53 protein-coding genes and 2 pseudogenes (1 of these 55 running past the window's edge) are annotated in these 57,671 nt (G+C 63.3%); 30 read left to right on the top strand and 25 right to left on the bottom strand.

Annotation, left to right across the window (positions count from 1 at the left end):
* On the top strand, positions 1-236 hold a 236-nt coding region (locus GTP44_RS27520), incomplete at its 5' end, for a hypothetical protein (protein WP_229256911.1).
* Between the two features lie 51 nt (positions 237-287).
* Here GTP44_RS27520 and GTP44_RS28215 read toward each other — a convergent pair.
* The 6 genes and pseudogenes from GTP44_RS28215 to flgB form a co-directional block, all read right to left on the bottom strand.
* A pseudogene (locus GTP44_RS28215) lies at positions 288-800 on the bottom strand (RCC1 domain-containing protein); the annotation flags it as partial.
* A 131-nt stretch (positions 801-931) separates the two neighbouring features.
* Entirely contained in the window at positions 932-1,672 is a 741-nt protein-coding gene (gene flgF, locus GTP44_RS13625) for a flagellar basal-body rod protein FlgF (RefSeq protein ID WP_161019870.1), read from the bottom strand.
* A gap of 33 nt (positions 1,673-1,705) precedes the next feature.
* A complete protein-coding gene (locus GTP44_RS13630; protein ID WP_161019871.1) occupies positions 1,706-3,256 on the bottom strand; it encodes a flagellar hook protein FlgE in 1,551 nt (516 codons plus the stop codon).
* A 29-nt stretch (positions 3,257-3,285) separates the two neighbouring features.
* Positions 3,286-3,981 carry a flagellar hook assembly protein FlgD gene (locus GTP44_RS13635; protein WP_161019872.1) on the bottom strand — a complete coding sequence of 232 codons (696 nt, stop codon included), beginning with the start codon at positions 3,979-3,981 and terminating at the stop codon, positions 3,286-3,288.
* Between the two features lie 16 nt (positions 3,982-3,997).
* Positions 3,998-4,408 (bottom strand): flagellar basal body rod protein FlgC, encoded by a 411-nt coding sequence (flgC, locus tag GTP44_RS13640; protein WP_160990680.1) that lies wholly within the window; start codon positions 4,406-4,408, stop codon positions 3,998-4,000.
* A 2-nt stretch (positions 4,409-4,410) separates the two neighbouring features.
* Complete coding sequence (flgB, locus tag GTP44_RS13645; RefSeq protein ID WP_160990681.1) at positions 4,411-4,839, bottom strand: flagellar basal body rod protein FlgB; 429 nt, start codon at positions 4,837-4,839, stop codon at positions 4,411-4,413.
* Positions 4,840-4,993: 154 nt separating this feature from the next.
* On the opposite strand from flgB, the gene flgA reads away from it, so the two are divergent.
* The 3 genes from flgA to GTP44_RS13660 all read left to right on the top strand — a co-directional run bounded on the left by flgA (position 4,994) and on the right by GTP44_RS13660 (position 6,590).
* A complete protein-coding gene (gene flgA / locus GTP44_RS13650; RefSeq protein ID WP_161019873.1) occupies positions 4,994-5,689 on the top strand; it encodes a flagellar basal body P-ring formation chaperone FlgA in 696 nt (231 codons plus the stop codon).
* A 99-nt stretch (positions 5,690-5,788) separates the two neighbouring features.
* Positions 5,789-6,106 (top strand): flagellar biosynthesis anti-sigma factor FlgM, encoded by a 318-nt coding sequence (gene flgM / locus GTP44_RS13655; RefSeq protein ID WP_160990683.1) that lies wholly within the window; start codon positions 5,789-5,791, stop codon positions 6,104-6,106.
* A 7-nt stretch (positions 6,107-6,113) separates the two neighbouring features.
* Positions 6,114-6,590, top strand: a complete 477-nt coding sequence (locus tag GTP44_RS13660; RefSeq protein WP_161019874.1) for a flagella synthesis protein FlgN — start codon at positions 6,114-6,116, stop codon at positions 6,588-6,590.
* Here GTP44_RS13660 and motD read toward each other — a convergent pair whose 3' ends face one another.
* The 9 genes from motD to GTP44_RS13705 all read right to left on the bottom strand — a co-directional run bounded on the left by motD (position 6,591) and on the right by GTP44_RS13705 (position 15,771).
* Entirely contained in the window at positions 6,591-7,367 is a 777-nt protein-coding gene (gene motD / locus GTP44_RS13665; protein WP_161019875.1) for a flagellar motor protein MotD, read from the bottom strand.
* A gap of 1 nt (position 7,368) precedes the next feature.
* Entirely contained in the window at positions 7,369-8,115 is a 747-nt protein-coding gene (locus GTP44_RS13670; RefSeq protein ID WP_160990686.1) for a flagellar motor protein, read from the bottom strand.
* Positions 8,097-8,828 carry an RNA polymerase sigma factor FliA gene (locus GTP44_RS13675; protein ID WP_160990687.1) on the bottom strand — a complete coding sequence of 244 codons (732 nt, stop codon included), beginning with the start codon at positions 8,826-8,828 and terminating at the stop codon, positions 8,097-8,099. Before GTP44_RS13675 ends, GTP44_RS13670 begins: the two co-directional genes overlap by 19 nt.
* Before the next feature lie 19 nt (positions 8,829-8,847).
* On the bottom strand, positions 8,848-9,648 hold the full coding sequence (locus tag GTP44_RS13680; protein ID WP_160990688.1) for a MinD/ParA family ATP-binding protein: 801 nt from the start codon (positions 9,646-9,648) through the stop codon (positions 8,848-8,850).
* Complete coding sequence (gene flhF, locus GTP44_RS13685; RefSeq protein WP_161019876.1) at positions 9,641-11,080, bottom strand: flagellar biosynthesis GTPase FlhF; 1,440 nt, start codon at positions 11,078-11,080, stop codon at positions 9,641-9,643. The genes GTP44_RS13680 and flhF overlap by 8 nt, the downstream gene beginning before the upstream one ends.
* Before the next feature lie 132 nt (positions 11,081-11,212).
* Complete coding sequence (locus GTP44_RS13690; protein WP_229256912.1) at positions 11,213-11,557, bottom strand: hypothetical protein; 345 nt, start codon at positions 11,555-11,557, stop codon at positions 11,213-11,215.
* Positions 11,558-11,600: 43 nt separating this feature from the next.
* Entirely contained in the window at positions 11,601-13,724 is a 2,124-nt protein-coding gene (gene flhA, locus GTP44_RS13695; RefSeq protein ID WP_161019877.1) for a flagellar biosynthesis protein FlhA, read from the bottom strand.
* Positions 13,721-14,911, bottom strand: a complete 1,191-nt coding sequence (gene flhB / locus GTP44_RS13700; protein ID WP_160990691.1) for a flagellar biosynthesis protein FlhB — start codon at positions 14,909-14,911, stop codon at positions 13,721-13,723. The genes flhA and flhB overlap by 4 nt, the downstream gene beginning before the upstream one ends.
* Before the next feature lie 143 nt (positions 14,912-15,054).
* The gene (locus GTP44_RS13705; protein ID WP_160990692.1) at positions 15,055-15,771 is read right to left on the bottom strand and encodes a pseudouridine synthase; all 717 of its coding nucleotides are present in this window, start codon (positions 15,769-15,771) and stop codon (positions 15,055-15,057) included.
* A gap of 125 nt (positions 15,772-15,896) precedes the next feature.
* Here GTP44_RS13705 and GTP44_RS13710 point away from each other — a divergent pair, with 125 nt between their 5' ends.
* Positions 15,897-16,184 (top strand): hypothetical protein, encoded by a 288-nt coding sequence (locus tag GTP44_RS13710; RefSeq protein WP_229256913.1) that lies wholly within the window; start codon positions 15,897-15,899, stop codon positions 16,182-16,184.
* Between the two features lie 171 nt (positions 16,185-16,355).
* On the opposite strand, the gene GTP44_RS13715 is transcribed toward GTP44_RS13710, so the two are convergent.
* From GTP44_RS13715 to GTP44_RS13730, 4 genes are read right to left on the bottom strand one after another with little or no spacing between them, the layout of a single operon-like run.
* Complete coding sequence (locus tag GTP44_RS13715; protein ID WP_160990693.1) at positions 16,356-17,345, bottom strand: S49 family peptidase; 990 nt, start codon at positions 17,343-17,345, stop codon at positions 16,356-16,358.
* Positions 17,346-17,365: 20 nt separating this feature from the next.
* On the bottom strand, positions 17,366-17,731 hold the full coding sequence (locus tag GTP44_RS13720) for a Rieske (2Fe-2S) protein (RefSeq protein ID WP_161019878.1): 366 nt from the start codon (positions 17,729-17,731) through the stop codon (positions 17,366-17,368).
* The gene (locus tag GTP44_RS13725; RefSeq protein WP_160990695.1) at positions 17,732-18,391 is read right to left on the bottom strand and encodes an HAD-IIIA family hydrolase; all 660 of its coding nucleotides are present in this window, start codon (positions 18,389-18,391) and stop codon (positions 17,732-17,734) included. It abuts the gene before it with no gap.
* 9 nt (positions 18,392-18,400) lie between these two features.
* On the bottom strand, positions 18,401-19,384 hold the full coding sequence (locus tag GTP44_RS13730; protein ID WP_160990696.1) for an RluA family pseudouridine synthase: 984 nt from the start codon (positions 19,382-19,384) through the stop codon (positions 18,401-18,403).
* Between the two features lie 666 nt (positions 19,385-20,050).
* Here GTP44_RS13730 and GTP44_RS13735 point away from each other — a divergent pair.
* The 3 genes from GTP44_RS13735 to moeA all read left to right on the top strand — a co-directional run bounded on the left by GTP44_RS13735 (position 20,051) and on the right by moeA (position 26,308).
* Positions 20,051-23,113, top strand: coding sequence for an Rne/Rng family ribonuclease (locus GTP44_RS13735; protein ID WP_161019879.1), 3,063 nt, complete (start codon positions 20,051-20,053; stop codon positions 23,111-23,113).
* Between the two features lie 169 nt (positions 23,114-23,282).
* Positions 23,283-24,392: a GTP 3',8-cyclase MoaA gene (gene moaA, locus GTP44_RS13740; protein WP_160990698.1), complete on the top strand. Its 1,110-nt coding sequence runs from the start codon at positions 23,283-23,285 to the stop codon at positions 24,390-24,392.
* A 2-nt stretch (positions 24,393-24,394) separates the two neighbouring features.
* A complete protein-coding gene (gene moeA, locus GTP44_RS13745; RefSeq protein ID WP_161019880.1) occupies positions 24,395-26,308 on the top strand; it encodes a molybdopterin molybdotransferase MoeA in 1,914 nt (637 codons plus the stop codon).
* Here the strand turns inward: moeA and GTP44_RS13750 are convergent.
* The 4 genes from GTP44_RS13750 to cqsA all read right to left on the bottom strand — a co-directional run bounded on the left by GTP44_RS13750 (position 26,283) and on the right by cqsA (position 30,468).
* Positions 26,283-27,410 carry an MFS transporter gene (locus tag GTP44_RS13750; protein WP_161019881.1) on the bottom strand — a complete coding sequence of 376 codons (1,128 nt, stop codon included), beginning with the start codon at positions 27,408-27,410 and terminating at the stop codon, positions 26,283-26,285. The genes moeA and GTP44_RS13750 overlap by 26 nt on opposite strands.
* Positions 27,411-27,545: 135 nt before the next feature.
* Positions 27,546-28,823: a DNA recombination protein RmuC gene (locus GTP44_RS13755; protein ID WP_161019882.1), complete on the bottom strand. Its 1,278-nt coding sequence runs from the start codon at positions 28,821-28,823 to the stop codon at positions 27,546-27,548.
* 4 nt (positions 28,824-28,827) lie between these two features.
* Positions 28,828-29,220, bottom strand: coding sequence for a group II truncated hemoglobin (locus GTP44_RS13760; protein ID WP_160990702.1), 393 nt, complete (start codon positions 29,218-29,220; stop codon positions 28,828-28,830).
* A gap of 15 nt (positions 29,221-29,235) precedes the next feature.
* Positions 29,236-30,468, bottom strand: a complete 1,233-nt coding sequence (gene cqsA / locus GTP44_RS13765) for an alpha-hydroxyketone-type quorum-sensing autoinducer synthase (protein WP_161019883.1) — start codon at positions 30,466-30,468, stop codon at positions 29,236-29,238.
* A 174-nt stretch (positions 30,469-30,642) separates the two neighbouring features.
* Here cqsA and GTP44_RS13770 point away from each other — a divergent pair, with 174 nt between their 5' ends.
* Together GTP44_RS13770 and GTP44_RS13775 are read left to right on the top strand one after the other, a co-directional pair.
* Positions 30,643-31,908, top strand: a complete 1,266-nt coding sequence (locus tag GTP44_RS13770) for a sensor histidine kinase (protein ID WP_161019884.1) — start codon at positions 30,643-30,645, stop codon at positions 31,906-31,908.
* A gap of 3 nt (positions 31,909-31,911) precedes the next feature.
* Complete coding sequence (locus tag GTP44_RS13775; protein ID WP_161019885.1) at positions 31,912-32,919, top strand: hypothetical protein; 1,008 nt, start codon at positions 31,912-31,914, stop codon at positions 32,917-32,919.
* 10 nt (positions 32,920-32,929) lie between these two features.
* On the opposite strand, the gene GTP44_RS13780 is transcribed toward GTP44_RS13775, so the two are convergent.
* Both GTP44_RS13780 and GTP44_RS13785 read right to left on the bottom strand, forming a co-directional pair.
* Positions 32,930-35,464, bottom strand: coding sequence for an ABC transporter permease (locus tag GTP44_RS13780; RefSeq protein WP_161019886.1), 2,535 nt, complete (start codon positions 35,462-35,464; stop codon positions 32,930-32,932).
* Entirely contained in the window at positions 35,465-36,472 is a 1,008-nt protein-coding gene (locus GTP44_RS13785) for an adenosine deaminase (RefSeq protein WP_161019887.1), read from the bottom strand.
* 442 nt (positions 36,473-36,914) lie between these two features.
* Here GTP44_RS13785 and GTP44_RS13790 point away from each other — a divergent pair, with 442 nt between their 5' ends.
* From GTP44_RS13790 to GTP44_RS13890, 20 genes and pseudogenes are all read left to right on the top strand, one after another.
* Entirely contained in the window at positions 36,915-38,837 is a 1,923-nt protein-coding gene (locus GTP44_RS13790; protein WP_160990708.1) for a PrkA family serine protein kinase, read from the top strand.
* A 108-nt stretch (positions 38,838-38,945) separates the two neighbouring features.
* Complete coding sequence (locus GTP44_RS13795) at positions 38,946-40,214, top strand: YeaH/YhbH family protein (RefSeq protein WP_161019888.1); 1,269 nt, start codon at positions 38,946-38,948, stop codon at positions 40,212-40,214.
* Positions 40,097-41,758, top strand: a complete 1,662-nt coding sequence (locus GTP44_RS13800; RefSeq protein ID WP_371867220.1) for a SpoVR family protein — start codon at positions 40,097-40,099, stop codon at positions 41,756-41,758. Before GTP44_RS13795 ends, GTP44_RS13800 begins: the two co-directional genes overlap by 118 nt.
* A gap of 517 nt (positions 41,759-42,275) precedes the next feature.
* On the top strand, positions 42,276-42,938 hold the full coding sequence (locus tag GTP44_RS13805; RefSeq protein ID WP_160990711.1) for an energy transducer TonB: 663 nt from the start codon (positions 42,276-42,278) through the stop codon (positions 42,936-42,938).
* An 84-nt stretch (positions 42,939-43,022) separates the two neighbouring features.
* Positions 43,023-43,943, top strand: coding sequence for a MotA/TolQ/ExbB proton channel family protein (locus GTP44_RS13815; RefSeq protein ID WP_202412809.1), 921 nt, complete (start codon positions 43,023-43,025; stop codon positions 43,941-43,943).
* A gap of 6 nt (positions 43,944-43,949) precedes the next feature.
* Positions 43,950-44,378 (top strand): ExbD/TolR family protein, encoded by a 429-nt coding sequence (locus GTP44_RS13820; RefSeq protein ID WP_154379269.1) that lies wholly within the window; start codon positions 43,950-43,952, stop codon positions 44,376-44,378.
* 58 nt (positions 44,379-44,436) lie between these two features.
* On the top strand, positions 44,437-44,868 hold the full coding sequence (locus tag GTP44_RS13825) for an ExbD/TolR family protein (RefSeq protein WP_202424078.1): 432 nt from the start codon (positions 44,437-44,439) through the stop codon (positions 44,866-44,868).
* 107 nt (positions 44,869-44,975) lie between these two features.
* Positions 44,976-46,163: a tetratricopeptide repeat protein gene (locus tag GTP44_RS13830; protein ID WP_160990923.1), complete on the top strand. Its 1,188-nt coding sequence runs from the start codon at positions 44,976-44,978 to the stop codon at positions 46,161-46,163.
* Between the two features lie 118 nt (positions 46,164-46,281).
* The gene (locus GTP44_RS13835; protein WP_161019891.1) at positions 46,282-47,238 is read left to right on the top strand and encodes a bifunctional riboflavin kinase/FAD synthetase; all 957 of its coding nucleotides are present in this window, start codon (positions 46,282-46,284) and stop codon (positions 47,236-47,238) included.
* A 63-nt stretch (positions 47,239-47,301) separates the two neighbouring features.
* Positions 47,302-50,169: an isoleucine--tRNA ligase gene (gene ileS, locus GTP44_RS13840; protein ID WP_161019892.1), complete on the top strand. Its 2,868-nt coding sequence runs from the start codon at positions 47,302-47,304 to the stop codon at positions 50,167-50,169.
* A gap of 66 nt (positions 50,170-50,235) precedes the next feature.
* On the top strand, positions 50,236-50,739 hold the full coding sequence (lspA, locus tag GTP44_RS13845; RefSeq protein ID WP_160990715.1) for a signal peptidase II: 504 nt from the start codon (positions 50,236-50,238) through the stop codon (positions 50,737-50,739).
* A gap of 15 nt (positions 50,740-50,754) precedes the next feature.
* Complete coding sequence (gene coaBC, locus GTP44_RS13850) at positions 50,755-51,978, top strand: bifunctional phosphopantothenoylcysteine decarboxylase/phosphopantothenate--cysteine ligase CoaBC (RefSeq protein ID WP_202412820.1); 1,224 nt, start codon at positions 50,755-50,757, stop codon at positions 51,976-51,978.
* Positions 51,979-52,428, top strand: coding sequence for a dUTP diphosphatase (gene dut / locus GTP44_RS13855; RefSeq protein ID WP_161019893.1), 450 nt, complete (start codon positions 51,979-51,981; stop codon positions 52,426-52,428). It abuts the gene before it with no gap.
* Between the two features lie 21 nt (positions 52,429-52,449).
* Positions 52,450-53,547 (top strand): M48 family metallopeptidase, encoded by a 1,098-nt coding sequence (locus GTP44_RS13860; protein WP_161019894.1) that lies wholly within the window; start codon positions 52,450-52,452, stop codon positions 53,545-53,547.
* Positions 53,548-53,563: 16 nt separating this feature from the next.
* The gene (locus GTP44_RS13865) at positions 53,564-53,959 is read left to right on the top strand and encodes a surface-adhesin E family protein (RefSeq protein WP_161019895.1); all 396 of its coding nucleotides are present in this window, start codon (positions 53,564-53,566) and stop codon (positions 53,957-53,959) included.
* 169 nt (positions 53,960-54,128) lie between these two features.
* A complete protein-coding gene (locus tag GTP44_RS13870) occupies positions 54,129-55,151 on the top strand; it encodes an XdhC family protein (RefSeq protein ID WP_161019896.1) in 1,023 nt (340 codons plus the stop codon).
* Positions 55,152-55,247: 96 nt separating this feature from the next.
* Complete coding sequence (locus tag GTP44_RS13875; RefSeq protein WP_161019897.1) at positions 55,248-56,120, top strand: DMT family transporter; 873 nt, start codon at positions 55,248-55,250, stop codon at positions 56,118-56,120.
* Positions 56,117-57,016, top strand: a complete 900-nt coding sequence (locus tag GTP44_RS13880; RefSeq protein WP_161019898.1) for a DNA-3-methyladenine glycosylase family protein — start codon at positions 56,117-56,119, stop codon at positions 57,014-57,016. The genes GTP44_RS13875 and GTP44_RS13880 overlap by 4 nt, the downstream gene beginning before the upstream one ends.
* A gap of 63 nt (positions 57,017-57,079) precedes the next feature.
* Positions 57,080-57,496 (top strand): annotated as a pseudogene (locus GTP44_RS13885) (class I SAM-dependent methyltransferase); the annotation flags it as partial.
* A 9-nt stretch (positions 57,497-57,505) separates the two neighbouring features.
* A protein-coding gene (locus GTP44_RS13890; RefSeq protein WP_161019900.1) for a MerR family transcriptional regulator crosses the window boundary here: on the top strand, positions 57,506-57,671 show its 5' portion. Its footprint extends 869 nt past the window's final position; the window shows 166 of its 1,035 coding nt (coding positions 1-166); its start codon is at positions 57,506-57,508; its stop codon lies beyond the right edge, outside the window.

The raw sequence follows: 57,671 nt of genomic DNA on the forward strand, positions 1-57,671 counted from the left end.
TCGCCCAGCTTCGTCAGCTTGGCTTCGCGCTCCTGCGCAGCAAAAAGGTTGGGTTTCATCATGGCAGAGTCGTCAAGGTTGATGCGCTGACATCATGCCACGGCCGGGCCGGTTTTTCGAGGCCCCCCATATTTGTTGTTTCCAAAACACTTTGCACCGCCGGCAATATCGGTATAACACGTAACAGAACTATAAGCCTTGATAGCAACAACATCATTCATGCCGGCAGCATATAAAGGCGTCTCACTTTTAGGGATAGAAGTGTTTCTATTAAGTTGCCCCCCCAAATTCGTCCCCCAGCAATATACATTCCCATAATTATCTATCACACAAGCGTGATTTGATCCAACAGTCAGGGCTTTAGCGGCTCCAGTTGGTATTTGCACCTGAAGAGGTTTTCTGCTAGAGGCCACTGCACGGGTACCGAGCTGACGCTGGTCGTTTATACCCCAACAAAAGACCATTCCGGTCGATGTTAAAGCACAAGTAAAAAAGGCACCTCCGTCAATGGCTACAATCTGGTATTGCTCCAAGCCCTCAACCGTTACAGGCGTAGTGCTAGTACCAGATATTGAATTTCCCAATTCACCATAACTGTTACCTCCCCAGCACTTGGCTCCACCTGTGGCTAAAGCAGCGCATGAGTGAGCAGTACCAGCACCCACGGCTGTTGCCACCGCAGCATGAGAAAGTGACGAGCTAAAAATGACGAAAAACACTACCATCGCCTGGAGACATAAGATCAAGTGCAGTTTTATTTTACGATCAAATCGCTTTAGAAATCTCATGTACATTTGCATCCCTTTTTAAATAGACATGAAAATAAGTGTACATCAGAAAAATTCCAAAAAGCAACAAATTTAACCTCAGCAATATGATATTTTCATTAAAATCAAATATAATTAAAATTTCAAAAAAAATAATAAAATATTTAACTTAATGATAATATTTGAGTGGCTTTTGCGGCGTTATTCTCGGCGTTCTTCATCAGGCTCATTTGCATTTCAAACTGCCTTGCCAGGCTGATCATGTTGACCATGGAGTCGACCGGATTGACGTTGCTGCCCTCCAGCACGCCATCGACCACGCGCACATTCGGATCGTTCTCGGCCGGCGTGCCGTCGGCCTGGCGGAACAGGCCGTCGTCGCCGCGTATCAAGCCCTTGACGTCCGGGTTGACCAGTTTCAGCCGTCCCAGCACATTGGCCGGGCCGGGCGCGAAGTTGTCGTTGACCACGCTCACCGTGCCGTCGCTGGCGATGGCGATCTTGGTGTCCGGCGGCACCGCGATCGGACCGCCGTCACCGATCAGCGTCTGCCCGCTGGTGGTCTGCAGGATGCCGTTTTCGGTGATCTTCAGCCCGCCGTTGCGGGTGTAGGCCTCCGAACCGTCGGCCGACTGCACCGCCAGCCAGCCCTGGTCGCGGATGGCGATGTCGAGCGAGCGGCCGGTGGTCTGCATCGGCCCGGAACGGAAGTCCGCGCCGACCGTTGAGTCGACCACGAAGGCGCGTGTCGGCAAGCCCTCGGACACCACCGGCACCGCCCGGAACGAATCGAGCTGGGCGCGAAAGCCGGTGGTGGTGGCGTTGGCCAGGTTGTTCGACACCGTGGCCTGCTGCTCCATCACGTGGCGGGCGCCGGTCATCGCGGTATAGACGAGACGGTCCATGATTGACTCCTATACGTCGATTAACGCAGCGCTTTAACGCAGATTCACCAACGTCTGCAGCACCGAGTCCTGGGTCTTGATGGTCTGCGCATTGGCCTGGTAGACGCGCTGCGCGGTGATCATGTTGACCAGCTCGGCCGTCAGGTCGGTGTTCGAGGTTTCCACCGAGCTGGCGCGCAGCTGACCCATGGCGCCGGCGTTCGGCACGCCGATGGTCGGCGGGCCAGAAGCCGCGCTTTCCGACCAGGCATTGTTGCCCAGCGGTGTCAGGCCGTCGACGCTGGCGAAGTTGGCCATGGCGATCTGGCCCATGGCGCGCGACTTGCCGTTGCTGTACTGGCCCAGGATCACGCCGTTTTCATCGATCGAATAGCGCTGCCAGGAGCCGGCCGAGTAGCCGTTCTGCTTCGAGCCCAGGTCGTTGGTCACGCTGCCGTACTGGGTGGTCTTGTCGAAGGTGGTCGAGACCGTCATCGGCTCCTGCGCGCCGGTGTCGGGGAAAATCGGCAGCTTGACCTGGAACGGCAGCGTTTGCGGCGGGTTCATCAGCGCCATCGCTTGCGAGTCGAGCGCGCCGTTCTTGGTGAACAACAGCGTGCCGATCTTGACCGCCGGCACCGTGGTGGCGGCGCCCAGCAAGGCGTTGATCTGGTCCGGCGTCTTACCGGTGATCGAGCCGCTGCCACTCGGGTCCAGCGCGGTGAAGGCGCTATCGATGGCGGCGAGCTGCGCGTCGGTGGCGCCGGCGGTGACAGCGGCACCGCGCATGGCGTCGCGCGCGGCACCGGCGTAGTTGGCGGCGGCAGTCGCGACGGCTGCCGTATCCGGCGGTACCGCGCGTACCGCGTTATTGTATTCCAGGCGCGCGGCCACCACGGCGGGATCGGTGTTGACGGCGGCGGCCACACTGGCCGACAGGATCTCCTTGTTGTCGGCGGCGGCGTACACGTCCCAGGTGTTGGCATCGGTCTTGACGTAGTAGGTGGTCATGATGTGCGCGGTGCCAAGCGAGTCGTACACGTCCAGCACGGTCTGCTTGTTGTAGCTGGTCGGATCGTTGGCGTCGAACGGAATGGTGGTGGGCACCTTCTCGGCCGAGCTCAGGTTCAACTGGAAGTTGGCCTCGGTGGTTTGCACCGGCGTCAGGTCGGACTTGTCCAGCGTCAGCGGCACCGGCGCGCCCAGTTGGATCACGCCGGCGGTGTTGGCCAGGTAGCCGGTCAGCTGCGCGCCCTGGGCGTTGACCAGCGTATGCGTTTTGTCCTCGTGAAACTGGCCGTTGCGCGAATACTGCACCGCGCCGTTGACCACCAGACGGAAGAAGCCGCCGCCGTTGATCGCCACGTCCAGCGGGTTGCTGCTGCTTTCGATATTGCCCTGCGTGAATTGCTGCGCCAGTTTGGACACAGTCACACCAATCCCCGGGTTATTGCCCGACACGCCGTTCAGCGAGTTGGCGTACAGGTCGGCAAACTGCGCTTGCGAACTCTTGAAGCCGACGGTGCTGGCGTTGGCGATGTTGTTGCCGATGACGTCCAGCGATTTGGATGCGGCGTTCAAGCCGCTCAACCCTTGTTGGAACATGGTATTCCCCTATCTCAGTGTGGTACTGCTTACAGAACTTCCTTGATGTCGCTCATGCTGAAATGGCCGAGCGAGGTATTGAGCTTGACGCCGCCGGCGCCGGTCGACACGCTGGCCACCGCCGCCAGTTGCAGCGGCGTCGCGGTCACCTTGCTGCCGGCGTTACTGGCGCTGACGGCGACGGTGTAGTTGCCGGCCGGCGCGGTGGTGCTCTTGTCGTCCATCAGGCCGTCCCAGGTGATCGGGTAAGTGCCGGCCGCGGCGTTGGTCATGCTCATCGTGCGCACGGTCTTGCCGGTGGCGTTCTTGATCTCGATCGACACCGCCTGCGAATCGGACGGCAACTCGATGCCGAACATGCTGGAACTGCTGGTCTTGCCGTCGGCGTCGGTGGTGGTGCTCAGCGTCAGGCCCTTGCCTTCGACCAGCACGCCCTTGCCGATCAGGCCGATCGCGGTGGCCGACTGGGTGCTGGCGATGTCGCCGCGCAGCGTTTCCAGCGTGGCGTTGACCTTGTTGATGCCGGTCACGGTCGACAGCTGGGCCAACTGGCTGGTCATGGCCGCGTTGTCCATCGGGTTCAGCGGGTCCTGATTTTTCAGCTGCGTCACCAGCAGCGTCATGAATTTGTCCTGGTCCGCCTGCACGCTGTCGGTGCTGGTGGTCTTGGTGTTCGGCGTCGAGTTGACGGCGGCCGGGGTGTCGATAATTCCGCTCACGCTCATGATGGTCTCTTCTTAATTACGTTTGACCGATGGTCAGGGTTTTCAACAGCAGCGTCTTGGCCGCGTTCATGGTTTCCACGTTGGTCTGGTAGGAGCGCGAGGCCGACAGCATGTTGACCATCTCATCCACCACATTCACGTTGGGCATCGTCACATAGCCGTTCTCGTCGGCGGCCGGGTGCTTGGGGTCGTACATCATCTTCATCGGCGACTGGTCTTCCACCACCTGCTTGACCCGCACCCCGGTCGACGTGCCGCCGTTGGTCGGCGTCTGCGCCTCGAACACCACCTGGCGCGCGCGGTACGCCTCGCCGCTGGCGCTGGTGGCGGAATCGGCATTGGCCAGGTTGGAGGCCACCACGTTCAGACGCTGCGCCTGCGCGCTCATCGCCGAACCCGAGACATCGAAAATTTTAAACAGCGACATGATCAGTTCCCCGGCTGGATGGCGGCCAGCATCGCCTTGATCTGGCCATTAATGGCGTTAATCCCGGCTTCGTAGCGGATGGCGTTGTCGGCAAACTGGTTGCGTTCGACGTCCATGTCCACCGTGTTGCCGTCCACCGCACCCTGCACCACGCCGCGGTACAGCAGCGGCGTGCCGTCGGCCAGCGTACCGGCACCTTGCTGAGGGCTGGGGTAATGCTTGCCGGCGGTGGTGCTCAGCGTCGGCTTGGCGTTCGGGTCGGCCTTGTCCATGGCGGCCTGCAGCGCGCTGGTGAAGTCGATGTCGCGCGCCTTGTAATTCGGTGTGTCCGCGTTGGCGATATTGGAAGCGATGACGCTCTGGCGCGCCGAGCGCAGACTCAGGGCGGTCTCATTGAAGCGCATATAATCGTCTAGCTTGCTGCCGAGCATGATTCGCTCCCCTTCCACATTGATGACAGGATCGATGATACGGAGTTGCCTTCCGTAACCATCGACCGATAAGCAGCCGATTTCCCGCCTTATTCGCCGCTTCAAGATCAGCCCGCCCCACTATCATGGCAACATTGAACCGGAACCTCACATCATGAAACCACGCCTGCTGATCACTACGCTGTTGACCGCCGCCTTGAGCGCCCACGCCGGCGCCCAGACCGGCCGCCAGGAAGTGGCCGTACTGAAAAGCACGGTCGAACAATTCCTGCAGGTGCAGGCCGGCGGCCTGCCGGGCCAGGTCACGGTCAACGTCGGCGCCATCGATCCGCGCCTGAACCTGGCGGCCTGCGCCGAACCGCAGGCGTTCTTCATGCCGGGCGCGCGCGCCTGGGGCAAGACCACGGTCGGTGTGCGCTGCGCCGCGCCCGCCACGTGGACGGTCTATATTCAAGCCAATGTGACAGTGGTCGGCGAGTACATCGCCGCCGCCGCGCCGCTGGTCCAGGGCCAGCCGATCGACGCCGGCCAGCTGACGGTGCTCAAGGGCGATCTGACAATGTTGCCTGCTGGCATAGCCACCGACGTTAGCCAGGTGATCGGCCGCAGCGCCACGGTCTCGCTACCGCCGGGCACGCCCTTGCGGCTCGATACCTTGCGCAGCAAACCGGTGGTGCAGTCCGGCCAACTGGTGCGGCTGGTGTCCAGCGGCAGCAATTTCAGCGTGTCGGCCGAGGGCCGCGCCATGAGCACGGCCGGCGACGGCCAGGTGGTGCAGGTCAGAACCGGGAACGGCCAGCAGATCAGCGGCATCGCCAAGACCGGCGGCCTGGTCGAGGTGGCATTTTGAGCAATAAAAAGCACGCCGCGCCGGCTAAAGTTTACCGCCAGACCGCCGTTACCGACTCAGATCCCGGAGTTTCGTACTCCTAGCTGAGAAGGAAATGCTGTGAAAGTCAATGACTCATTAAAGAGCACGCCCGGCCTGCCGTCGACGCCGGCCGCCGCTGGTGCGACCGCGCGTGGCGCGGAAAAAGCGGCCCAGACCGCGGCGACCAACGTCGCCTCGGACAATGTACGCCTGTCGCCGCAAGGCCAGGCAATGGCGGCCAGTTCTGCCAGCGGCGCCAACGCCGTGTTCGACACCAAGAAAGTCGAACGCATCAAGTTGGCGATTGCCGATGGTCAGTTCCAGGTCAACTCGGAAAAAGTAGCGGATGGCTTGCTGGATACCGTCAAGGATCTGCTGCACTCACGAAAACGATAGGATTATCATGGCCACCGTCACCCCGCTGAACAGCCTGCGCGAAGAAGAACACATCATGTCCACACTGCTGGACTTGCTGCGCCAGGAACAGCAACTGCTGGTGACGGCGGACATTGAAGGCCTGCCGGCCGTCACCAGCCGCAAGACCGCGCTGGTCACCCAGATGACGCTGCTGTCGGCGCAACGCCACCGCACGCTGGGCAAATGTGGTTTTCCCGCCGAGGAAGCCGGCATGGACGCCTGGATTGAAGCCAGCGGCGAAGCGCGCGAGGCGTCGGCCAGCCTGTGGCAGGCGCTGCTGCAACACACGCGCGCAGCCAAGGAACTGAACCGCATCAACGGCATGCTGATCAACAAGCAGATGGGCCATACGCAGGACGCGCTGCAAACGCTGCGCCCGCAAGGCGCCACCGCCAACAACTTCTACGGCCCGGGCGGCATTTCCACCTCGGTGCCGCGCAGCCGCGGCTTCCTCGCCGGCTGATTACTGCGCTGGCGCGACGGGCGTCGGCAATTCCGTTGATGGATCGGGAATCCCCGACAATATCGTGACCGCCACGCGACGGTTGCGCGCGCGGCCCTCGGCCGTGTCGTTGCTTGCCACCGGCTGGTTGGCGCTGAAGCCGACCGCGGTCAGGCGTTCCGGCGCCACGCCGGCGTCGATGAACAGCCGCACCACGCTGCTGGCGCGCACCGCCGACAATTCCCAGTTGGAAGGAAAACGCGGATTGCCGATCGGCTGATTGTCGGTATGCCCTTCCACCTGCACATGATGCGGGTCGGCCGCCAGCAGGCTGGCCACCGCGCGCAGCGCCTCCACCGACGCCGGCATCAGCCGCGCGTCGCCCGGATCGAACAGCACCGAGGCGTTGATCTCAACGCTGACGCCGCGGCTATTCTGCGTCACCCGCACCTTGCCCTCCTTCACCAGCGGCGCCATGGTGGACAGCAAATCCTGCGCCAGCTTGGTCATCTGCTCTTTTTCCTTGCGCAGCAACTCGGTGCGGCGCTTCAGGCCGGGATTAGGAATCGGCAGGTTCTGCACCTGGGTGTTGACCGGCGTGGCCGAGCCCTGGCCGCCGAAGGCGTTGCCGAGCGCATCGGAGAACACTTTGTACTTGCCGATGTTGACCGCCGAAATCGCATACATCACCACAAAGAACGCGAACAGCAGCGTGATGAAGTCGGCATAGGAAATCAGCCAGCGTTCATGGTTCTCCGGTTCATCGTCGAACTTGCGGCGGGCGCGGCGGTACTGCATGTCAGTGCTCCCGCATCAGCGTGGCGATGCGTTCGTCGATGACGCGCGTGTGGTCGCCGGTGGCGATGTCGTAGAACACCTGCGCGGCGATCTCCTGCTGATGCACGGCCTGGGTGACGATGGCCTTGAGCTTGTTGGCGATCGGGTAGAACAACAGGTTGGCCAGGCCGACGCCGTAGATGGTCGAGACGAAGGCGATGGCGATGCCGGAGCCCAGCTTGCTGGGGTCGGTCAGGTTTTCCATCACGTGGATCAGGCCCAGCACGGCGCCGAGAATGCCGATGGTGGGCGAATAACCGGCCGCCGATTCCCAGATCCGCACCGCCTGGCGCTCGGCCGTTTCATAGGCGGTGATTTCGGTGTCCAGCAGCTGGCGCAGCTTTTCCGGCGCGATGCCGTCGACGATCAAGCGCAGGCCCTTGACGTTGAACGGGTCCTTGGACGACAGCATGTAGCGCTCCAGCGACAGCAGGCCGTCACGGCGCGCGGCCTGGTTCCAGGCGGTGATGTCGCGCGCCAGCAGCGCGCGGGTATCCGGCGGCGGCGCAAACACCAGCCGCAGCATGCGCAGGCCGCGCACCAAGGTTTTGAAGCGGGTTTGCAGCAGCACCGCGCCGAACGTGCCGATCACCACGATGGCGAACGCCGCCGGCTGCAGCAGCGACGTCAGCTTGCCACCCTCCAGCGTCTGGCCGATGATGATGCCGGCCAGCGCCAGCAGCACCCCGGCTACGCTGGCCCAGTCCAAGACCGCTCCCGGAGTGAGGCGCGCAGACGCGCCACAGCCTGCGTATGCAACTGCGATACGCGCGATTCGGATACGCCCATCACGGCGCCGATTTCTTTCAAGTTGAGCTCCTCTTCGTAGTACAAGCCCATCAGCATCTTCTCGCGCTCCGGCAGCAGGTCGATGGCGTCGATCACGGCCTGGCGGAAGTCGCCGTCGAGCAACGCGCGCAATGGATCGGCGTCATCGTCGGCGGCGTAGCGGTCGAGGAAACTGTCGTTGCCGTCGTCGTCGTGGAAATCCTCGTAGTACACCAGCTGGTGGCCGCCGCCGTCGCCCAGCATTTCCTGGTAGTCGGCCAGCGACAGCTTGAGCGACTTGGCCACTTCCGATTCGCTCGGCGGCCGGCCCAGGCGCTGCTGCAGCGTCGACATGGCGGCCTCGACCTTGCGCATGTTCTGCCGCAGCGAGCGCGGCAGCCAATCACTGCTGCGCAGTTCATCCAGCATGGCGCCGCGGATGCGCAGCACCGCGTAGGTTTCAAACTGGGCGCCATGCGTTTCTTCGTAACGGCTGATGGCGTCCAACAGGCCGATCATTCCGGCTTGCACCAGATCGTCGACTTCGACGCTGGGCGGCAGTTTCGCCTTCATGTGGTGGGCCAGGCGCTTCACCAACGGCATGTGCTCCGTCAGCAAGGTATCCTTGTCCGCTTTCCCTTTTACCGTATACATTCGAATATTTATTATTTAATCAAGCGCGCAGTTGGTTGTTTCCCCCCAGCGCAAAGCGGCCCGCCAGTTGGCGGAACGCGACCGAGGCCCCGGCCAGCGGAAACGCATCGACCACGGCGCGCCCCAAGCGCGCCGCGCGTTGCAGATACTCATCCGCCGGCACCGATCCCATCGACACCAGGTTGACGGCAAGGTAACGACTGGCCGCCTGTGCCATATTATCGTAAACCACCCGCGCTTCGTCCTCGGAGGCGCCGGTGACCAGAATGCCGAACGGCCGGCGGCCCAATTCCTGGTTCAGCCGCTTAATCATACTGTACGCCGCCTTGATCGAGGTAGCGCTATTGGCAACTTGCACCACAATATCCGAGCTGGCCATGACCGGCACCGGGAAAGCCTCGCCGTCGAATTCGCCGTCGACCAGCACCATGCCGGTCTGCTTGGCCAGCACGTCGAAGGCCTTGGCCAGGCGGCGCGTGTCATCCGGCCCCGAGCGCGGTGTGCCGCGCGTCATCGAGGCCACCGCGAAACCTTGCGGCACCTGGTGGATCACCTGGTTCAGCGCGCACTCCTGGCGCGCCACGTTCAGCAGGCTGTGGCCGCCATCGATGCCGAGTCGGGTGGCGACGCCGTGGGCGCTGGCGCAGGCGTCGACCACCAGCACGTCGTTGCCGGCGCGGGACAGCGAGGCGCCCAGGTTGACCAGCATCGAGCCCTTGTCGTCCTGCGGCGTGGCCGACAGGAAGGTGACGATGCGGGGCTGCGGCCCCGCCAGCATGCGGCGCAGGCCCTCGGCCTGGTCGAAATTGAAGTTAGCCAAGGTGCACCTCGCGCGCGGCAGCGAAGCCACCCAGGTCGGCGCCCATCAGCAGCGGCAGTTCGGCGTCCTGATACTGGCTATTGACGCTGTCGCGCTTGAGCTTGAAGGCGCGGTCGATCAGGTAGACCGGGTCGGCCAGATGCAGGTCTTCCGGCACGCGCTGGCCGTTCGACACATAGAACAGGTTGAGCTTGTGACGGATCACCACGTCCAGCGCGTTGCCGATCGCGGCCGCCTCGTCCAGCTTGGTCATGATGCAGCCGGCCAGGCCACTGCCCTGGTAGGCGCGCACCACTTCGCTCAGGGTTTCCTGGGTGGCGGTGGCGTTCAGGCACAGCAGGCGCTTGACGTCGCTGCCTGCGCCCTGCAGCATCGACACCTGTTCGGTCACCATCTGATCGCGCTGGCTGACGCCGACGGTGTCGATCAGCACGGTGTGCTTGTTCTTCAGCTCTTTCAGCGCGATGCGCAGGTCGGCCTCATCCTTGACCGAGTGAACCATCACGCCGAGGATCTTGCCGTAGATGCGCAACTGTTCGTGCGCGCCGATCCGGTAGGCGTCGGTGGTGATCAGCGCCAGCTTTTCAGGGCCGTGGCGCATCACGCAGCGCGCGGCCAACTTGGCGGTGCTGGTGGTCTTGCCGACACCGGTCGGGCCGACCAGCGCGAACACGCCGCCCTGGTCGATCAGCGCGTCTTCGTTGGCCATGGTTTGCAGGTTGCGCGCCAGCACCGTCTTGATCCAGCGCAGGCTGTCGGCGGCGTCGCGGCCGGCCGGCAGTTTTTCGATCAGGTAGCGCGCCAGGCTGGCCGAGAAACCGGCCGCCAGCATCTGGCGCAGCACGGCGGTCTTCTGCGGTTCGCGCGCTTGCGTCGCGCCCCACGACAGTTCGGCCAGCTGGGTTTCCATCATGCCGCGCATGGCGCGGATTTCACTCATCATGCCGCTCATTTCGGCGGCGGCCGATTCCTTGGCGCTGGCGACGGCGGCGCTGACCATGGCGGCGATCTGTTGGGCGTCGATGGCGGGTGCTTTCGGCTGCGGCGCCGGCGCGCTGGTGGCGGCACGCGGCGCGGAAGGTGCGGGCGCGCTGGTCGCAGCAACGACGCGGCGCGGCGCGGCTGGCTGCAGACTGGCCGGCTGGGCGGCCGACACCGGCGGCGACATATGCGGCAATTCATCCTCGAAACGCGGCTCGACGCGGCGCGCGATGGCCGGCGCGCTCAGGTCCAGCGACGGCGCCGGTTCGGCCATCGGCGAGTGTGGCGCCGGCATCGCCAGCGAGGCGGCATCATCGTTGGCCAGCGCGAGGATTTCAACCACGCCATCGGATTGACGGTTGGACAGGATCACGGCGTCGGGGCCGAGGGATTCGCGGACTTTGCGCAGCGCTTCGCGCGAAGTCGGGGCGGTAAATTTTTTAACGTTCATGACCGTCTCTCAAGGGAAGCAGGTTGAGCAGCGCGTTCGCCATGGCGCACGCCTTACTCCAATGATTCCATTATTAACGATGCACTCTGGAAACGATCTGATGAACAGGGGCAGAAATGACCCGCATTTCAGTCACCGAAAACCTCGCCGAGCGAAGCGGCATCGACGAAGTTCAGGGCCCATGCCGACAGCTGCGCCACCTCCGCCGTTGCCCCCCCTGTCCTGCCAACCCTGCACCTCAATATGCAGCAATACCCAGCGCTCGCCACCTTCCCGCAAATAGACATGCACCAACTTGTCCAGCAAGCGGCTGCCCAGCTCGCCGTCATGCGACAGGGCCGCCAGTTCCTGGTCGAGAAAATCATGCGGGCGCGACCAGTCGATCGCGGCGTGGGCGGCAGGGAAGTAGAAGGCCATGAATTCCGGGAAGAGATCGGTGATCGCTTCCTTCCATGGCGTGTCGTAGTCGTCGTCCATGCAGGCAGTCCAGGCCGCCCGCATGAACGCGCCACGAGATGGATCAAGCCGGCTGCTGGCCCACCAGCGCGGTCACGCGGATGGTCTTGCTTTCCGGGATTTCCGCATGCGACAGCACCTTCAGTTGCGGCAGCGAGCGGCGCAGGAAGCGCGACAGCAAGGCGCGCAGCGGACCCGGCACCAGCAACACCGGCGTCAGCCCCAACGCCTCCTGCTGCTGGGTCGCCGCCGCCGCCTGCTGCGCAATCGTATCGGCCAGCCCGGGCTCGATGCCGGCGCCGTCCGGACCGCTGGCCGCCAGCGCCTGCATCAGCAAGCGTTCCAGACGATTGTCCAGCGTCATCACCGACAGCTCGCCGGCGCCGGGGAACAGCTGCTGCACAATCGCCCGCCCCAGCGCGATGCGCACCAGCGCCGTCAGATCGCCGGGATCTTGCGTGTGCACCGCGTGCTCGGCCAGCGTTTCGATCACGGTGCGCATATCGCGGATATGCACGCCTTCGACCAGCAGATTCTGCAACACCTTCTGCAGCGTCGAGATCGACACCATCTTCGGCACCAGATCCTCCACCAGCTTCGGCGATTCCTTGGCCAGATGATCGAGCAGCGACTGCACCTCGGCCCGGCCCAGCAGCTCCGACGCATGGGTGGTGATCAGGTGATTCAGGTGCGTCGCCACCACCGTGCCGGCATCGACCACGGTATAGCCCATGCCCTGCGCCTGATCGCGCAGGCTGGCGTCGATCCACACCGCCGGCAGGCCGAACGCCGGATCGGTGGTCACCAAGCCTTGCAGCGTGCCGGTCGCCATGCCGGGGTTGATCGCCAGGAACTGTCCGTTGAAGGCCTCGCCGGTGCCCACCTCCACGCCCTTGAGCGCGATGCGGTAGGCCGACGGTTTCAACTCCAGGTTGTCGCGGATGTGCACCGGCGGCGCCAGGAAGCCGACCTCCTGCGCGAACTTCTTGCGGATGCCCTTGATGCGCTTGAGCAGCTCGCCGCCCTGGGTTTTGTCCACCAGCGGAATCAGCCGGTAGCCCACTTCCAGGCCCAGCGTATCGACCGGCATCACGTCCTGCCAGCTGGCCTCCTCCTGCTCGGACGCCGCCGCGGCCGCCGGCGCCGCCGCTTCGGCCGCCGCCGTCTCGGCCGCCACCTTGCTGACTTTTTTCTTCGACATCAGATAGGCGCCGCCGGCCAGCGACCCGGCCAGCAGCAGGAACACCAGGTTGGGCATGCCGGGAATCAGGCCCATGCCGCCGATGATGCCGGCGGTGATGTACAGCACTTCCGGCTTGGCGAACAGCTCGCCCACCAACTGGCCGCCGATGTCCTGATCGTTGGCCACGCGCGACACCACGATACCGGCCGCGATCGAAATAATCAGCGAAGGAATCTGCGCCACCAGACCGTCACCGATGGCCAGCAGCGTGTAGTTCTTGGTCGCGTCGGCAAACGGCATATCGTGCTGGATCACGCCGACCAGCAGGCCGCCGATCACGTTAATCACCGTCACCATAATGCCGGCGACGGCATCGCCGCGCACGTATTTCGAGGCGCCGTCCATGGCGCCGTAGAATTCGGCCTCCATCGACACTTCGCTGCGGCGCTTCTTGGCCTCGGCCTCGCCGATCAGGCCGGCGTTGAGGTCGGCGTCGATCGCCATCTGCTTGCCCGGCATCGCGTCCAGCGCGAAGCGCGCGCCCACCTCGGCGATACGGCCGGCGCCCTTGGTCACCACGACAAAGTTGATGATGGTCAGGATGATGAACACCACGATACCGACCGTGTAGTTACCGCCGATCAGGAAGTGGCCGAAGGCCTCGATCACCTTGCCGGCCGCGTCGGCGCCGGTGTGGCCCTCGGTCAGCACGATACGGGTCGAGGCCACGTTCAGCGACAGGCGCAGCATGGTCGACACCAGCAGGATCGCCGGGAAGGACATGAAGTCCAGCGGCTTGACCGTGTACAGCGCGGTCAGCAGCACGATCACCGACAGCGCGATATTGAAGCTGAAGAAGATATCCAGGATAAACGCCGGCAACGGCAGGATCATCATCGCCAGCAGCATGATGATCAGGATCGGCGCCGCCAGGCTGGCCTTGTTCTGCGACGAGGCCAGTCCTTGCAGCCATGGCGGTAATTTCACGTTGGCGAGGGCGTTCATGCAGGTGCTCCATTATTCAAATCTGTTGGCTTGCCGTGCTTGGGAATATAGGCCGGGTCCAGCGGGTCCATGGTGGGCGGCACATCGAGTTGCTTCGGCTCGACCGGACGGTTGCCGCCGCCGCGGTTGAACAGGCGCAGCTGGAACACATAGGCCAGCACCTCGGCCACCGCCGCGTACAACTGTTCCGGAATCTCGTCGCCGATCTCGGTGTGCTTGAACAGCGCGCGCGCCAACGCCGGCGCTTCCAGCAGCGTGACCTTGTGTTCCTTGCCGAGCTCGCGGATCTTGGCCGCCACCTCGTCGGTGCCCTTGGCCACCACTTTCGGCGCGCCGCGCATGTCATCGCTGTACTTCAGCGCCACCGCGTAGTGGGTCGGATTGGTGACGATGACGTCGGCGGTCGGCACGTCGGCCATCATGCGGCGGCGCGCCATCTCGCGCTGCATCTGGCGGATCTTGCCCTTGATTTGCGGATTGCCGTCCGACTCCTTCGATTCCTGGATCAGTTCCTGGCGGGTCATCTTCAGCTTGTCGGCGTAGTGCCACATCTGGTACGGCGCGTCGATGGCGGCGATCAGGCCCAGCGCGCCGACGATGAACATGAAGGCGGCCGCCAGCATATTGGCGGTGTGGGCGATGCCCAGCCTGAGCGGCTCGACCGACAGGCCGATCACCGCGTCCTTGTACTTCAGCACCACCAGCCAGGCGACAAAGCCGACCACCACCGTCTTGAGGATGGCCTTGCCCAGCTCGACCAGCGCGTTCTTCGAGAACATATTGGTGATGCCCTTGGCCGGATTGAGCTTGCCGAAATTCGGCGTGAACGATTTGGCGCTGAACAGCCAGCCGCCCACCAGCAGCGGCGACGCCAGCGCCACCACCATCACCGCCACGCCCAGCGGCAGGCAGGCCAGCAGCACCTGCACCAGATCCTTGACGACGCGGCGCAACAGCACCTCGGCGTTGAAGATCTGCTCCTGGTCCAGCGTCAGCCCGGACACCAGCACCGCCTCCAGCTGGCGGATCACCATGTCGCCCATCACCCACAGGCCGGCGCCGGCCGCCATCAGCACGGTAAACGTCGCCACTTCCCGCGAACGGGGAACGTCGCCCTCTTCACGCGCCTGTTCAAGGCGCTTGGCTGACGCGGGTTCGGTCTTTTCGGCGTCGCTATCTTCTGCCATATCGGGTCTGCCTGCTGCGTGGATTAATTTTCAACAGTGCCATTATCGATGGCGGCGGCAGCAGAGCATCGGTGGAATACGACGGGTTTTCACCGCCATATCCACGATTCCATACGGAAATTAAATCGCCGGGGCGGCGAATCTCAGGCGGGGGCCAACAACGCCAGTTGTTCCGGTGTCAGGTAGCACCAGTCACCCTCTTCGATACCAAGCGACGCCAGGGTCAGGCCGCCGATGGCGGAACGGTGCAGCGCCGAGCAATGGTTGCCGGCGGCGGCCAGCATGCGCTTGACCTGGTGGTATTTGCCTTGTTCCAGCACGATTTCCAGCTGATGGTCACCACGCTGAATACAGGTCTGGGCCGCCAGTGGCGCCGGCTCGTCGTGCAGCTTGACGCCGGCCAGCAGCTCGGCGATCAGCGCCTCGGTGACCGGCGCGGCGGTGGTGGCTTGGTAAATCTTCGGAACGTGGCGCTTCGGCGACGATTGTGCATGGATAAAGGCGCCATCGTCGGACATCAGCAGCATGCCGGTGGTGTCGTGGTCGAGCCGGCCGACCGGTTGCACCTCGCGCCAGGTGAACTCTTCCGGCAGCAGCGTCAGCACGCCCGGATGATGGCTGGGCTTGCGCGAACATTCATAGTTCTGCGGCTTGAACAGCGCGATATAGACGTGTTCGCGGTACACCACGTCCTCGTCGAACAGGCGGAATACCAGGCCATCGGTCTCGATGGCGGCTTTGAAGTTGTCGTGCACCACGCCATCGATGGTGACTTCGCCGTCCTCGATCAGGGAGCGGCAGTATTTACGGGTGCCGTAACCCTGCGATTGCAGGATGCGGTCCAAGGATAATTTGCTCATGGCCGCGATTTTACAGGAGTATGCATTCTTGATACATATCAAGCCATGCCCAGTTTCTATTGATAGACTGAAACCGCATTAGGAATTCCCCTACCACGCATCAGAATACTCAGCAGGACTTGATCATGACGCACACTGCCAACCCAGCGGCGCAAGCCCAGGCCGCCCTTCACCGTACCACGCTGCTGCTGGCGCGCTGCCGCAACGGCCAGGCGCCGCTCAGCGCCCAGTCGCTGTGGCATCAGTATCAGCAAACGCTGTTCCTCGCCTGGCTGGACGCCGGCGGCTTCGCGCAAGAGGAAGCGCCGGAAAAAGAAAACAGCGGCGCGGAGCCGCTGTTTTCAGCCCCACAAAGGGACTTGAACGAGGAATCGAAATTCTCTCGGGTCCGCATCAACGATGCGGTTGAGTAGTTCCATCAAATCATATTGAAGCAAGAACGTGCTGACAACAGACTAGTGTTTATATCGGCCCTCCTTGGAAAGAACTACATCACCAATATAGTTCACCACCTCGGATATGCAAGTCAAAAAGAGACTGGATTGATAATGTTAATCGGCAAGCCAGTCATCCGACAACGCAGGCTAATGCAGGCTCGGCCGTACCGCATCGAGCGCCGACTTCATCGCGCCGGCGCCCATGGCGGCGCCGAATTTCTTCAGCACGCGCTCCTGCAGCCCCTCATGCGTGGTGTAGTCGACAATATCCTCGGCCTTGACCACGTCGCGCGCCACCGAATCGACACTGCCGTAGGCGTCGGCCAGGCCGAGGTCGATCGAGCGGGCGCCGGTCCAGAACAGGCCGGAGAACATATCCGGCGTTTCTTTCAGGCGCTTGCCGCGGCCGGCGCGCACCACGTCGATGAATTGCTGGTGGATTTCATTGAGCATTTGCTGCGCGTGCAGCTTGTGTTTTTCAGTGAGCGGGCTGAACGGGTCCATGAAACCCTTGTTCTCGCCGGCGGTCAGCAGGCGGCGCTCGACGCCCAGCTTTTCCATCGCGCCGGTGAAGCCGAAGCCGTCCATCAGCACGCCGATCGAGCCGATGATGCTGGCCTTGTTGACATAGATGCGGTCGGCGCCGGCGGCGATGTAGTAGCAGCCGGAGGCGCAAATCTCGTCCACCACCACGTACAGCGGCTTGCCCGGATAGCCTTTGCGCAGGCGGACCATCTCGTCGACGATCATGCCGGCCTGCACCGGACTGCCGCCCGGGCTGTTAATGTGCAGCACTACCGCCACCGAGCCGCTGTCGGAAAACGCCTTGTTCAGCGCCGGAATCACCACCGCGGCAGAGCCGCTACCCTCCGACTCGATGGCGCCCTCCACTTCGATCAGCGCCGTGTGGCGGCCCAGCGTCTCGCTGTCCGAGCCGGTCCAGCTGATGTCGAAATACGCGCTCAGCGCGAACACGATCACCAGCAGCGTCACCGCCTTGAAGAAAATACTCCAGCGGCGCGCGGCCTTCTGCTCCTTCAGCGTGGCAAACACCAGTTTTTCCAGCACAGCGCGCTCCCAGTGGGCGTCGGCCGGCTTGGCCGGCTGGGGTGGGGTCGAATCGAGGTTATCACTCATGGCATGCTTCTTCTTATCAATCAGGCGCGCGCGGGGCGCACATAGTCATCCGGTTGCCAGTAAATCTGCTGATCATGCTCGACCACGGTAATCGGCCGCAGCCGGCCGCCACGGCACGGCCCGCCGGCGCATTGCCCGGTCTCCGGCACGTAGACGGCGCCATGGGTCGAACACATCAGGTACAGCTTGCTGGACTCGAAGAACTCGCCCTCGGCCCAGTCCAACTCGATCGGCACGTGGGCGCAGCGGTTCAGGTAGGCGTAGGCCTTGCCGCCGTGACGCACGACAAAGCCGGTAGCGTCGTCGCCGCCCGCCGTCAGCGGGAAGCGCACGCCCTTGCCGCCATCCTCGATGGCGTCCGAGGCGCACAGCAGAATCTCGTCCATTTACGCGTGCTCACTCAGCCATTGATGCAGTTCGGCCACGGTTTTGGCCGAGAACAGCGGCTGGCAGGCCCGCAGTTGCTCGACCGGATGCGCGCCGTACTCGACCGCGATACCGGCCGCGCCGGCGTTATTGGCCATTAGCAAATCATGGGTTGTGTCGCCGATCATCACGGTACGTCGCATATCCTGGCCCAACTCCCGCGTTAGCTCCTGCAACATGGCCGGATGCGGCTTGGAGAAGGTTTCGTCGGCGCAGCGCGTGGCGTCGAACAAGGACAGCACTTTGACATCATTCATGGCGCGGTTCAAGCCCACCCGGCCCTTGCCGGTGGCCACCGCCAGGAAATAGCCGTTGTGCGACAGGTCCTCCAGCATGTCGTGCACGCCGGGGAACAGGCTGATCTCGTGATCGCGCGACAGGAAATGGTAACGGTAGCGCTCCACCATGCGCGGATAATACGCCGGATCGATTTCCGGCAGCACCGCCTGCATCGCCTCATGCAGGCCCAGCCCGATGACATGGGCGGCCATCTCATCGCGCGGGATCGGCAGCGACAGGTCGCGCGCGGCGGCCTGGATGCACTTGACGATGGTCGAGGTCGAATCCATCAGCGTGCCGTCCCAGTCGAAGACGATCAGATCAAATTGCTTTCTTGGCATGTATTTGCGTTAGTTAAGAGGTTTGCCCAAGCTTACCAAGAAGCGCTCGCATTCGGCGGCCAATGGCGCGTTCAGCGTCATCTTTTTACCGGAATCCGGATGGGTGAAGGTGATCTGATGGGCGTGCAGGAACATGCGTTTCAGGGCGCCACGGGTGTCGGTGGCTTTTTGCAGCGCCTTGTTGAGTGGAAAATCGCCATATTTGTCGTCGCCCAGGATCGGAAAGCCCGACGACGACAGGTGGACGCGGATCTGGTGCGTGCGGCCGGTCTTGAGTTCGGCCTCCAGCAAGGCGTAGCCGTCGAATTTTTTCAGCAACGAAAAAATCGTGTGCGACGCCTGGCCGCCCTCGTCCGACACCGTGACGCGGCGCTCGCCGTCGGCGGTGGTGTATTTATGCAAGGCCAGCTTGATGTGCTGGCGCGTATTTTTCCAGTCGCCCGCCACCATGGTCAGGTAGCGCTTGTCGGTGTCGCCGTCGCGCATCTGCTCGTGCAGGCTGGTCAGCGCCGAGCGTTTCTTTGCCAACAACAACAGACCCGAGGTTTCACGGTCCAGCCGGTGCACCAGTTCCAGGAACTTGGCGTCCGGGCGCGACGCGCGCAACTGCTCGATGACGCCGAACGACACGCCCGAACCGCCGTGCACGGCCACACCGGCCGGCTTGTCGATCACCAGCAGGTGGCTGTCCTCGAAAATAATCTTGAATTCGGCGGCCGGCACGTGGTTGTCCGGTTTTTCGGCCAGGCGGATCGGCGGAATCCGCACCACATCGCCTTCCACCAGACGGTACAGTTGGTCGATACGACCTTTGTTAACGCGCACTTCACCCGAGCGCAGGATGCGATAGACGTGACTTTTCGGCACGCCTTTGCAAACACGCAACAGGTAGTTATCGATCCGTTGACCGGCTTCTTCTTCAGCAATGGTGACGAATTGGGCTTGCAGCGGGGCGGACGTTGAAGCGGGAACAACATCTTTTTGCATCTTCATTTGCTCTGTCTTCCCAGAAATCTCTCTAAGTCCTTCATTTTGAATATATAATCGTTTCGCTGCGGTTCTCACTGCGGCAAGTGTAAGAATAAAAGTACATTTTACACAGGGGCGTCTCCACTGGCCTCGCCAAATTGCAAATTCAGAGGAAAAAATGTATACGCACCACCGCTGACGGAATCAAGGTTGCACCGTAGTTGTAATCGGGTGGCGACAGCGGTGCTGAAGAAGATTGATTGGATAGTAAGGATAAAGTCCGGTTCGCCAGTTCATTGGTCGGCTGACCGGTTGATGAGAAGTTGATAACGCTTGCCGTTTTCGCCAGACCCCATGCTCACTGCAAGCTCGACGGAAGGCTGACCTCAGCCGTTATCGAAGTTGCAACACTTGTAGTCAATAGCCTGGTCGAGATCTGGCCATGTAGACGCTGCTCTCCGTCTGTTCTTTTCTGCCGTCCGTTGGGGCCGCATGGAGAACTACAGATGAAGCGAGCACTCGGCATGTCGATCAACCTCATGCGCCCAGTTGCGACCGCTCCACGCGGCCGCACAGGATGGGCATAGCCACCGCAATCATTCGGATTCTCGCGTATATCCCTGTAGCTTGCCGTACCGGACTAAGAAACCGGACGGCATCGATGGCCCAAGGGTCGCGGAGTTTATAAAAATGAAACGCATGTTGTTTAACGCTACGCAGCAAGAAGAGCTGCGCGTGGCCATTGTCGATGGTCAGAAACTGATCGATATCGACATCGAAACCGCCGGACGCGAACAGCGCAAGTCCAACATCTACAAAGGCGTGATCACCCGCATCGAACCGTCGCTCGAAGCCTGCTTCGTCAGCTACGGCGAAGATCGCCACGGTTTCCTGCCGTTCAAGGAAGTCGCCCGCACTTACTTCCGTGAAGGCGTCGATGTACGCAACGCCACCATCAAGGATGCGCTGCGCGAGGGCCAGGAAATCATGGTCCAGGTGGAAAAAGAAGAACGCGGCAACAAGGGCGCCGCCCTGACCTCCTTCGTCTCGCTGGCCGGCCGTTACCTGGTGCTGATGCCGAACAACCCGCGCGGTGGTGGTGTTTCCCGCCGTGTCGAGGGGGAAGAGCGGCAGGAACTGCGCGAAACCATGGACAAGCTCGACCTGCCGCCCGGCATGTCGGTGATCGCCCGCACCGCCGGCATCGGCCGCAACGTCGATGAACTGCAGTGGGACTTGAACTACCTGATGCAACTGTGGCGCGCCATCGAGGGCGCCGGCAAGTCGGCCGCGGGCGCGTTCCTGATCTACCAGGAATCGTCGCTGGTGATCCGTGCGATCCGCGACTACTTCCAGCCCGACATCGGCGAGATCCTGATCGACACCGACGATATCTACGAGCAGGCGCACCAGTTCATGAGCCACGTGATGCCCGACATGGTGCACCGTGTAAAACGCTACAGCGACGACGTGCCGCTGTTCTCGCGTTTCCAGATCGAACACCAGATCGAAACCGCCTACAGCCGCACCGTGCCGCTGCCATCGGGCGGCGCCATCGTCATCGACCACACCGAGGCGCTGGTGTCGGTCGACGTCAACTCGGCCCGCGCCACCCGCGGTTCCGACATTGAAACCACCGCCTTCAACACCAACTGCGAAGCGGCCGAAGAAGTCGCCCGCCAGTTGCGCCTGCGCGACCTGGGCGGCCTGATCGTGATCGACTTCATCGACATGGAAGTGGCCAAGAACCAGCGCGAAGTCGAACAGCGCCTGAAAGACGCGCTGCACCACGACCGCGCCCGCGTTCAGATGGGCAAGATTTCCCGCTTCGGCCTGATGGAACTGTCGCGCCAGCGCCTGCGTCCGTCGCTGTCGGAAGGCTCGCACGTGACCTGCCCGCGCTGCTCCGGCACCGGCCACATCCGCGACACCGAATCGTCGGCGCTGCAGGTCCTGCGCATCATCCAGGAAGAGGCGATGAAGGAAAACTCGGCCACCATCCACGTGCAAGTGCCGGTGGACGTGGCCGCTTTCCTGCTCAACGAGAAGCGCGGCGAAGTGCTGAAGATCGAAACCCGCCATCGCATCACCGTCATCCTGGTGCCGAACAAGCACCTGGAAACCCCGCACTACAAGCTGGAACGCATCAAGCACGACGATCCGCGCCTGGAAGACAGCGCCGCCAGCTACTCGCTGGTCGAACAGGCCGAAACCGACATGGCCTACAGCAAGCGCCAGAAGGAAGAAGCCAAGCCGCGCCAGGAAGCCATGGTCAAGACCATCACCCCGGACCAGCCGGCGCCGCTGGTCGAGCGCAAGCCGACCGAGACCGTCATCAAGCCAGCCCCGGCCCCAGCGCCGACGCCGGCACCGCAAGGCTTCTTCGCCAAGCTGATCGGCTTCTTCACCGGCGCGCCGGCCGCGCCAGCCCTGCCGCAGCAGCCAACCATCGTGGTCAAGGCGCCGGCCAACGGCGAGCGCGGCGCTGACCGCAACGCCCGTGGCCCACGCGGCCGCGGCCGCAACGGCAAAGGTGGCCGTAACGAGCGCGACGAGAAGGAAGCCGGCGCGCCACGCACCGCCGCCGCCCAGGAAGAAGGCAAGGCAGCGGACGCCAATGGCCGTCCGCCACGTCCGCCGCGCCCACCACGTGAGCCGCGCGAAGGCCGCGAACCACGCGAGGGCCGTGAGCCACGCGAGCCGCGTGAACCGGCCGCTGAAGGCCAGGGCCGCGAGCGGGCCGAGCGTCCAGAACGTCCAGAGCGCGGCGAGCGTCCACCACGTCAGCCACGCGAACCGCGCGGCGACAAGGCGCCAGTCGAAGCCAAAGTGGAAGAGCTGGCACTGAACGCCGCCGTGGCAGCGACCGGTCCGGTAGCCGACGCCGCCACCAGCATTCTGAAATCGGCGCCGAACGCCGGTCCGGAAGGTGACGAAAACGACGTGGCAGGCGAAGGCGATGAGCCACGCCGTCGCCGTCGTCGCGGTGGCCGCAACCGCAATCGCCGCGAACGCGAAGGTGTGGAAGGCGTGGAAGGCCAGGAAGCGGCCGACGGCGAAGCCGGCGAGCAAGCTGAGTTGAGCTTTGCGCCAGCCGCAGTGGTTGCCGCACCGGCCGTGGAAGCTGCCGAAGCCGTAACCGCCGCGCCGGAAGTGACCGCCGCCGCTCCAACTGAGGCGCCTGCCGCACCGGCCGCCGCAGAGCCGGTCGCCGAGACGGTTTCCGCCCCGGTCGCTGAAGTTGCCACCGAGGTTGCCGCTGTCGAGCCGGTCGTCGCCGCTGAACCAGTGGTCGTCGCGCCGGTCGCTGCCGAGCCGGTTGCTGCCGAGCCGGTCGTCGTCGCCGAACCAGTCGTCGCTGAGCCAGTCGTCGCTGAGCCAGTAGCTGCCGAACCGGTTGCCGCCCCAGTGGAAGCCGCTCCGGTCGCCGAGCCAGTGGTTGCCGCAACGCCTGTGGAAGCCGCGCCAGTCGCCGCCGAGCCGGTCGCCGTGCCGGTGGTGGACGTCCCTGCGCCGGTTGCCGCTGCACCTGCACCTGCCCCTGCGCCAGCGCCAGCCCCAGCGGCGTCGGTCGACCTGCAATCGGTGCTCGGCTCCGCCGGCCTGACGCTGGCCGCGACCGATCCGGCCAAGCTGCGCGCCGCCCAGGAAGCCGCGGCGCAGATCGCGCCACCGGTCCGCGTGCCACGCGAGCGCAAGCCGCTGCCGCCGCAGAACGACGAGCCACTGATCCAGGTCGATACCCGCCGTTAATCGGGCCGGCTCAGTAAAAAAGGGAAGCGTCATGCTTCCCTTTTTTTATGTGCGCGACAACCGGCCTTTCCCTCCGTCAAGGACGTAAAATCAGCGCTCGTGGTATCGTAGCTGGTTGGCCGCGCGAGGACGCGTCCACGTTTTCAAAAACAGCAAGATTGCAATACCCATGGCAGAAAAAATCATCATGATGGCCGAGCGGCGTGGCGACGTGCCGGTCATCCCCACCACGCTCGAAACACCCACCGGCCTGCTGAGCGATCAGCTGGCGCGGCCGCTGCACGATCTGCGCATATCCGTCACCGACCGCTGTAACTTCCGCTGCGTGTACTGCATGCCGAAAGCGGTGTTCGACAACGACTACCCATACCTGCCGCACACCGCGCTGCTGTCGTTTGAAGAGATTACCCGCGTCGCCCGGCTGTTCATCGCGCACGGCGTCGAGAAAATCCGCCTGACCGGCGGCGAGCCGCTGCTGCGCAAGCACATCGAGCGCCTGGTGGGCATGCTGGCCGAACTCAAGACCGTCAGCGGCAAACCGCTGGACCTGACCCTGACCACCAACGCCTCCCTGCTGGCGCGCAAAGCGCAGTCGCTGAAAGACGCCGGCCTGCAACGCGTCACGGTATCGCTGGACGCGCTGGACAACGCCACCTTCCAACGCATGAACGACGTCGATTTCTCGGTGGACGACGTATTGAAGGGCATCGACGCCGCCCACCAGGCGGGCCTGGGCCCGATCAAGATCAACATGGTGGTCAAGGGCGGCATGAACGACCAGCAGATCCTGCCGATGGCGCGCCATTTCCGTGGCTCGCCCTACATCCTGCGCTTCATCGAATACATGGACGTCGGCGCATCCAACGGCTGGAAAATGGACGAAGTGATTCCATCGGCCGAAGTGGTGCGCCGCATCGGCGCCGAGCTGCCGCTGGAACCGGTGTCCGCCAACTACGCCGGCGAGACGGCGGCGCGCTGGCGCTATACCGACGGCAGCGGCGAAATCGGCGTGATTTCCAGCGTCTCCCAAGCGTTTTGCGCCGACTGCACTCGCGCGCGGCTGTCGACTGAGGGTAAACTGTACACCTGTCTGTTCGCCACCAGCGGCCACGATCTGCGCGCGCTGCTGCGCGAAGGACGCAGCGACACCGAAATCAGCACCGCGCTGGCGCATCTGTGGCGCGCGCGCGGCGACCGCTACTCGGCGCTGCGCACCAGCCAGACAGCGGCGCTGCGACGCGGCGCGAACAAAGTGGAAATGTCTTACATCGGGGGGTAGTTTTGTCTTTGAAGAGCAAGGTCACCGGATTGATCCTGGCGGGCGGCCGCGGCACCCGCATGGGCCGCGTCGATAAAGGGTTGCAGCCGTTTCGCGGTTCGACGCTGGTGGCGCATGTGCTGGCGCGCTTGGCGCCGCAGGTGTCGTCGCTGGCGGTCAACGCCAACCGCAACCTGCCGCAGTATCAGGCGGTGGCCGGCGAGTCGCCGGTGCTGCCGGATTATCTGGATGGTTTTGCCGGGCCGCTGGCCGGCTTGCAGGTGGGCTTGCAGTTCTGCCCCACCGCGCTGCTGCTGACGGTGCCGTGCGATTCGCCGTTCTTCCCGCTGGACATGGCCGAGCGCCTGCACGCGGCGATGGAAGCCGAAAGCGCCGACCTGGCGATGGCCGTGACCATGGAGCGCGATCCGGAACAGCCGGACGCCGCGCCGTTCCGCCAGCCGCACCCCGTCTTCAGCCTGGTGAAGACCAGCGTGCTGCCGCAACTGGAAGCCTATCTGGACACCGGCGCGCGGCGCATGGAAGGTTTCTACAAATCGCTGCGCGTGGCCGAAGTGCTGTTCGACGACAGCGCTGCCTTCGGCAACATCAACACCCTCGAAGACCTGCAGCAGCACGAACGCGCCGCCGCCACGGCACCAGCGCCGGCACCGGTGCCGGCCCGCGCGCATGACAGCGATCCAACGGCGCTGGCGGTCGGGGAAGCGCGGCGCCTGATCTGCGCGCGCGTCACGCCGGTCGAGGCGACCGAGAAGCTGTCCCTGCTCAACGCGCTTGACCGCGTGCTGGCCGAAGACATCATCTCACCGATCAACGTCCCTGCCTACGACAACTCGGCGATGGACGGCTACGCCCTGCGCGGCGCCGACCTGCCGGCCGAAGGCGCAAGCGCCACTTTCAAGACCATCGGCATCGCCTACGCCGGCCATCCGTTCACGCAAGCGCCGCAAGCCGGCGAATGCGTGCGCATCATGACTGGCGCCGCCATCCCGCCAGGCTGCGACAGCGTGCTGCCGCAGGAGCTGGCCACGAGCATCGACGGCGACCAAATCACCATCGCCCACAACGCCATCCGCGCCGGCGCCAACCTGCGGCGCGCCGGCGAAGATTTGCGGGCCGGCGGCATCGCCATCGCCCAAGGCAAACTGCTGCGCCCCGCGGACCTGGGCCTGGTCGCCTCCCTCGGCATTGGCGAGGTGACGGTCAGGCGCAAGCTGAAGGTCGCCTTCTTCTCCACCGGCGATGAACTGCGCTCGCTCGGTGAACCGCTGGAAGACGGCTGCGTCTACGACAGCAACCGCTACACCCTGTTCGGCATGCTGCAACGCCTCGGCTGCGACGTGATCGACATGGGCGTCGTCCGCGACGACCCGCAAGCGCTGGAGGCCGCGCTGCGCATGGCGGCCAAGCAGGCGGACGCCATCATCACCTCCGGCGGCGTGTCCGAAGGCGCGGCCGATTACACGCGCGACATCATGGCCCTGCTGGGCGACGTCGCCTTCTGGAAGCTGGCGATGCGCCCCGGTCGTCCACTGGCCTTCGGCAAAGTGCAAACAGCGCAGGACAGCGCCTGGCTCTTCGGCCTGCCCGGCAATCCGGTCGCCGTCATGGTTTCGTTTTACCTGTTCGCCCGCCCCGCCCTGCTGCGCATGATGGGCACGGACAGCACACTGCCCACCATGCAGGCGCGCGCCACGCAGGCCATCCGCAAGCGCCCCGGCCGCACCGAGTACCAGCGCGGCATCGTCAGCACGGCGGAAGACGGCACGCCGCAAGTGCGCCTGACCGGCGCCCAGGGCTCCGGCATCCTCAGCTCCATGACCGAGGCAAACTGCATCGTCGTGCTGCACCACGACCAGGCCGGCGTCGCCGCCGGCCAGATGGTCGACGTCATGCTGTTCGACGGGCTTGTGTAGCCACCACCAGCATGCCGCAGGCCAGCGCCGCGAAGGCCCACTCCAGGCCCACCGCATGCGCGACAAAACCGATCAGTCCCGGCCCGGCCAGAATGCCGGCATAGCCGATGGTTGAAATCGCGCTGACCGCCAGGCCGGCCGGCATGTCACGCTGACTGCCCGCCGCCGAAAACAGCACCGGCACAATGTTCGACGCTCCGCAGCCAATCAGCGCAAAGCCCGGCAGCGCCAGCCACGCCGACGGCGCCAGCACCACGATGAGGAAGCCGGCGGCGGCGGCCAGCCCGCCCAGCAGCAGCACGCGGCGGCCGCCGAAGCGCTGCACGATCTTGTCGCCATTCAGGCGGCCGATGGTCATCGTCACCGCGAACGCCGCGTAACCCAGGCCGCCCTGCGCGCCGCTCATGCCGCCGTTGATCAGCATCACCGCGCTCCAGTCGAGCACCGCGCCTTCGGCCAGAAACACGAACATGCACAACACGCCGATCAGCACCACGGCGCCGCGCGGCACCACCAGAAACGGCGCGTCACGTTCCGCCGCCGGCGCCTCGCGCAGCAGTTGCGGACCTGCCACCAGCAGCACGCCGGCGACGATCATGGTCATCACCACCGAGGCGCTGACGATGCCCATGCCCAGCCACAGCATCAAACTCATGCCGCCCGCGCCGGCAATGCCGCCGACGCTGAACATGCCGTGGAAACCCGACATCAGCGCGCCGCCGTAGTCCTTTTCGACGATCACCGCCTGCACATTCATCGACACATCGAGCGTGCCGATGGTGGCGCCAAACAGGAACAAGGTCAATCCCAGCAAGGGCGCGCTCGGCGCCATCGCCAGAAACGGAAACACCACGCAGCAGCCCAAGCCGGACCAAAGAATCACGCGGCGGCAGCCGTAGCGCGCCGCCAGCACGCCGGTCACCGGCATCGCCATCAGCGAGCCGATGCCGAGGCACAGCAACAGCAGGCCCAGTTGCGCCGCATCGACGCCGGTGCGCGACTGCGCATACGGCACCAGCGGCGCCCAGGACGACATGGCCATGCCGGCCGCGAGGAAAGCCAGGCGCGTCGAGACGCGCTGTTTTAAACCAGTAGTTTTCATGGTAGTCGGTTTAATTGGGTGATCGGCAGCACGCGGCAGCACACCACCCCGAAGCACAAGCACGCACAAGCAAGCACAAACAAGCACAAACAAGCACAAGCACGGATTTATGCAGATCAGCGCACGGACGCCGGGTTAATCGGTATCAAGTTCGCCCTTGTCCCCGCCCTCGGCGCCCATCAACAATTGCGCCTGCTCGCTCGGCAGCGCCTCCACCGTCTTGAGCTTGCGCGCCATGGCGCGGCTGCGGGTTTCGGCCGACTCGATATTCTTGGCGGCGCGCTCCAGCGTCAGCTTGGTCGCGGCCAGCACATCGCCGAACTTCGAGAACTCGGTCTTCACCGCGCCCAGCACCTGCCACACTTCCGACGAGCGCTTTTCCAGCGCCAGCGTGCGGAAGCCCATCTGCAGGCTATTGAGCAGCGCCGTCAGCGTCGACGGACCGGCGATGCTGATGCGACTCACCCGCTGCAACTCGTCGGCCAGGCCGGGACGGCGCATCACTTCCGCATACAGACCCTCGGTCGGCAGGAACAGGATCGCGAAGTCGGTGGTGTGCGGCGGCGATACGTACTTCTCGGCGATGGTGCGCGCCTCGTTGCGCACCGCCCGTTCCAGCTCGCGGCCGGCCAGCGCCACGCCTTCGGCATCGGCGTTGTCGGCGGCTTCCAGCAGACGTTCGTACTGCTCCTTCGGGAACTTGGCGTCGATCGGCATCCACACCGGCGCGCCGTTGTCGCCCTGCCCCGGCAACTTGAGCGCGAACTCCACCCGCGCGCCGCTGCCGGCGATAGTCTCGACGTTCTTCGCGTATTGATCGGGCGTGAGCACCTGCTCCAGCAGCATCTCCAGCTGCACCTCGCCCCAGGTGCCGCGCGTCTTGACGTTGGTCAGCACGCGTTTCAGGTCGCCGACGCCCAGCGCCAGCTGCTGCATTTCACCCAGCCCCTGGTGCACCCGCTCCAGCCGCTCGGACACTTGCTGGAACGACGCGGTCAACCGCGACTCCAGCGTGGCGTGCAGCTTCTCGTCCACCGTCTTGCGCATCTCTTCGAGACGGGCGCCGTTGTCGGCCTGCAGATCCTTGATCTTCAGTTCCAGCGTGGCGCGGATTTCCTCCATGCGCTGATGCATGCTGTCGGTGAACAGCTTGATGCTGCGCGCCTGCTCGTTGCGGCCGACCAGGCCTTGCGCCTCCAGTTGGCGGCGCATCGCGTCAAACTGCTGCACCGAGGCGGCGTTGCTGGCCTGCGCGGTGGCCTGCAATTGCAGCCGCACTTCGCGCTCCACCCGCTCGATGCGCTCGGCCAGATCGCCCGTCGGCCCGCCGCGGGAACGCAGCAACGCCATCACCTGCAACGCGATGACGGCGACCAGCGCCGCCAACAACACAAAAAACCCGATCTGGCTCATGGCATCAATCCGGCTTGTTACGCATCCAGTCGGCGGTCTGGAAGAAGGAGTTCATCAGGCGCACGCGCAATTCGGTGTCGATGCCGACATCCTCCATCGCCCACGCCATGCAGCGCAGCCACTGGTCGCGTTCCTGCGTGCCGATGGCGAACGGCATGTGGCGCATGCGCAGGCGCGGATGGCCGTGCGCCTGCTGATACAGGTCCGGCCCACCCATCCAGCCGCTGAGGAACATGAACAGGCGTTGGTTGGCATTGTCCAGCGACGGGCCGTGCACCGAGCGCAGCAGTTGGAACTCCGGTTCGAGTTCCATCAGATCATAAAAACGGTTGACCATTTCGCGAATGGTCGACTCGCCGCCGATTACGTCATAGAGGGTACGGGATTCTTCAGTCATACCCGCCATGATAGCTTATACGAGGGCCAGCTTGCGCGCGCGCCGCGTCGACGACCAGCTCTCCAGATCGGCCGCGTCGCGGATCGCCTCGCAGGCGTGGACGATGCGCGCCAGCCGCGCGCGATCCAGCCCGGCGTTGAGCGTCAGCCGCACCAGCGAGCGGTTCTTCGGCGTCGCCGGCGCGCAGAACATGGCGCCGTACACGCCGTGGTTTTCCAGCAGCTTGCGCAGCGCCAGCGTTTTCGGTTCCGGCCCCGGTTCCAGCGCGATGATCTGCTCCGAGCCGTCGCCGACGTTGTAGCCCAGCGCACTCAATGCCTCGCGCAGCGCGCGCGCGTGTTGATGCAGCGCGGCGCGGCGGTCATCGGCGGCGGCAATGAAATCGATGGCCGCATCGAGCCACGCCAGCTCATGCCCCAGCAGGCAGGAACTGAAAATCGCCGGACGCGACTCCGACAAAAAATAGCCTTTGAAATAGCGGCTACAGGTGATAAAGCCGGCGCGCCCGGCAAACGCCTTGGCCAGCGAGGCGGTGCGAAAATGCACCCGCTCACTCAAACCCAGCGCCGCCACCAGCCCCGCCCCGCGCGGCCCGTGCGTGCCCAACGAATGGGATTCGTCGACGATCAGCATGCAGCCAGTGCGCTCCGCCGTCTCCACCAACGCCAGCAGCGGCGCCACGCTGCCGTTGGTGCTGTACAGCGCATCGACCACGATCAGGCCGCGCCCGTGGCGCTGCAATTGCTTCTGCAAATGCGCGATGTCGTTGTGCAGGAAGGACACCGGCAGCGCGCCGGCCGACTGCACGCCCTCCCACAGCGAGGCATGCGCCTGCATGTCCAGATACACCGGCACGCCCGGCCCGGCCAGTGTCTGCACCAGTCCGACGTTGGCGGCCCAGCCGGATTGCGCCAGCACGCCATCCTCGGCGCCCATGAAATGCGCCAGCTTGCGTTCCAGCCGGTGCTGCGCGCTGCCCTCCTGCAGATAAACGGCCGACATCAGCAGCTCGCCCTGACCGCGCTGCAACGCCGCCGCCTGCGCGCCCACCAGCGCCGGCTCGCCGGCCAGACACAGGTAGTCGTTGCCGGCCAGGAACACCGCGTCGGACGGTATCGGCTGCCACGCGTGCGGATGCTCGCCGCCGAGCAACTGGGCGATGCGGGTGACGTAATGCAGGTCGATGCGGCGGCTGACAAAGTCGGGGAAGCACGTCGAAGGTTGGTCTTGGGCAATTGCATCGCTCATGGTGAATCTCCTTGAGATTTAGACAGGAAAGATTGTTTTTTTGTGAACCGAAGTGCCCACGATGCGGCTAAAAAAACTCATAGAGATTGATACGGATCAATTACTGTTTTGATATTTCCAAACACGTTGCAAATTAAGGTGATGATGGCACCTTGATAAAAGTCAATCGTCACCATGATGCCCACCCTGCAACAACGCTGGAAACGCTGGCAACACGGACTGGTGCAATCGCTGCTGCTGTATCACGGCCGCGAAGACCACGCCACCGTGCGCGTACTGCTGCTGGCGTGCATCGGCACGGTGGGCATGCCGCTGTACTACGTGATCTGGCGCCATTTTTTCCCGCAGGAATACGAGTCGCTGCCGCTACGCCTGTTCGGCATCCTGCTGTGCGCGCTGGGCCTGTTCGCGCGCCAGTTCAGCCGGCCAATGCTCAACCTGTACCTGCTGGTCACGCTCAGCTACATCTTCCCGTTCTTCTTCACGCTGATGTTCTTGATGAACCACGCGTCCGGCGTGTGGCGCGAGTCGCTGCTGATCGGGCTGGTGGTGCTGTTTCACTTCGACACCGGCCTGGCCTTGCGCGCCTACGCCATCGGCACCACGCTGGCCTGCGCCGCAGCGGCGGCGCTCGGCGCCAGCGACATGTTGCTCAGCCGCGCGGTGCTGCAACAGGTGCCGATCCACTGGTTCACCATCGCCGTGCTGTCGGTGGCCAAGATCAGCCGTCATGTGCTGGCGCAGGAAAAGCTGGCCGGCATGGGCGCCGGACTCGCCACCGTGGCGCACGAGCTGCGCACGCCGCTCACCAGCGTCGACGCCAATGTCCGCGGCATGCTGCGCATGATGGCCGACGCCCAGGGTGAAAGCGCCCAGGACCGCCTGACCGTCATCGACGCGCTGGCGCGCATCCAGTTTGAAGTGCGCCACATGAACCACATGATCGATCTGTTTCTGCTGAGCGCGACGGCGGTGCGGCAAAACCTGCATCCGGTGGAGACGGTGTCGATGGAGACGGTGGCCGAGGCGGTGCTGAAGCGCTATCCCTTCTCCAGCCAGAAGCAGCAGAAGACGGTCACGCTGGAGGTGCGCCATAACTTCCAGTTCGCCGGCCAGACCGAGCTGGCGGTGGTGGTGTTGCTGAACCTGCTGCGCAACGCGCTGCGCGCGGTGCAGCGCGCCGGCAAGGGGCGTGTGCGCATCGTCATCGACGGCGGCCATCAGCCGCCACGTCTGCTGTTCATCGACACCGGCTGCGGCATCGCGGCGCCGCAGCAGGCCATGATTTTCCGCCGCTTTTATTCGCATCCGCCGCACAACGGCGCCGGCATCGGACTGGCGCTGTGCAAGGAAATCATGGGCGCCTGGCGCGCCCGCATCCGCTGCGTATCGCGCGAGAGCGCCTACGCCATCTTCATATTAGAATTCCCCATGAGGTGAATCATGCATCTACCCGTCTATGCCCATCCGACGCTGACCGTGCTGGTTGACGACAGCGATTCGTTCCTGCGCAGCCTGTCGTTCCAGCTCAACCCGATGCTGGCCAACAAGACCTTCCATGACGCCCTCGACGCGCTGCGCTGGCTGCGCGCCAGCGCGCCGGACAGCGCGATGCCGCTGCACGTCAACTTCGACATGCAAAACCTGCCGGCCGACCAGTGCAATGTGACGCTGGAACTGGACCGCATCTACCGCATCGCCGAACAGCGCGAGCGCTTCGCCACGCCGTCGGTGCTGGTGGTCGATTACTCGATGCCGCAGATGAACGGGCTGGAATTCTGCGAGGCGGTGGCGCACCTGCCGTGCAAGAAGATCCTGTTTACCGGCGCGGCCGACGAGAAGGTCGCGGTCAGCGCCTTCAACCGCGGCCTGATCGACCGCTACATCCAGAAGAGCGACGACCACGCGCTGGATATTCTGGAGATGGAAATCGCCACCATGCAGGACTGCTACTTCGACAGCCGCGCCGACATCCTGCGCGAAATGGCGGCGCTGCACGATTACCGCTTCCTGACCGATCCGACGCTGACGGCGGTGGTGCGGGAACTCAAGCGCGCCATGGGTTTCGTCGAGCATTACATCTTCCCCAACCCAACCGGCATCCTGTTCCTCGACCAGCAGGGCAAGGCCACGCTGATGGTGATCGAGACCGAGCAGAGCATGCAGTCGCAGTATGAAATCGCCCGCGACAGCGATGCGCCGCGCTCGTTGTTGAAGGCGCTGATGGAACGCCGCGTGCTGACCTTTTTCAGCGATCCGTTCGGCGATGGCATGTACACCAGCGCCATGGCCGAGAACTGGCACCGCTACAGCGCCGCGCCGCGCATCTGCCAGGGCCGGGAAACTTATTATTGGGCGCTGTTCGACCTGCCCGGCCACTATTTCGCGCAGCGCCCCGTCACCTATGCGCAGTTTTTGCAGGCGCTGCAGCCGCAGGGGGTAGCGGCGTAGCGGCGTTGCCTCAGGCTTCGCGCAGCGTTTGCAGCGGCGGCTGGCGCAGCACGTTGCGCAGTCCCAGCCAGCCGCCGGCGATGGCGCACAGCGCGCCGGCCACCAGCCCGACCAGCCACACCACCGGGCTGAATGCCCACGCGAACTTGAACTGGTAGGTGGCCAGCGCCCAGCCCATGGCCGCCGCGCCGCTGGCCGCCAGCACGCCGGACAGCGCGCCGACCAGTGTGAACTCGATCAACTGCGCCTGCGACAGCTGCTTGCGCGTGGCGCCCAGCGCGCGCAGCAGGCCGGCCTCGCGCGTGCGCTCGTCCTGGGAACCCATCAGCGCGGCGTACAGCACCAGCCCCCCGGAGGCCAGCGTGAAGAGGAACAGGAACTCCACCGCCGTGATCACCTGGTCCAGCACCGCCTGCACCTGGCGCAGAATGCCGCCGATATCGACGATGGTCAGGTTCGGATAATCACGCGTCAGCGCGTTCATCAGCGCGCCCTGGCCTTGCGGCAGGTGGAAGGCGGTGAGCCAGCTTTGCGAAATATCGGTCATCGCCGCCGGATTGATGATGGCAAAGAAGTTGACCCGCATCGAGCCCCAATCGAGCTTGCGGATGCTGGTGATGGTCACGTCCACCGGCGAGCCGGCGATGTCGAAGCGCAGCTTGTCGCCGAGCTTCCAGCGCAGCGTCTTGGCGATGCCCTCCTCCACCGATACTTCCGGGAAGCCCGGCTTGTCCTCAAACCACTTGCCCTGCACGATACGGTTCTCCGGCTGCATCCGGGCCATGGTCGACAGGTTGAACTCGCGGTCGGCCAGGCCGCGCGCGCGGTCCTCGGCATAGGTCTGGGCGGTGACCGGCGCGCCGTTCACCGCGGTCAGGCGGCCGCGGATCATCGGGTACTGCGGCGCATAGTTGACGCCGGCCGCTTTCAGCCTGTTGGCGATGTCCTCGCCCTGCTCCGGCTGGATGTTGATGATGAAGCGGTTCGGCGCATCCGGCGGCGTGGCGTTGCGCCAGGCGGTCATCAGGTCGCCGCGCACCACGGTCAGCACCAGCAGCGCCATCATGCCCAGCGCCAGCGACACCACCTGCACGATGGTGGCGCCCGGACGGCGCTGCAACGAGGTGATGGCGAAGCGCCAGCTTTGATGGTCGATCAGGCCGCGCAGCGACCGCAGCGAACGCAGTCCCAGCCAGGCCACCAGCCCGAACACCGCGAACGCGCCGAAGAAGCCCAGCGCCGTGTACAGCGCCATCGCCGGATCACCGGCCTGCCACAGCAGCAGCGCGACAAAGCCGCCCATGCCGAAGCCGTAGGTGGCCAGCGCGCCGACGTTGGGCGGCTCCTGCTCGCGGCGGATCACGCGGTTGTGCGGCACCTTGCGCAGTTGCAGGATCGGCGGCAGCGCGAACGCGGCCAGCAGCAGGATGCCGATCGCCATGCCTTGCAGCGCCGGGAACAGCGTCGGCGCCGGCAGCCCGGCCGATACCAGCGAACCCAGCACCTCCAGCAGCACGTAATGGGCGCCGAAGCCGATCGCCACGCCAAGCGCGCTGCCGGCCACGCCCACCAGCAGGAACTCGATCAGGTACATGGCGGTGACCTGGTTTTGCGTCAGCCCGAGGCAGCGCAGCATGGCGCAGGCGTCGAGGTGGCGCTGCATGAAACGGCGCGCCGCCATCGCCACGGCGACCGCCGCCAGCATCGCCGACAGCAGGCCGACCAGCGACAGGAAACGGTCGGCGCGCTCCAGCGTGGTTTGCATTTCCGGGCGGCCGTCGAGCGACTCGACCCGCACGCCTTTGATGTTCTGGTGCTTGATCTCCGCCTTCAGCCATGCCTCGAACTCACTGGCCGCTTGCGCGCCGTTGTTCAGCGACGCCGGCGCGCCGACCAGCATGCGGTAGTTCACCCGCGAGCCCGGCTGGATCAGGTTGGTGGCGTCGAGGTCGGACAAGGCGAACATCACGCGCGGCGCGAAGGCCATGAAGTTGGCGCCCCGATCCGGCTCGCCGGCGATGATCCGCGTGATGGTGAAACGCTTGTCGCCCAGCTGGATCGGCTGGCCGACGGCGGTGTTCAGGCTGCCCAGCAGGCCCGGCTCCACCCACACGCTGCCGGGCGCGGGCACGCCGTCGGCGGCCACGCCGATGCTTTGCTCGGCCTGCGCGGCGTCGGTGGTGGTCTTGACCTTGCCGCGCAGCGGATAGCCGGGGCCGACAGCCTTCAGGGCCGACAACACCGACAGCGACTGCTCGCCCTCGCCCGCCTGCGCCATGCTGGGGAAGCTGATGGTGTCGGTCACCACCAGCCCGCGCCGCACGGCTTGCGCGCGCCAGTCGGCGCGCACCGGCAGGTCGGCGCTGACCACCACGTCGGCGCCCAGCAACTGGTGCGCGTCACGCTCCAGTCCGCTACGCAGGCGGTCGATGAAGAAGCCGGTGGCCGACAAGGCCGCCACGGCCACCGTCAGCGCGATCAGCAGAAAGCGCAGCTGGCCGGCGCGCCAGTCGCGCGCCGTCATGTTGAGGGCAAGTTTAAACATTCAGACCTTGGCGAAAAACGCGTCGACTTCATCCAGATAGCGCTGCTTTTGCGCGGCCGGCAGGAAGGCCGCCGCGAAGCTGTTGCGCGCCAGCCGCTGCGCGTGCGACAGGCCCAGCGGCAAGGCCTCGAAGGTGGCGATGAAGTTGTCGTTCATGTAGCCGCCGAAATACGCCGGGTCGTCCGAATTGACGGTGGCGACAATGCCGGCGTCCAGCAGTTCCAGCAGATTGTGCCGCTCCATCCGGTCGAACACGCACAGCTTGATGTTGGACAGCGGGCACACCGTCAGCGCCATCTGCTCTTTCGCCAGGCGCGCGGTCAGCGCCGGATCTTCCAGGCAGCGCACGCCGTGGTCGATGCGCTCGACGTTCAGCGTGTCGAGCGCGGTGTAGATGTAGGCCGGCGGGCCTTCCTCGCCGGCGTGCGCCACCAGGTGCAGGCCCAGCGCGCGGCAGCGGGCGAACACGCGCGCGAACTTCTCCGGCGGATTGCCGACTTCCGACGAGTCCAGGCCGACGCCGATGAACTGGTCGCGGTACGGCAGCGCCGCCTCCAGCGTGGCGATCGCATCGTCTTCCGACAGGTGGCGCAGGAAGCACAGGATCAGCGTGGCGCTGACCGGGCTGTCCTGACAGGCGCGGTGGATGCCGTTGATGATCACGTCCATCGGCACGCCGCGATGGGTGTGCGTTTGCGGATCGAAGAAGATTTCCGTGTGGCGCACATTGTCCGCCTCGGCGCGCCGCAGGTAGGCGGCGGTCATGTCGTAGAAATCCTGCTCATGCAACAGCACGCTGGCGCCGGCGTAGTAGATGTCGAGGAAGGATTGCAGATCGGTGAAGGCATACGCCGCGCGCAACGCTTCCACCGAGCCGTAGGGCAGCTTGACGCCGTTGCGTTCGGCCAGCGCGAAGATCAGCTCCGGCTCCAGCGAGCCCTCGATGTGGATGTGCAGCTCGGCTTTCGGCATCTGCTGCAAAACACGGCGCAAGGTATCGTTCAACATATTGATTTTTCCTGTGACTGAAGTGACTGAATTAAGCCATCTTATCGCATGCGGCGGATAGCGTGTCAGCACATCTTCGAAAGGCGTGTTACTGTGGTGCTTGAGGACCAAAAAGCCCCAGAAAATGCGCGTGATTAAATCACTATTTTCTTTTTAAATCAGGTCGTTACAAAAGGGTATTAACGATATTACGACATACCTTTTGACTTCCTGCACCAATAGCGCAATAATCAATTTCATAGACGTAAGAAGCGTTACGACCAACACATAAAGGCCGCCATCCGGCCCATAAAGCCAGCTCAAGGACACGGGCAATCCGTGCCGCCAAAAGAAGCTGACCAGAAGAAAAATAAGACAGCAAAGGATCATCGAATCAGAGCCAGGGCAGGCGCACTGCCGGTGACTCGTGACATGCAGGTTTTCATCATTAAAGGACATTTCCATGACCATTTTTGACAACTACGCCGCACGATACGAACGGACCAAAGAAGAAGAGATGTCCATGAAGGAGTATCTCGAACTTTGCAAGAAAGACCGGCTGACCTATGCCAGCGCCGCCGAGCGCATGCTGGCCGCCATTGGCGAACCGACGTTGATCGACACGCGTAACGATACGCGGCTGTCGCGCATCTTCGCCAACAAGGTCATCAAGATTTATCCGGCCTTCCGCGAGTTCTACGGCACCGAGGAAGTGATCGAGCAGGTGGTGTCCTACTTCCGCCACGCGGCGCAGGGGCTGGAGGAACGCAAGCAGATCCTGTATCTGCTGGGTCCTGTCGGTGGCGGCAAATCGTCGATCGCCGAAAAGCTCAAGTCGCTGATGGAGCATGTGCCCTTCTACTGCCTGAAGGGCTCGCCGGTGAACGAGTCGCCGCTGGGTCTGTTCAACGAGGATGAGGACGGCACCATCCTGGAAGAGGACTACGGCATCCCGCGCCGCTACCTGCGCAATATTCCGTCGCCGTGGGCGGTCAAGCGGCTGCACGAGTTCAACGGCGACATCAACCAGTTCCGCGTGGTCAAGCGCTACCCGTCGGTGCTGAAGCAGATCGGCATTTCCAAGACCGAACCGGGCGACGAAAACAACCAGGATATTTCCTCGCTGGTCGGCAAGGTCGACATCCGCAAGCTGGAGGATTATTCGCAGGACGACCCGGACGCCTACAGCTATTCCGGCGGCCTGTGCCTGGCCAACCAGGGCCTGATGGAATTCGTCGAGATGTTCAAGGCGCCGATCAAGGTGCTGCATCCGCTGCTGACCGCCACCCAGGAAGGCAACTACAAGGGCACCGAGGGCTTCGGCGCGATTCCGTTCGACGGCGTGGTGCTGGCGCACTCGAACGAGTCGGAATGGAAGACCTTCAAGAACAACCGCAACAACGAGGCCTTCCTGGACCGGATCTACATCGTCAAGGTGCCGTACTGCCTGCGCGTGACCGACGAGATCAAGATCTACGACAAGCTGCTGTTCAACTCGTCGCTGTCGGCGGCGCCCTGCGCGCCCGGCACCCTGCGCATGATGGCGCAGTTCGCCATCCTGTCGCGGCTGAAGGATCCGGAAAACTCCAGCATCTTCAGCAAGATGCTGGTCTACGACGGCGAGAACCTGAAGGATACCGACCCGAAAGCCAAGTCGCTGCATGAGTATGTCGACTACGCCGGCGTGGACGAGGGCATGAACGGGCTGTCGACCCGCTTCGCGTTCAAGATCCTGTCCAAGGTCTTCAACTTCGACAACACCGAGGTGGCGGCCAATCCGGTGCACCTGTTGTACGTGCTGGAGCAGCAGGTCGAGCGCGAGCAGTTCCCGCCTGAGCTGGAGCAGAAATACTTCTCGTACATCAAGGAGCATCTGGCGCAGCGCTACGTCGAATTCATCGGCAAGGAAATTCAGACCGCCTACCTGGAATCGTATTCCGAGTACGGCCAGAATATCTTCGACCGCTACGTGACCTTCGCCGACTTCTGGATCCAGGATCAGGAATACCGCGATCCGGACACCGGCGAGAGCTTCGACCGCGAGTCGCTGAACAACGAGCTGGAAAAAATCGAGAAGCCGGCCGGCATTTCCAATCCCAAGGATTTCCGCAACGAGATTGTCAACTTCGGACTGCGGGCGCGCGCTAATAATGGCGGCAAGAATCCCGCGTGGACCAGCTATGAAAAGTTCCGCACCGTGATCGAGAAGAAGATGTTCTCCAATACGGAGGAACTGCTGCCGGTGATTTCTTTCAACGCCAAGGCCAGCGCGGAGGACGCCAACAAGCACGCCGACTTTGTCGCGCGCATGGTGGAGAAAGGCTACACGGCCAAGCAGGTGCGGCTGCTGTGCGAATGGTATCTGCGCGTGAGGAAGTCGTCGTAAGCCGCCGTCACTTCCGCGCCAGCGGGAGCCCATAGAACGCGTGAGCGCACGCTCAGCATGGGTCCCCGCCTGCGCGGGGACGACGATGCAACTAGTAGGAGGCATCTTTTGACTTACCTCATCGACCGTCGTTTGCAGGGCAAGAACAAGTCCGCGGTCAACCGCGAACGCTTCTTGCGGCGTTACAAATCGCAGATCAAGGACGCGGTGGGCCGCGCCATCAAGGGCCGCTCCATCACCGACGTTGAGAATGGCGAAAAAGTCTCCATCCCGGTCAAGGATGTGAGCGAGCCCTCGTTTGGCCACGCCCACGGCGGCGTGTGGGAAGTGGTCAATCCCGGCAACCAGGAATACCAGAAAGGCGACCAGATCAACCGCCCCAAAGGCGGTGGCGGCGCCGGCCGCGGCAAGGCCGGCAATAGCGACCAGTTGAGCGAGGACGACTTCATCTTCGAGCTGTCGCGCGAAGAATTCATGAACTATTTCTTCGAGGATCTGGAACTGCCGCACATGGTCAAGACCCAGCTGACCGCCAGCACCGATTTCAAGAACCAGCGCGCCGGCTACAACATGTCCGGCACGCCATCGAACATCCATGTGCTGCGTTCGCTGCGCGGCGCGCTGGGCCGGCGCATCGCGGTCGGCGGCGGCTCGCGCAAGCGCGTCACCGAGGCCGAGCGCGAACTGGAGGCGCTGCTGCTGGAAGGCGCGCCGCTGCAGGACCCGCGCGTGGTCGAACTGAAAAAGCTGATCCACCACCTGCACACGCGCCTGCTGGCGATTCCCTTCATCGATCCGTTCGACCTGCGCTACACCAACCGCGTCAAGGTGCCCAAGCCGATGACGCAGGCGGTGATGTTCTGCATCATGGACGTCTCCGGCTCGATGGACGAAACGCGCAAGGACACCGCCAAGCGCTTCTTCATCCTGCTGTACCTGTTCCTCAAGCGGGTGTACGACAAGATCGACGTGGTCTTCATCCGCCACCACACGGCGGCGGCCGAGGTGGACGAGGAAGAATTCTTCCACTCGCGCGAATCGGGCGGCACCGTGGTGTCGTCGGCGCTGCACCTGCTGGACAAGATCATCGACGAGCGTTTCGGCGCCGGCAACTACAACGCCTACGTGGCGCAGGCGTCCGACGGCGACAACTGGGACAACGACTCGGTGCTGTGCCGCCAGCTGCTGGTCAACACCATCATGCCCAAGGTGCAGTACTACACCTACGTCGAGATCACCGACGGGCCGCCACAAAATTTATGGGAGCAATATTCGCAGGTGCCGGACCACCACCCGCACTTCGCCATGCAGAAGATAGTGACGCCGGCCGACATCTATCCGGTATTCCGCGAACTGTTCAAGAAGCAGCCGAAATAATCATGAACGACATGACCTCCCCCAAGCCGAAGCACCCGAACGCGCTGCCAGAGCAATCCGAATGGACGTTCGAGCTGATCGAGCAGATCCACCAGGAAATCCGCCGCGTGGCCGAGGGCTTCGGGCTGGACACTTATCCGAACCAGCTGGAGATCATCACCGCCGAGCAGATGATGGACGCCTACACCTCGGTCGGCATGCCGGTGTCGTACAACCACTGGTCGTTCGGCAAGCACTTCCTCAGCACCGAGAAGGGCTACAAGCGCGGGCAGATGGGGCTGGCCTACGAGATCGTCATCAACTCCAATCCCTGCATCGCCTATCTGATGGAGGAGAACAGCCTGACCATGCAGGCGCTGGTCATCGCCCACGCGGCCTACGGCCACAACTCCTTCTTCAAGGGTAACTACCTGTTCCGCACCTGGACCGACGCCGACGCCATCGTCGACTACATGGTGTTCGCCAAGAACTACATCGCCGAGTGCGAACAGCGCCACGGCATCGACGCCGTCGAACTGCTGCTGGACTCGTGCCACGCGATCCAGAACTACGGCGTCGACCGCTACAAGCGGCCGGCCAAGCTGTCGATGGCGCAGGAACGCGCGCGGCAGAAGGAGCGCGAAGCCTACGCGCAATCGCAGGTCAACCAGCTGTGGCGCACGCTGCCACGCCGCGAGGAAGAGGAGGCGGCGCAGGCGGTCAAACGTTTTCCACCGGAGCCGGAGGAAAACCTGCTGTACTTCATCGAGAAGTATGCGCCGCTGCTGGAACCGTGGCAGCGCGAGATGGTGCGCATCGTCCGCAAGATCTCGCAGTATTTCTATCCGCAGCGGCAGACCCAGGTCATGAACGAGGGCTGGGCCACCTTCTGGCACTACACCATCCTCAACCAGTTGTACGATGAGGGGGTGATCGGCGACGGCTTCATGATGGAGTTCCTGAAGAGCCATACCAACGTGGTCTACCAGCCGCCGGTCAACAGCCCCTACTACAGCGGCATCAATCCCTACGCGCTGGGCTTCGCGATGATGACCGACATCCGCCGCATCTGCGAACACCCGACCGCCGAGGACCGCGAATGGTTCCCCGACATCGCCGGCAGCGACTGGCGCAAGACGCTGGACTTCGCCATGCGCAACTTCAAGGACGAGAGCTTCATCGCCCAGTACCTGTCACCCAAGCTGATCCGCGAGTTCCACTTCTTCGCGGTGCTGGACGACGACCACAACGACAAGCTCAGCGTCTCCGCCATCCACGACAACCTCGGCTACCGATACGTGCGCCAGCAACTGGCGGAACAATATAATCTGGGCAATCGCGAACCCAACATCCAGGTATGGTCGGTCAACACGCAGGACGACCGCGCGCTGACGCTGCGCCATACCCAGTTCCAGCGCCGCCCGCTGAACCAGCAGGCCGGCGAGGTGCTGAAGCATGTCGCACGCTTATGGGGCTTCGACGTCCATCTGGAAACGGTGGGCCCCGGCGGCGACGTGGTCAGTTCCCTGGAAATCAAACGGGAGAAACGCGGCCGGCATTTCTGACCAACTAATATATAAGGCTTTTTTGCGGAGCGTGGGCGGCGGGCACGACTCTTGCAATAGTCCGAACCGGGGTCAGCGACGGCGCGCTGATCCCGGTTTTTTTATTGGATGCATGGCGCGCGGCGGAAGTCAACAGGTTTCTGCGGCTACGCGGATGGTAGCTGCCGCAATAATTTCCAAGCGGAAACACCTGCGACCAAATTATCAACCGTGCGTAGTAAAGCTACCTGCATATTATTCCGTTTTTGGCCTTAAGGGAAAACTAAGTAACGCCTTGGTGCGCCAGCGCCCAAAAATGCGCGGGCCGGTCTTGCCCCTTGAGCCAGAACGGTGCAAAGTGAGCGCTACCATATAGGAAAACCCTATGAAATTTAACCGGTTTTAGGGATGAAAATTCTATGTAAAATCAAGAATTCGTATGTATAATTCGCCGACGTCCCGGATGCGGCTGTTGTTTTGTGTCGCCATTTTGGGGTTTAAGTAGCACCAAAGAGAGTTGGTATTGGAGAAAGCAGGCATGAATTTCACGCACAACGAGAAAAGCACCGGGAAGAACTTTACAGGCATAACGATTGTCGTTTTGTTGCACTTGCTGGTCGCTTATGGGATCGTGACGGGCTTGGGAACACGTCTGGTGCATAAGATGATCGCACCAGTGGAGACCAAGATCATCGAGGAGGTCAAACCTCCTCCACCGAAAGAGCTCCCACCACCGCCACCACCACCAGAGATGAAGGCACCACCACCGCCATTCATCCCGCCAGTTGAGGTGAACGTGCAGCAGCCACCACCGCCGAACAACACGATCGCCAACGCGACCAACGTGAAGCCGGCAACCACCGAGATCCAGAAAGCGCCGCCAGCTCCACCTGCGGCGCCACCTGGCCCAGCGAAAACCGGTGTGCGTACTGCCGCCGTGGTCGACTTCAGCACTTGCGCCAAGCCGGAATGGCCGAAGTCGTCGCTGCGTAACGAGGAAACCGGCACGGTGCAGCTGTCGTTCCTGATTTCCGCTGACGGTCGCGTTACCGAAAGCAAGGTAGTGAAATCGAGTGGCTTCCGGGACCTCGATAAAGCCGCGGTCGCCGGCATCACGAAGTGCCGCTTCAAACCGGCAACCGTGGATGGCACCCCGCAAGAAGGCTGGCAGCAGATGCAATACGTCTGGACGCTGGAGTAAAACCGAAACGGCTCACCGTTTCACTTAGTAATTTTCGTTGTCATTACGCCAGCGATCTGATTATTTTATCAATTTGGAGGAAGCATGTTTAAGAATACCCGTTTGTCCGCTGTACTGGCCGCTGTGCTGTTCTCGGTGACCGCAGCCACCGCCCTGGTCAGCGCTCCTGCCTTTGCGCAAGAGCAAGCCTCGGCAGCCGCTTCGGCCCCAGCAGCTGATGCAGCAGCGCCAGCGCCAGCAGCAGATGCGGCGGCAGCACCTGCGGCCGACGCTGCAGCTCCAGCAGCAGCGCCAGCAGCCGCTGGCCACGGTGCCGAAGAAGTGGAAAATCCATACGGCTTCAAAGCGGTGTGGGATGCAGGTTTCGTCTCGCGCGCTACCCTGATCATTCTGTCGCTGATGTCGATGGGTTCGTGGTACATCATCATCACCAAACTGATCGACCAGACCAAGATCTTCAAACAATCGAAAGAAGCGTCGGCCAAGTTCTGGAAAGCCTCGTCGATCGCCGCTGGTTCGGCAACCCTGACCGACGGCTCGCCATTCCGCTTCATCGCTGAAACCGGCACCAAGGCCACCGCGCACCACGACGGCGCCCTGCTGGAACAAATCGACCTGTCGACCTGGGTCACCATGTCGATCCAGCGCGCGGTGGACAAAGTTCAGTCGCGTCTGCAAGATGGCCTGTCGTTCCTGGCAACCGTCGGTTCGACCTCGCCGTTCATCGGTCTGTTCGGTACCGTGTGGGGTATTTACAATGCGCTGATCGCCATCGGCATGTCGGGTAACGCCTCGATCGACAAAGTCGCCGGTCCAGTCGGTGAAGCGCTGATCATGACCGCCTTCGGTCTGTTCGTGGCGGTGCCAGCCGTTCTGGGTTACAACTGGCTGGTGCGTCGTAACAAGTCGGCCATGGAAGACGTGCGCGCCTTCTCGGCGGACGTTCACTCGGTGCTGATCTCGGGCGCAATGTCGACCGCTACCGGCAACAAAAAAGTTGGGTAATTAACCATGTCCATGTCCGTAGGCTCCGATAGCGGAGACGAAGATCAAGTCATGTCAGAAATCAACACGACGCCCCTGGTGGACATCATGTTGGTTCTGCTGATTATCTTCCTGATCACGAGCCCGGTTGTTCTGAAGCTGATCAAGATCAAGCTGCCAGAAGAAACCAACCAGGTTATTCAGACCAAACCGGAAGACGTAAACATTGTCGTGAGCAAAGATGGCGACATCTACTGGAATCAGCGGAAGATGCGCGATGCGAACGAACTGTTCGACAATCTGAAGGTGGAAGCGGTGAAATTGCCTCAGCCGGAAGTACACGTACGTGGTGACCAAGAAACCAAGTACGAAGCAATCGGCAAGGTGATTTACACGACCCAGCGTGCTGGTATTCAGAAGGTCGGCTTCATCACCGAACCGCCTGATAAGGGTTAAGTCCCACAGTGCATCGCAGGCCTGAAGTCCGGGCCTGCCCTTCTTAAAAGGAAACATCATGAGTATGAATGTCGGTTCTCCGGCCGCCGGTGGCGCGGACCCGGAACCAATGATGGAAATGAATATGACGCCCCTCATCGACGTGATGCTGGTGCTGATTATCATGATGATCATTACGATTCCTAAGGCCAACCACTCGGTCAACCTGAACATGCCGGTCGGCACCCCGCCGCCGCCAACCAAGGAACCCGTGGTCGTGACGATTGACGTCGACTTCGACGGTACGATTCTGTGGGATAACGTGGTTGTACCTGACCGCGGCACCCTGGAAGCGAAACTGACCGATGTCGCCGCGCAAGCGGATCAGCCGGAAGTGCATCTGCGTCCGAACAAGCTGGTCTCGTACAAAGTCGTCGCAGGCGTGATGGCTTCGGCCCAGCGTCTGGGCGTGACCAAGATTGGTCTGGTCGGTAACGAACAGTTCCAGTAATAAGTCCCATGTACAATAATAGGCAGGACCATTCCTGCCTATTTGCTTTTTTGAAGAAAGAAAACTCACCCATGACCAAGTTTCGTCTCGCTCATCTCGGCCTGGTAATGGCCGCTATTGGTTTTACTGCAGCAGCCCCTATCGCAGGTTTCTCGTCGGTCGCCTACGCAGCAGAAACGGTGCGCGCAGAAATCGGCAAACCATTGCAGGAAGCACAGAAACTGGCCGCGGCCGGCAAGAACAAAGAAGCACTTGCCAAACTGAAAGAAACCGACGCCATCGGCGGCAAATCCGCCAACGAAACCTATCTGATCGAGCGCACCCGCGCTTCGGCGGCCGCTGCCGCCGGCGATAACGACGCCGCCGCCAAGGCCTTCGAATCGGTGATCAATTCCGGCAAGCTGTCGGCTGCCGAACAACCCAAATTCACCCAAGCCCTGGCCAGTATCTACTACCGCGCCAAGGACTATCCCAAAGCCATCACCTGGATTCAGCGCTCGCTGAAAGACAATCCGAACGACGCGCAGATGCGCGAACTGCTGATCCAGACCTACTACATCAGCGGCAAATATGCTGAAGCGGCCAAGGAACTGCAATCGTCGAAGAACGCTTCCGAGCAGTCGCTGCAAATGCTGGCCAACATTCAGCTGAAGCAGAACGACAAGGCCGGCTACGTGCAGACGCTGGAAAAACTGGCCGGCACCTATCCTAAAACCAGCTACTGGGCCGACCTGCTGAACCGCGTGGCGGGCAAGCCGGGCTTCTCGTCGTCGCTGTCGCTGGACGTGCTGCGCCTGCGCCTGGCCAACGGCCTGCTGAGCAAGCCAGCCGAGTACATGGAAATGGCCCAGCTGTCGCTGCAGGCCGGCAATCCGGCCGAAGCGATCAAAGTGATCGACCAGGGCTACAAAAAAGGCGTGCTGGGCACCGGCACCGACGCCGCCCGTCACCAGCGCCTGAAAGACCTGGCCGCCAAGACCCAGACCGAGTTCGACGCCAAAGCCGCCGGCGTGGAAGCCGAAGCCGTCAAAGCCAAGGACGCCGACGCGCTGGCCAACCTGGGCTACGGCCTGGTCTCGGCCGGCAAGACCGACAAAGGCCTGGCGCTGATGGACCAGGCGGTCAAGCTGGGCACCGGCCGTAATCCGCAAGCGATCAAGCTGCACTACGGCATCGCGCAAAGCATCGCGGGCAAAAAAGCCCCGGCGCTGGCCACGCTGAAAACCGTCAATGGCACCGATGGCACCGCCGATCTGGCGCGCTACTGGACGCTGAACATTAACCGCCCAATGTAATACCCGGGCTGCTAATGCGCACAGCGCTGCTCCGGCCCCGCCGGAACAGCGCTTTTTTTTCGCTTCGAGGGATTGCCCGTATAATCTCTCATTTGCGACAAGTTCTCCCCAGATTCCCATGAAGGTATTTCGAGGTCTTCCCAATGCGGCGGCGCGCGCGCCCTGCGCGCTCACGATCGGCAATTTTGACGGTGTCCACCTGGGGCACCAGGCATTGCTCGCCCGCGTGCGCGCCGCCGCCGACCGGCTCGGACTGGAAGCGGCGGTGATGACCTTCGAACCGCATCCGCGCGAATTCTTCGCGCAGAAGTCCGGCGATCTGTCGAAAGCCCCGGCCCGCATCGCCAACCTGCGCGACAAGCTGCAATCGCTGTCCGACAACGGCATCGACCGCGTCATCGTCGAACACTTCTCGGCGTCCTTTGCATCGCTGACGCCGCAAGAATTCACCGAGAAAGTGCTGGTCGAAGGCCTGCACGTCAAATGGCTGATGGTCGGCGACGACTTCTGCTACGGCGCACGGCGCGCCGGCAACGTGCAAATGCTGCTGGAAGCGGGACAAAAATACGGCTTCCACGTCGAGACCCTGCCGACCGTGATGAACGGCAGCACCCGCATCTCCTCCTCCGCCGTGCGCAGCGCGCTGGCCGAGGGCGCGTTTGCCCACGCCGAGGCGCTGCTCGGCCACCCCTACGCCATCTCCGGCCACGTGATTCACGGCCAGAAACTGGGCCGCACGCTCGGCTTCCCGACGCTGAACCTGCGCGTGCCGCACCGCCCGGCGCTGTCGGGCATCTTCATCGTGCAAGTGCATGGTTTGAGCGCGCAGCCGCTGCCCGCGGTGGCCAGCATGGGCGTGCGCCCGACCGTCGACGACAGCGGCCGCGTGCTGCTGGAGGTGCACGTGTTCGACTTTGCGCAGCACTGCTACGGCAAACAGGTGCGCGTCGAGTTCCTGCAAAAAATCCGCGACGAAGAAAAATACATCGACCTGCCGACGCTGACGGCCGCCATCAACAACGACGCCGACATCGCCCGCGCCTTCTTCGCCAAGCGCGCCACCGACCGAATTTGACCGCGCGATCAGCTACGAGCGCCGGCTACACAGAACACCCGAATAAATCACTGAACGCATACCATGTCCGATAACAAATCCGCAAAAAAGCCAGAAAGCAAATACCCGGTCAACATGACCGAAACCCCATTCCCGATGCGCGGCGATATGGCCAAGCGCGAGCCGAACTGGGTCAAGCAATGGCAAGACAAGAAAATCTATGAGCGCGTGCGCAAGGCCGCCGCCGGCCGGCCTAAATTCATCCTGCACGACGGTCCTCCTTACGCCAACGGCGACATCCACATCGGCCACGCCGTCAACAAGATCCTGAAGGACATGGTGGTCAAGGCCCGCACCTTCGCCGGCTTCGACGCGCCATATGTGCCGGGCTGGGATTGTCACGGCATGCCGATCGAGATCCAGATCGAAAAACAGTACGGCAAGAACCTGCCGACCGCCGACGTGCTGACCAAGGCGCGCGCCTACGCCTACGAGCAGGTCGACCGCCAGCGCAAGGACTTCATCCGCCTGGGCGTGCTGGGCGAATGGCAGAACCCTTACCTGACCATGAACTTCTCCAACGAGGCCGACGAACTGCGCTCGCTCGGCAAGATGCTGGAGAAAGGCTATGTCTATCGCGGCCTGAAGCCGGTCAACTGGTGCTTCGACTGCCAGTCGGCGCTGGCCGAGGCGGAAGTGGAATACCAGGACAAGCGCGATCCGGCGATCGACGTCGGCTTCAAGTTCGCCGAATCCGACAAGCTGGCCAAAGCCTTCGGCCTGGATAAACTGCCGACCGAGAACGGCTTCATCGTCATCTGGACCACCACGCCATGGACCATCCCGTCCAACCAGGCGCTGAACGTCAACCCGGAACTGAAATACGCGCTGGTCGAAACCTCGCGTGACGGCCAGCCTTTGCTGCTGATCCTGGCGCAAGACCTGGTGGAATCGTGCCTGGCACGCTACAAGCTGGAAGGCACCACCATCGCCACCTGCGACGGCGCCGCGCTGGGCGGCATCAGCTTCCGCCATCCGCTGCACGCCTCGGACGCTTTCTACGACCGCCTGTCGCCGATGTACCTGGCCGACTACGTGACCGCCGACAGCGGCACCGGCGTGGTCCACTCGGCGCCGGCCTACGGCCTGGACGACTTCATCTCGTGCAAAGCGCACGGCATGAAGGATGATCAGATCCTGACCCCGGTGCTGGGCGACGGCAAGTACGCCGAATCGCTGCCGCTGTTCGGCGGCATGACCATCTGGGAAGCCTCAAAGCCGATCTGCGCGGCGCTGAAAGAAGTGGGCGCGCTGTTCGAAGTGAAGATGTTCGATCACAGCTACATGCACTGCTGGCGCCACAAGACGCCGATCATCTACCGCGCCACCTCGCAGTGGTTCGCCGGCATGGACGTGCATCCGCACGACGGCGGCGCCACGCTGCGCCAGGCCGCGCTGGCCGGCATCGAGCAAACCGCCTTCTTCCCCGACTGGGGCAAGGCGCGCCTGCACGGCATGATCGCCAACCGTCCCGACTGGACGCTGTCGCGTCAGCGCCAGTGGGGCGTGCCGATGGCCTTCGTGGTGCATAAAGAAACCGGCGCGCTGCACCCGCGCACCCCGGAACTGCTGGAGCAAATCGCCCAGTTGATCGAAAAGAGCGGCATCGACGCCTGGCAGGCGCTGGACCTGAAAGACCTGATCGGCGACGAAGCGTCGGACTACGTCAAGAACAAGGACACGCTGGACGTGTGGTTCGACTCCGGCAGCACGCACCAGACGGTGCTGCGCGGCTCGCACAAGGAGCAGTCGGCATTCCCGGCCGACCTGTATCTGGAAGGCTCGGACCAGCACCGCGGCTGGTTCCACTCGTCGCTGCTGACCTCCTCGATGCTGAACGGCACGCCGCCTTACAAGGCGCTGCTGACCCACGGCTTCGTGGTCGACGGCGAAGGCAAGAAGATGTCCAAATCGATCGGCAACACCATCGCGCCGCAGGACGTGTGGAACAAGCTGGGCGCCGACATGCTGCGCCTGTGGGTGGCCTCGACCGACTACACCGGCGAACTGTCGATCTCCGACGAAATCCTCAAGCGCGTGACCGAATCGTATCGCCGCATCCGCAACACGCTGCGCTTCCTGCTGGCCAACCTGTCGGACTTCGATTACGCGAAGGACGCCGTGCCGGCGGCCGAGCTGCTGGAAATTGACCGCTACGCCATCGCCAACATGGCGGCGCTGCAGAAGGAAATCGAAGCGCACTATATGCAGTATGAGTTCCAGCCGGTGATGTCGAAGCTGCAGAATTACTGCTCGGAAGACCTGGGCGGCTTCTACCTGGACATCCTGAAGGACCGCCTGTACACCACCGGCGTGACGTCGGTGTCGCGCCGCTCGGCGCAAACGGCGCTCTACCACATCACGCAAAGCCTGCTGCGCGTGATGGCGCCGGCGCTGTCCTTCACCGCCGAAGAGGCATGGGAAATCTTCGCCGGCGCCGAAGGCTGGAAAGCCAGCGATGAAACCATCTTCACCCAGACCTGGTGGCAGTTGCCGGAACTGGCCGACGCCGAAGCGCTGCTGGCCAAATACACCGCGCTGCGCGCCGTGCGCGCCGACGTCACCAAGCAGCTGGAAGACCTGCGCGCTTCGGGCGCGATCGGCTCGTCGCTGCAGGCGGAACTGAGCATCAAGGCCGCCGGCGACAAGTTCAAGGTGCTGGCCAGTCTGGAAGAGGATTTGAAGTTCATCTTCATCACCTCGCTGGCGTCGGTCAGCGAAGTGGCGTCGGCAGAGGAAGAAGCGGTCAACGTCACCGCCTCGAAGGCCGCGAAGTGCGAGCGTTGCTGGCACTACCGCGCCGACGTGGGCGCGCACGCCGACCACCCGACGCTGTGCGGCCGCTGCCACAGCAATCTGTTTGGTGCGGGCGAAAAACGCAAGTTCGCTTAACATACCGCCATCGTCATTCCGGCCTGCGCCGGAATGACGGGGCGACCGCAACGTAAATTACATACCATGGCCACCAAAAAAATCTTCCCGACCAAATCCTCGTCCAGCATCACGCCATGGCTGGGCATTGCCACGCTGATCATCCTGATCGACCAGCTGACCAAGATCACCATCAACAAGACCTTCCAGTACGGCGAAGAGAAAGTCATCACCTCCTTCTTCAACCTGGTGCTGGCGTATAACAAGGGCGCGGCCTTCAGCTTCCTCAGCAACAGCGGCGGCTGGCAGCGTTACTTCTTCACCGCCATCGGCATCGGCGCCGCCGTCTTCATCATCTACCTGCTGAAGAAGCACAGCGCCCAGCGCATGTTCGCGTGGGCGCTGTCGCTGGTGCTGGGCGGCGCGATCGGCAACGTCATCGACCGGCTGCTGTACGGCCACGTGGTCGACTTCCTGGATTTCCACTGGCCTGGCCTGGGCCACTTCCCGGCGTTTAACGTGGCCGATTCGGCCATCTGTATCGGCGCCGCCCTGTTCATCCTGGACGAACTGCGCCGGGTGAACAAATAACGGAGCCGCATCATGATGGAACTGACTGGTAAGAAAATCGTTCTCGGCCTGTCCGGCGGCGTGGCCTGCTACAAGGCGGCGGAACTGTGCCGCGCCTTCACCAAGGCCGGCGCCACCGTGCAGGTGGTGATGACCGAAGCGGCCACCCACTTCATCACCACGGTCACCATGCAGGCCCTGTCGGGCCGTCCGGTGTACACCGACCAGTGGGACCCGCGCGTCAACAACAACATGGCCCACATCGACGTCACCCGCGACGCCGACGCCATCATCGTCGCGCCCTGCTCGACGGACTTCATCCGCAAGCTGGCGCACGGCGCCTGCGACGACCTGCTGTCGACCATGTGCGTGGCACGTCCGCGCCATGTGCCGCTGCTGATCGCGCCGGCCATGAACGTGGAAATGTGGCAGAACCCCGCCACCCAGCGCAACGTGCAGACGCTGCGCGACGACGGCATCACCCTCTTCGGCCCGGCGGCCGGCGACCAGGCCTGCGGCGAAGTGGGCATGGGCCGCATGCTGGAGCCGGAACAGCTGCTGGAAGAAGTGATCGCCGCCTTCGAGCCGAAAGTCCTGGCGGGCAAACGCATCCTGATCACCGCCGGCCCGACCTTCGAGCCGATCGACCCGGTGCGCGGCATCACCAATCTGTCCTCGGGCAAGATGGGTTACGCCGTGGCGCGCGCCGCGCGCGAGGCCGGCGCCGAGGTGGTGCTGGTATCCGGCCCGGTGTCGTTGCCGGTGCCGTACGGCGTGCAGCGCATCAGCGTGCAGAGCGCGCAGCAGATGTACGACGCCGTGATGGCCAATGTCGATCACCAGCACATCTTCATCGCCGTGGCGGCGGTGGCCGACTGGCGCATCGCCAACGCCAGCGACCAGAAACTGAAAAAGAACCCGAACGGCACCGCGCCGGACCTGAAGTTCGAGCAGAATCCGGACATCCTGGCCTCGGTGGCGGCGCTGACCAACCTGGCCGGCCATCCTTACTGCGTCGGCTTTGCCGCCGAATCGGAAAACCTGGTCCAATTCGGCGCCGACAAGCGCGAGAAAAAGGGCATCCCGCTGCTGGTCGGGAATATCGGCCACCACACCTTCGGCCAGGACGACAACACCATCATCCTGTTCGACGAGAACGGCCACACCATTTTGCCGCGCGCCGACAAACTGACGCTGGCGCGCCAACTGATTTCCGAGATCTCCAAGCGGATCTCACAACATTCTTTGTTCGCTAAATAAATGAAAAACGTCGACGTTAAAATCCTTGACCCTCGCATGAAAGAGCAACTGCCGGCGTATGCGACGCCTGGCTCGGCGGGCTTGGACCTGCGCGCCTGCATCGACGCGCCGATGGTTATCGAAGCCGGCCAGACCGTGCTGATTCCCACCGGCCTGGCGATCCACATCGCCGATCCGGGCTACGCCGCGATGATCCTGCCGCGCAGCGGCATGGGCCACAAAAACGGCATCGTGCTGGGGAATCTGGTAGGCTTGATCGACTCCGACTATCAGGGCCAGCTGATGATCTCGACCTGGAACCGCGGCCACAGCGCCTTCACGCTGCAACCGATGGAACGCCTGGCGCAACTGATCATCGTGCCGGTGCTGCAGGTCGGCTTTAATGTGGTGGAAGAATTCGATACCAGTGAGCGTGGCGCCGGCGGTTTCGGCAGCACTGGCAAACACTAACAACGGAGACGGAGGGCGGGGATGAACAAGATGAATAAATTTGGCACCTTATCCGTTGTACCGCTGATCGCGGCGAGCGTGCTGCTGTCGGCCTGCTCCACGTTCCAGTCGCAGCCCTCCTCCCCCGAGCCGGCGCCGTCGGTGGTCAGCACCGCCACCGAAGCGCCGCCGCAGGTCACCGCCAAGATGGCGGCCGCGCGCCAGCAACTGAGCCAGATGGTGGCCTTGCAGGACCGCCTGTACCGCGTCGCCGGCCCGCTGTTGATCAATAACGCGGACCTGTGCCGCACGCAGGCACGCAATCTGCTCGGCTTCACCGCCAAGAACAAATACTCCTACCCCGGCGAATTCAGTGACGCCGCCGCCGCGGTGCTGAATTACAGCGACCGCCTGGAAGTGGCCACCGTGCTGGCCGGCAGCGGCGCCGCGCGCGCCGGCCTGCGCAAGGGCGACATCCTGATCGCCGCCGACGGCAAACTGCTGCCGGTGGGCGTCAACGCCGAAACCGAAGCGGCGGCGGTACTCGGCCCGCTGGTCGGCAACAACAAATTCCTGAACCTGACGGTGCAGCGCGGCGGCGCCAATCAACAGCTACGCGTGCCGGTCACGCGCGCCTGCGCCTTCAAGATCGACATCGGCAACTCGGACAACGTCAACGCCTACTCCGACGGTCAGCGCGTGATGATCACGCGCGGGATGGTCAACTTCGCGCAGAGCGACGACGCTATCGCCTACGTGCTGGCCAAGGACATCGCCCACAATGTGCTGGGCCACGCGGCCACCACCAAGCAGGCTTACACGGTGGGGGGCATCATCGATAACCTGATCGCCGTGCGTCCCGACCTGTCGATGCTGATCGGGACCGCCGGCGTGAAGCCGATGCCGCAGGAGCTGGACGCGGCGGCCGACAACCTGTCGCTGTACATGGTGGCCCGCGCCGGCTACAACGTCGCAGGCGCGCGCGCCTTCTGGCAGCGCCTGTCCACGCAATATCCGGCCTCGGTGCTGAACGGGTATACCGCCAACCACCCCGCCGTGAGTTATCGCCTGAGCGTGATCGACAAGACGGTGTCCGCGATCCGTAGCAAGCAAGCCTCCAGTCAGCCGCTGCTTCCTTAATCCCTGAGAGAACGCCATGAACAAGTCCGGCCTGATCGTGATCGCACTGATGTTGACGGCCGGCTGGGCGCAGGCGGCCGTATGGCTGAAAGTGGGCGGTGGTAAAACCGTCACCTACTACATGGACAAGGCCAGCGTGATCAAGACCGACAAGACGCGCAAGGTCTGGTCGATGCAAACCTTCGCCCGCATGCAGAAGACGCCCGAGGGCAAGCTGTATCAATCGGTGAAGATGCTGCACATGTATGCGTGCGAGGAGCACACCACCACCCTGCTGGCGCAGATCTATTATCCTGAAGCGATGGGCAAGGGCGAGCCGGTGGAGAACTACAAGTTCGAGAAATTCAACCCGGAAGACATCGTGCCCGACAGCGCCTTCGACAGCGTGCTGGTGGCCGCCTGCAAGGATTAGCCGGGGAAGTTGGGGAATACTGTGGCCATCAGCCATGTGAGGCCGGCGCAGACCAGCACCGCGCAAATCAAGACGATCAGCAAACGACCGAATTTGGGTGCTCCGTCATCGTCCTTCTGAGGCATATCTGATCCCTGCAAGGTTTAATGAGCCGTAGTATATTCCATTCATGGATTCTATCGACCTCGAAGTACTCAAAACCAGCGCCGCCTGGATCGCGGCGGGGCGCCGCTGTGAGCTGATCACCGTCATCAAGACCTGGGGTTCCAGTCCACGCCCGGTCGGCGCCACGCTGGCCATCTGCGAAGACGGTGCCGTGATCGGCTCCGTCTCCGGCGGCTGCATCGAGGACGACCTGATTGCGCGCGTGCGCGACGAAGGCATCCGCCGTGAAGCGCCTGAAATCGTCAGTTACGGCATCACCGCCGACGAGGCGCATCGTTTCGGCCTGCCTTGCGGCGGCACGATTGCCTTGTCGATCGAGCCGCTGTCTGAACGCAGCCGCATCGGCGAGCTGCTGGCGCGGCTGGAGCGGCACGAACTGGTGCAGCGCCGGCTGGACCTGCGCAGCGGCGAGGTGACGTTGTCTCAAGCCGCGCCGGGGGCGCAGATGCAGGTCAGCGAGCAGGCGATGGTGACGCTGCACGGACCGCGCTGGCGCTTGCTGATCATCGGCGCCGGGCAACTGTCGCGTTTCCTGGCGCAGATCGCGCTGGCCATGGATTACAGTGTGACCGTCTGCGATCCGCGCGAGGAATACCGCGCCGGCTGGCATGTCGATGGCGTGCGGCTGGTGCACGAGATGCCGGACGATGTGGTGCTGGCGATGCGGCTCGACCACCGCAGCGCGGTGGTGGCGCTGACGCACGATCCCAAGCTGGACGACCTGGCGCTGATGGAGGCGCTGAAATCGGATGCTTTCTACGTCGGCGCGATCGGCTCACGCCTGAATAACAGCAAGCGCCGCGAACGACTGCTGGAATTCGATTTAACGCCGGACCAACTGGCGCGCCTGCATGGACCGATTGGCCTGTACATCGGCAGCAAGACGCCATCCGAAATCGCCATCTCCATCCTGGCCGAAATGACGGCCGTCAAAAACGGCGTGCCGACCAATTTGATCGTACCGCACGCCTCCGCCCCTACCAAACCGGGCGACGCGGTTTGCGTGGCGGAGAGTGGCGCGGTCTGATTCCAGCGCAAGAATCGGCTAGTACGGCGCGCGCGGATACGCGACAATAGCGCACGGCGGCGCCATCGCCCCGCCGCCCCACATCCTGGATTCCGCATGAACACCGCCAACCTGTTACGCCTCGTCCTGCTAGCCGCCATCTGGGGCGGCTCCTTCCTCTTCATGCGCATCGCCGCCCCGGTGCTGGGCGCCGCCGTGCTGATCGAATACCGGGTGCTGTTCGCCGCCATCTTCCTTGGCGTGGTCGGCGTGTTCCTGAAAAAATCGCTGGACTGGAAACAGCACTGGAAGCACTACTTCATTCTCGGCCTGTTCAACTCGGCCCTGCCCTTCCTGATGTTCGCCTTCGCCGCGCGCACGCTGTCGGCCTCTTTGCTGGCGGTGCTCAACGCCACCACGCCGTTATGGGGCACCTTGATCGCCGCCGTCTGGTCGCGCACCATGGTCAGCGGCAAAGTCCTGCTGGGCCTCGCGCTGGGCACCTGCGGCGTCGCGCTGCTGGTCGGTTTCGACCATGTCAGCGCCAAGCCGGGGGCAGGCATCGCGGTTGCGGCCGTGCTGTTCGCGTCCTTCAACTACGGCGTCGCCAGCAACTACGCCAGGCAGGCCAAGGCGGTCGAACCGTTCGCCAACGCCAATGGCTCCATGTGGGCGTCGGCGCTGATGGTGCTGCCGGTGGTGCCGTTCTTCCCCGCACCGGGCGAGCACACCATCGGCATCATGGGAGCGGTGCTGGCGCTGGCGGTGCTGTGCAGCGGCGTGGCCTACCTGATCTACTTCCGCCTGATTCAGGATGTCGGTCCATCGTCGGCGCTGACGGTGACTTTTCTTAGTCCGCTGTTCGGCATCTTGTGGGGTGTGCTGTTCCTCGGCGAGACGGTGGGCTGGTACACCTTTGCCGGCGCCGCCATCGTCATCACCGGCACCGTGCTGGTGACGGGCTTCCGCTTCGGCCGGCGCGCGGCATGAAGCCTTACACACTGGCGCTGCCACCAGACTACCGTCTGGACGACGTGCTGACCTTCCATCGCCGCGATGCCGAAAGCATCGCCGAGGAAGTCAGCGCGGAACGGCTGCGCAAAGGCGTGCTGCTGGAGGGTGTGCCGGTGGTGCTCGACATCGCGCTGCCACCCGCCGGCGGCCCGGCCATCACGCAAGTCACGGTACACGCGGACGGTCCGCTGAGCGCGGCGGGCCAACTGCAAGCGCGCGACGCGGTGCTGAACATCTTCGGCCTGCGCATCGACCCGGCGCCCTTCTGCGCCTTCGTCAAAAAGGACCAGCTGTTCGCGGCGCTGGTCAAACGCCAGCCAGGCCTGCGCATCGTCCAATCGGCCACCGTGTTCGAGGCGCTGACCTGGGCCATCATCGGCCAGCAGATCAACCTGTCATTCGCCATTGCGCTGCGCCGCACCTTCATCCTGCAAGCAGGCCGCCAGCACAGCAGCGGCCTATGGTGCTATCCGGACGCCTGCAGCGCCGCCGCGCTATCGGTGGACGACCTCACCACCCGCAAGTTCTCGCGCGCCAAAGCGGAAACGCTGCTGCGTCTCGCCGCCCTGGTCGCCAGCGGCGCGCTGCGGCTCGACCTGGCCGATGACAATCGCATCGACCAGATCTCCGCCGCCCTGCTGGCCGTCAAAGGGATCGGTCCCTGGACCGTCAACTATGGCCTGCTGCGCGGCTACGGCTACGCCGACTGTTCGCTGCACGGTGACGTCGCCGTCCGCGCCGCGCTACAAGCGCTGCTCGGCGAAGACGCCAAGCCAGACATCCAACGCACCGAAGAAATCCTCGCCCGCTACAGCCCTCACCGCACCATGGCCGCCGCCCACCTGTGGGCCAGCCTGCACCCGCGCGACTAAATTCCGCTTGAGCCTCACGCTACGTGAGGCTTTACGCTCTCCTCAACATCAACAAGGAGAGTTACCATGCCATGTCCAAGCGCCCACACGCTAACGGAAGAACTGGAACAAGCAAGCTTCGACGCCACGTCGCCAACCCACTTCTCTTGGCTGGGCGTCAGCATGCACCTCAAGCCCGATGAGGTCATGCGCACGCTGAGCGACGTCGCCAACTGCGCACCGGGCAGCAGCATCGTCTTCGACTACTGCGTGCACCGCAACCACCTCGACGAACAGGATCGCGCAGAACTGGACTTGGTCGCCGCTTCGCTGGCCGCGCAGGGCAAGCATCTGCACAGCGGCTTCGATCCGCAGCGGCTGGAGCACATGTTGCGGCACTACGGATTCCGCGAGGTCGAACACTTGGGGCCCGACGCGCCGCACGCCCGCTACGGCGCACGTCTCAGTGGCATTTTCCACATGGTGCGCGCCACGGTTTAAACTAAGCTCATGGAAAAAACTGTACTGAAGATCGGCGAACTGGCCGCGCGCTCCGGCCTCACCGTGCGCGCGCTGCACCACTATGACGACATCGGCCTGCTTAAGCCATCGGCGCGCGCCGATTCCGGCTATCGGCTCTACAACCGCGACGACGTCGAACGCCTGCACAGGGTCC

The organism is Duganella lactea, from assembly GCF_009857505.1.
GTDB lineage: Bacteria > Pseudomonadota > Gammaproteobacteria > Burkholderiales > Burkholderiaceae_D > Rugamonas > Rugamonas lactea.

Coding starts and splice junctions, on each gene's coding strand:
- GTP44_RS13800 (WP_371867220.1), top strand. CDS start 40,097: ATGGGAGCAATATTCGCAGGTGCCGGACCACCACCCGCACTTCGCCAT.
- motD (WP_161019875.1), bottom strand. CDS start 7,367: ATGCAGTACCGCCGCGCCCGCCGCAAGTTCGACGATGAACCGGAGAAC.
- GTP44_RS13725 (WP_160990695.1), bottom strand. CDS start 18,391: ATGCCAAGAAAGCAATTTGATCTGATCGTCTTCGACTGGGACGGCACG.
- cqsA (WP_161019883.1), bottom strand. CDS start 30,468: ATGAGCGATGCAATTGCCCAAGACCAACCTTCGACGTGCTTCCCCGAC.
- lspA (WP_160990715.1), top strand. CDS start 50,236: ATGGCCACCAAAAAAATCTTCCCGACCAAATCCTCGTCCAGCATCACG.
- GTP44_RS13835 (WP_161019891.1), top strand. CDS start 46,282: ATGAAGGTATTTCGAGGTCTTCCCAATGCGGCGGCGCGCGCGCCCTGC.
- dut (WP_161019893.1), top strand. CDS start 51,979: ATGAAAAACGTCGACGTTAAAATCCTTGACCCTCGCATGAAAGAGCAA.
- coaBC (WP_202412820.1), top strand. CDS start 50,755: ATGGAACTGACTGGTAAGAAAATCGTTCTCGGCCTGTCCGGCGGCGTG.
- flgA (WP_161019873.1), top strand. CDS start 4,994: ATGAAACCACGCCTGCTGATCACTACGCTGTTGACCGCCGCCTTGAGC.
- GTP44_RS13755 (WP_161019882.1), bottom strand. CDS start 28,823: ATGAGCCAGATCGGGTTTTTTGTGTTGTTGGCGGCGCTGGTCGCCGTC.
- GTP44_RS13780 (WP_161019886.1), bottom strand. CDS start 35,464: ATGTTTAAACTTGCCCTCAACATGACGGCGCGCGACTGGCGCGCCGGC.
- GTP44_RS13805 (WP_160990711.1), top strand. CDS start 42,276: ATGAATTTCACGCACAACGAGAAAAGCACCGGGAAGAACTTTACAGGC.
- flhF (WP_161019876.1), bottom strand. CDS start 11,080: ATGAACGTTAAAAAATTTACCGCCCCGACTTCGCGCGAAGCGCTGCGC.
- GTP44_RS13735 (WP_161019879.1), top strand. CDS start 20,051: ATGAAACGCATGTTGTTTAACGCTACGCAGCAAGAAGAGCTGCGCGTG.
- ileS (WP_161019892.1), top strand. CDS start 47,302: ATGTCCGATAACAAATCCGCAAAAAAGCCAGAAAGCAAATACCCGGTC.
- flgC (WP_160990680.1), bottom strand. CDS start 4,408: ATGTCGCTGTTTAAAATTTTCGATGTCTCGGGTTCGGCGATGAGCGCG.
- GTP44_RS13660 (WP_161019874.1), top strand. CDS start 6,114: ATGGCCACCGTCACCCCGCTGAACAGCCTGCGCGAAGAAGAACACATC.
- GTP44_RS13790 (WP_160990708.1), top strand. CDS start 36,915: ATGACCATTTTTGACAACTACGCCGCACGATACGAACGGACCAAAGAA.
- moaA (WP_160990698.1), top strand. CDS start 23,283: ATGGCAGAAAAAATCATCATGATGGCCGAGCGGCGTGGCGACGTGCCG.
- GTP44_RS13720 (WP_161019878.1), bottom strand. CDS start 17,731: ATGGACGAGATTCTGCTGTGCGCCTCGGACGCCATCGAGGATGGCGGC.
- GTP44_RS13880 (WP_161019898.1), top strand. CDS start 56,117: ATGAAGCCTTACACACTGGCGCTGCCACCAGACTACCGTCTGGACGAC.
- GTP44_RS13770 (WP_161019884.1), top strand. CDS start 30,643: ATGATGCCCACCCTGCAACAACGCTGGAAACGCTGGCAACACGGACTG.
- GTP44_RS13730 (WP_160990696.1), bottom strand. CDS start 19,384: ATGAAGATGCAAAAAGATGTTGTTCCCGCTTCAACGTCCGCCCCGCTG.
- GTP44_RS13820 (WP_154379269.1), top strand. CDS start 43,950: ATGTCCATGTCCGTAGGCTCCGATAGCGGAGACGAAGATCAAGTCATG.
- flhB (WP_160990691.1), bottom strand. CDS start 14,911: ATGGCAGAAGATAGCGACGCCGAAAAGACCGAACCCGCGTCAGCCAAG.
- GTP44_RS13815 (WP_202412809.1), top strand. CDS start 43,023: ATGTTTAAGAATACCCGTTTGTCCGCTGTACTGGCCGCTGTGCTGTTC.
- flhA (WP_161019877.1), bottom strand. CDS start 13,724: ATGAACGCCCTCGCCAACGTGAAATTACCGCCATGGCTGCAAGGACTG.
- flgB (WP_160990681.1), bottom strand. CDS start 4,839: ATGCTCGGCAGCAAGCTAGACGATTATATGCGCTTCAATGAGACCGCC.
- GTP44_RS13785 (WP_161019887.1), bottom strand. CDS start 36,472: ATGTTGAACGATACCTTGCGCCGTGTTTTGCAGCAGATGCCGAAAGCC.
- GTP44_RS13875 (WP_161019897.1), top strand. CDS start 55,248: ATGAACACCGCCAACCTGTTACGCCTCGTCCTGCTAGCCGCCATCTGG.
- GTP44_RS13870 (WP_161019896.1), top strand. CDS start 54,129: ATGGATTCTATCGACCTCGAAGTACTCAAAACCAGCGCCGCCTGGATC.
- GTP44_RS13635 (WP_161019872.1), bottom strand. CDS start 3,981: ATGAGCGTGAGCGGAATTATCGACACCCCGGCCGCCGTCAACTCGACG.
- GTP44_RS13825 (WP_202424078.1), top strand. CDS start 44,437: ATGAGTATGAATGTCGGTTCTCCGGCCGCCGGTGGCGCGGACCCGGAA.
- GTP44_RS13710 (WP_229256913.1), top strand. CDS start 15,897: ATGACGCACACTGCCAACCCAGCGGCGCAAGCCCAGGCCGCCCTTCAC.
- flgF (WP_161019870.1), bottom strand. CDS start 1,672: ATGGACCGTCTCGTCTATACCGCGATGACCGGCGCCCGCCACGTGATG.
- GTP44_RS13775 (WP_161019885.1), top strand. CDS start 31,912: ATGCATCTACCCGTCTATGCCCATCCGACGCTGACCGTGCTGGTTGAC.
- GTP44_RS13675 (WP_160990687.1), bottom strand. CDS start 8,828: ATGTATACGGTAAAAGGGAAAGCGGACAAGGATACCTTGCTGACGGAG.
- GTP44_RS13860 (WP_161019894.1), top strand. CDS start 52,450: ATGAACAAGATGAATAAATTTGGCACCTTATCCGTTGTACCGCTGATC.
- GTP44_RS13715 (WP_160990693.1), bottom strand. CDS start 17,345: ATGAGTGATAACCTCGATTCGACCCCACCCCAGCCGGCCAAGCCGGCC.
- GTP44_RS13865 (WP_161019895.1), top strand. CDS start 53,564: ATGAACAAGTCCGGCCTGATCGTGATCGCACTGATGTTGACGGCCGGC.
- GTP44_RS13630 (WP_161019871.1), bottom strand. CDS start 3,256: ATGTTCCAACAAGGGTTGAGCGGCTTGAACGCCGCATCCAAATCGCTG.
- GTP44_RS13830 (WP_160990923.1), top strand. CDS start 44,976: ATGGCCGCTATTGGTTTTACTGCAGCAGCCCCTATCGCAGGTTTCTCG.
- GTP44_RS13690 (WP_229256912.1), bottom strand. CDS start 11,557: ATGGACGACGACTACGACACGCCATGGAAGGAAGCGATCACCGATCTC.
- GTP44_RS13760 (WP_160990702.1), bottom strand. CDS start 29,220: ATGACTGAAGAATCCCGTACCCTCTATGACGTAATCGGCGGCGAGTCG.
- GTP44_RS13750 (WP_161019881.1), bottom strand. CDS start 27,410: ATGAAAACTACTGGTTTAAAACAGCGCGTCTCGACGCGCCTGGCTTTC.
- GTP44_RS13705 (WP_160990692.1), bottom strand. CDS start 15,771: ATGAGCAAATTATCCTTGGACCGCATCCTGCAATCGCAGGGTTACGGC.